Source organism: Streptomyces lonarensis (assembly GCF_012033735.1).
Classification (GTDB): Bacteria; Actinomycetota; Actinomycetes; order Streptomycetales; family Streptomycetaceae; genus Streptomyces; species Streptomyces lonarensis.
In genome coordinates this window covers 1-41,699 of sequence record NZ_JAAVJD010000020.1, presented here as the reverse complement: position 1 = coordinate 41,699, position 41,699 = coordinate 1, and the positions used below count along the sequence as shown (strand labels likewise).

At 71.6% G+C, this 41,699-nt stretch carries 35 protein-coding genes; 21 read left to right on the top strand and 14 right to left on the bottom strand.

Annotation, left to right across the window (positions count from 1 at the left end):
• The 5 genes from HCN56_RS05040 to HCN56_RS05020 all read left to right on the top strand — a co-directional run.
• Positions 1 to 479, top strand: a 479-nt coding sequence (locus HCN56_RS05040) for a hypothetical protein (protein WP_167968260.1), incomplete at its 5' end; no start/stop codon positions are given.
• A gap of 191 nt (positions 480 to 670) precedes the next feature.
• Positions 671 to 1,492 carry a hypothetical protein gene (locus HCN56_RS05035; protein WP_167968259.1) on the top strand — a complete coding sequence of 274 codons (822 nt, stop codon included), beginning with the start codon at positions 671 to 673 and terminating at the stop codon, positions 1,490 to 1,492.
• Between the two features lie 556 nt (positions 1,493 to 2,048).
• Positions 2,049 to 3,224: a FecCD family ABC transporter permease gene (locus HCN56_RS05030; RefSeq protein ID WP_167968258.1), complete on the top strand. Its 1,176-nt coding sequence runs from the start codon at positions 2,049 to 2,051 to the stop codon at positions 3,222 to 3,224.
• A 1-nt stretch (position 3,225) separates the two neighbouring features.
• Positions 3,226 to 3,996, top strand: a complete 771-nt coding sequence (locus HCN56_RS05025) for an ABC transporter ATP-binding protein (RefSeq protein ID WP_167968257.1) — start codon at positions 3,226 to 3,228, stop codon at positions 3,994 to 3,996.
• A 17-nt stretch (positions 3,997 to 4,013) separates the two neighbouring features.
• On the top strand, positions 4,014 to 5,030 hold the full coding sequence (locus tag HCN56_RS05020; protein WP_167968256.1) for an ABC transporter substrate-binding protein: 1,017 nt from the start codon (positions 4,014 to 4,016) through the stop codon (positions 5,028 to 5,030).
• A gap of 60 nt (positions 5,031 to 5,090) precedes the next feature.
• Here HCN56_RS05020 and HCN56_RS05015 read toward each other — a convergent pair whose 3' ends face one another.
• Positions 5,091 to 6,359, bottom strand: a complete 1,269-nt coding sequence (locus tag HCN56_RS05015; protein WP_167968255.1) for an MFS transporter — start codon at positions 6,357 to 6,359, stop codon at positions 5,091 to 5,093.
• 337 nt (positions 6,360 to 6,696) lie between these two features.
• Between HCN56_RS05015 and HCN56_RS05010 the strand changes: the two genes are divergently transcribed.
• The 3 genes from HCN56_RS05010 to HCN56_RS05000 are packed head-to-tail and all read left to right on the top strand — an operon-like array spanning position 6,697 to position 9,352.
• On the top strand, positions 6,697 to 7,449 hold the full coding sequence (locus HCN56_RS05010; protein ID WP_167968254.1) for a class I SAM-dependent methyltransferase: 753 nt from the start codon (positions 6,697 to 6,699) through the stop codon (positions 7,447 to 7,449).
• Positions 7,446 to 8,249 (top strand): Rossmann-like domain-containing protein, encoded by an 804-nt coding sequence (locus tag HCN56_RS05005; protein WP_167968253.1) that lies wholly within the window; start codon positions 7,446 to 7,448, stop codon positions 8,247 to 8,249. The genes HCN56_RS05010 and HCN56_RS05005 overlap by 4 nt, the downstream gene beginning before the upstream one ends.
• Positions 8,250 to 8,290: 41 nt before the next feature.
• Complete coding sequence (locus HCN56_RS05000) at positions 8,291 to 9,352, top strand: pyridoxal-phosphate dependent enzyme (protein ID WP_167968252.1); 1,062 nt, start codon at positions 8,291 to 8,293, stop codon at positions 9,350 to 9,352.
• Between the two features lie 92 nt (positions 9,353 to 9,444).
• Here the strand turns inward: HCN56_RS05000 and HCN56_RS04995 are convergent, their stop codons facing one another.
• The 3 genes from HCN56_RS04995 to HCN56_RS04985 all read right to left on the bottom strand — a co-directional run bounded on the left by HCN56_RS04995 (position 9,445) and on the right by HCN56_RS04985 (position 14,084).
• Entirely contained in the window at positions 9,445 to 10,272 is an 828-nt protein-coding gene (locus HCN56_RS04995) for a pentapeptide repeat-containing protein (RefSeq protein WP_167968251.1), read from the bottom strand.
• A gap of 571 nt (positions 10,273 to 10,843) precedes the next feature.
• The gene (locus tag HCN56_RS04990; protein WP_167968250.1) at positions 10,844 to 11,644 is read right to left on the bottom strand and encodes a hypothetical protein; all 801 of its coding nucleotides are present in this window, start codon (positions 11,642 to 11,644) and stop codon (positions 10,844 to 10,846) included.
• Positions 11,645 to 12,554: 910 nt separating this feature from the next.
• On the bottom strand, positions 12,555 to 14,084 hold the full coding sequence (locus HCN56_RS04985; RefSeq protein ID WP_167968249.1) for a UDP-N-acetylglucosamine 1-carboxyvinyltransferase: 1,530 nt from the start codon (positions 14,082 to 14,084) through the stop codon (positions 12,555 to 12,557).
• A gap of 189 nt (positions 14,085 to 14,273) precedes the next feature.
• Here HCN56_RS04985 and HCN56_RS04980 point away from each other — a divergent pair, with 189 nt between their 5' ends.
• Both HCN56_RS04980 and HCN56_RS04975 read left to right on the top strand, forming a co-directional pair.
• Complete coding sequence (locus tag HCN56_RS04980; RefSeq protein ID WP_167968248.1) at positions 14,274 to 15,257, top strand: DUF1648 domain-containing protein; 984 nt, start codon at positions 14,274 to 14,276, stop codon at positions 15,255 to 15,257.
• A gap of 6 nt (positions 15,258 to 15,263) precedes the next feature.
• Positions 15,264 to 15,623 (top strand): GntR family transcriptional regulator, encoded by a 360-nt coding sequence (locus HCN56_RS04975; protein WP_167968247.1) that lies wholly within the window; start codon positions 15,264 to 15,266, stop codon positions 15,621 to 15,623.
• Between the two features lie 83 nt (positions 15,624 to 15,706).
• Here HCN56_RS04975 and HCN56_RS04970 read toward each other — a convergent pair whose 3' ends face one another.
• From HCN56_RS04970 to HCN56_RS04940, 7 genes are all read right to left on the bottom strand, one after another.
• Positions 15,707 to 18,190 carry an ABC transporter ATP-binding protein gene (locus tag HCN56_RS04970; protein WP_312871056.1) on the bottom strand — a complete coding sequence of 828 codons (2,484 nt, stop codon included), beginning with the start codon at positions 18,188 to 18,190 and terminating at the stop codon, positions 15,707 to 15,709.
• On the bottom strand, positions 18,187 to 18,603 hold the full coding sequence (locus HCN56_RS04965) for a lasso peptide biosynthesis B2 protein (RefSeq protein WP_167968246.1): 417 nt from the start codon (positions 18,601 to 18,603) through the stop codon (positions 18,187 to 18,189). Before HCN56_RS04965 ends, HCN56_RS04970 begins: the two co-directional genes overlap by 4 nt.
• The gene (locus tag HCN56_RS04960) at positions 18,600 to 18,872 is read right to left on the bottom strand and encodes a PqqD family peptide modification chaperone (protein ID WP_167968245.1); all 273 of its coding nucleotides are present in this window, start codon (positions 18,870 to 18,872) and stop codon (positions 18,600 to 18,602) included. Before HCN56_RS04960 ends, HCN56_RS04965 begins: the two co-directional genes overlap by 4 nt.
• Positions 18,869 to 20,695: an asparagine synthase-related protein gene (locus tag HCN56_RS04955; RefSeq protein WP_167968244.1), complete on the bottom strand. Its 1,827-nt coding sequence runs from the start codon at positions 20,693 to 20,695 to the stop codon at positions 18,869 to 18,871. Before HCN56_RS04955 ends, HCN56_RS04960 begins: the two co-directional genes overlap by 4 nt.
• An 81-nt stretch (positions 20,696 to 20,776) precedes the next feature.
• Positions 20,777 to 20,914 (bottom strand): keywimysin-related RiPP, encoded by a 138-nt coding sequence (locus tag HCN56_RS04950; protein WP_167968243.1) that lies wholly within the window; start codon positions 20,912 to 20,914, stop codon positions 20,777 to 20,779.
• A gap of 208 nt (positions 20,915 to 21,122) precedes the next feature.
• Positions 21,123 to 21,263 carry a keywimysin-related RiPP gene (locus HCN56_RS04945; RefSeq protein WP_167968242.1) on the bottom strand — a complete coding sequence of 47 codons (141 nt, stop codon included), beginning with the start codon at positions 21,261 to 21,263 and terminating at the stop codon, positions 21,123 to 21,125.
• 69 nt (positions 21,264 to 21,332) lie between these two features.
• Positions 21,333 to 22,142 carry an AfsR/SARP family transcriptional regulator gene (locus HCN56_RS04940; RefSeq protein WP_167968241.1) on the bottom strand — a complete coding sequence of 270 codons (810 nt, stop codon included), beginning with the start codon at positions 22,140 to 22,142 and terminating at the stop codon, positions 21,333 to 21,335.
• A 682-nt stretch (positions 22,143 to 22,824) separates the two neighbouring features.
• On the opposite strand from HCN56_RS04940, the gene acnA reads away from it, so the two are divergent.
• The 4 genes from acnA (at position 22,825) to HCN56_RS04920 (ending at position 29,720) form a co-directional block, all read left to right on the top strand.
• Positions 22,825 to 25,539, top strand: a complete 2,715-nt coding sequence (gene acnA / locus HCN56_RS04935) for an aconitate hydratase AcnA (protein ID WP_167968240.1) — start codon at positions 22,825 to 22,827, stop codon at positions 25,537 to 25,539.
• A gap of 561 nt (positions 25,540 to 26,100) precedes the next feature.
• Complete coding sequence (ngcE, locus tag HCN56_RS04930; protein WP_167968239.1) at positions 26,101 to 27,525, top strand: N-acetylglucosamine/diacetylchitobiose ABC transporter substrate-binding protein; 1,425 nt, start codon at positions 26,101 to 26,103, stop codon at positions 27,523 to 27,525.
• 134 nt (positions 27,526 to 27,659) lie between these two features.
• Complete coding sequence (locus HCN56_RS04925) at positions 27,660 to 28,772, top strand: carbohydrate ABC transporter permease (RefSeq protein WP_167968238.1); 1,113 nt, start codon at positions 27,660 to 27,662, stop codon at positions 28,770 to 28,772.
• An 18-nt stretch (positions 28,773 to 28,790) separates the two neighbouring features.
• Positions 28,791 to 29,720 (top strand): carbohydrate ABC transporter permease, encoded by a 930-nt coding sequence (locus HCN56_RS04920; protein ID WP_167968237.1) that lies wholly within the window; start codon positions 28,791 to 28,793, stop codon positions 29,718 to 29,720.
• A 200-nt stretch (positions 29,721 to 29,920) separates the two neighbouring features.
• Here the strand turns inward: HCN56_RS04920 and HCN56_RS04915 are convergent, their stop codons facing one another.
• Positions 29,921 to 30,391 carry a hypothetical protein gene (locus HCN56_RS04915; protein ID WP_167968236.1) on the bottom strand — a complete coding sequence of 157 codons (471 nt, stop codon included), beginning with the start codon at positions 30,389 to 30,391 and terminating at the stop codon, positions 29,921 to 29,923.
• Between the two features lie 153 nt (positions 30,392 to 30,544).
• Here HCN56_RS04915 and rok7B7 point away from each other — a divergent pair, with 153 nt between their 5' ends.
• The 6 genes from rok7B7 to HCN56_RS04885 all read left to right on the top strand — a co-directional run bounded on the left by rok7B7 (position 30,545) and on the right by HCN56_RS04885 (position 38,356).
• The gene (gene rok7B7, locus HCN56_RS04910; protein ID WP_167968235.1) at positions 30,545 to 31,741 is read left to right on the top strand and encodes an ROK family transcriptional regulator; all 1,197 of its coding nucleotides are present in this window, start codon (positions 30,545 to 30,547) and stop codon (positions 31,739 to 31,741) included.
• Between the two features lie 408 nt (positions 31,742 to 32,149).
• The gene (locus HCN56_RS04905) at positions 32,150 to 33,253 is read left to right on the top strand and encodes a substrate-binding domain-containing protein (protein ID WP_167968234.1); all 1,104 of its coding nucleotides are present in this window, start codon (positions 32,150 to 32,152) and stop codon (positions 33,251 to 33,253) included.
• 133 nt (positions 33,254 to 33,386) lie between these two features.
• Positions 33,387 to 34,238: an ATP-binding cassette domain-containing protein gene (locus HCN56_RS04900; RefSeq protein WP_167968233.1), complete on the top strand. Its 852-nt coding sequence runs from the start codon at positions 33,387 to 33,389 to the stop codon at positions 34,236 to 34,238.
• Positions 34,235 to 35,503: a sugar ABC transporter permease gene (locus tag HCN56_RS04895; protein WP_167968232.1), complete on the top strand. Its 1,269-nt coding sequence runs from the start codon at positions 34,235 to 34,237 to the stop codon at positions 35,501 to 35,503. The genes HCN56_RS04900 and HCN56_RS04895 overlap by 4 nt, the downstream gene beginning before the upstream one ends.
• Positions 35,504 to 35,811: 308 nt before the next feature.
• Positions 35,812 to 37,716, top strand: coding sequence for a 1-deoxy-D-xylulose-5-phosphate synthase (dxs, locus tag HCN56_RS04890; RefSeq protein ID WP_167968231.1), 1,905 nt, complete (start codon positions 35,812 to 35,814; stop codon positions 37,714 to 37,716).
• A 118-nt stretch (positions 37,717 to 37,834) separates the two neighbouring features.
• A complete protein-coding gene (locus HCN56_RS04885) occupies positions 37,835 to 38,356 on the top strand; it encodes a GNAT family N-acetyltransferase (protein ID WP_167968230.1) in 522 nt (173 codons plus the stop codon).
• 196 nt (positions 38,357 to 38,552) lie between these two features.
• Here HCN56_RS04885 and HCN56_RS04880 read toward each other — a convergent pair whose 3' ends face one another.
• The gene (locus tag HCN56_RS04880; protein ID WP_312871055.1) at positions 38,553 to 39,389 is read right to left on the bottom strand and encodes a glutaminyl-peptide cyclotransferase; all 837 of its coding nucleotides are present in this window, start codon (positions 39,387 to 39,389) and stop codon (positions 38,553 to 38,555) included.
• Between the two features lie 152 nt (positions 39,390 to 39,541).
• Here HCN56_RS04880 and HCN56_RS04875 point away from each other — a divergent pair, with 152 nt between their 5' ends.
• Positions 39,542 to 40,429, top strand: coding sequence for a hypothetical protein (locus tag HCN56_RS04875; protein WP_167968228.1), 888 nt, complete (start codon positions 39,542 to 39,544; stop codon positions 40,427 to 40,429).
• 42 nt (positions 40,430 to 40,471) lie between these two features.
• Here HCN56_RS04875 and HCN56_RS04870 read toward each other — a convergent pair whose 3' ends face one another.
• Entirely contained in the window at positions 40,472 to 41,515 is a 1,044-nt protein-coding gene (locus tag HCN56_RS04870; protein WP_167968227.1) for an LCP family glycopolymer transferase, read from the bottom strand.
• Positions 41,516 to 41,699: the final 184 nt, after the last annotated feature.

Below are 41,699 nucleotides of genomic sequence, written 5' to 3'. Positions count from 1 at the left end.
ACGGTATCGACCGTCCGGAGATCAACCTGCCGGACGACGTGAACAACGTCTTCGAGGAGGTCGACACCGACGACCCGGTCGAACTCGCCGTCCTCGCCGACCAGGAGCGTGGAGTGAACGCGGTGGACGAGGCCGTCACCAGTGGTGACACGCAGGTGCCAGCTTTGCCTTTCTACTTCGCGGACTCCGCGCTGCTCGAGAGCATCGACTACATCGAAAGCATGCACGACGATGGCCTATCGTTCGGTGGCACCACGCGTTACTACAAGCGCACCATCGAGATGCAGACAAACAGCGCAGCGGTCACCACATACTGCGCGGACATGGCGGGTTCCTACTTGATCGAGGTGGAGAGCGGCGAGCAGGACCCCGACAGTGGGAAGTACTACTACACGGCTCGGCAGCAGCTCAATGATGACGGCGTCTGGCAGACGGTGATCATGACAACTGATCGAGAGGATCAGCTGTGCGCCGAGTAGTTGCCGTCTGCGTGATTGTCTGCATGTCGATGGTGGCGATGTCGCCAGCCGTCGCCGGTGACTCCGGGCGAGGGGGCCAGCAGACCGATTTCTACGGTGGCCGCAACGGGTCGAAGCTAAAAGCCGAAGTGTCCGAGACTGGTGTCGGTGGTGTCGTCTTCGATCCGCCGCATTCGGGTGCTGGTGGGTCGTTGTCCGGACGGCAGTCGAACTGGTCGCCGTATTACGCGCCTCGCTGGTCGGCGTCGGGGTTCAAGGACTGGTGGGACAACTACGCCAAGGACCAGGCTTACAAGACCGAGGGGCACAATGCCCAGGAGATCGTCGACTCGCACGATGAGACCTACGGCGAGAACAGCCAGTACGAGGACCACAACATCGGGCGGGAGGACGAGGGGGCCTGGTGGACGGTGCACTCGAATCCGAACCACCCCGACGGCTCGACCGCTAGCTGCGAGTCGCAGATCTTCTGGGTGGACCACGACGACACCCCGCCGCCGCACCCCAACTCCCCGACGCCGGAGATGTTGGCGGAGCTGGCGTATGCCGAGGTGGAGATCCCGGATGTCCGTGCCGAGTTGAGCCCGGCGGCGGACGCGCAGAAGGTGAACCTGGCGACCTGGGTGTGGATGGACGCGTCCGACCTGGCGCCGGTGTCGGTGACGGCGTCGATCAGTGGCTATTCGCAGCTGTCGGCAACGGTGACCGCGACCCCGTCACGCGTGGAGCTCGACCCGGGAACGGGCGATGCGACGGTGCACGACGGCTGTGCGGTCGGGGCGGACGGCGGTGTGGGTCGGCCGTACACGGCTGCCGACGCCGGGACTGCGCCGTCCTGCGGCGTCACCTACCACCGGGCGACCCACGACCGCGGCCCGTACCCGTTCAGTGCGACGGTCGTGTGGGAGGTCAGCTGGGAGGGCTCGGACGGCAGCGGCGCGACGCTGCCGGATGGCGCGTTCGGCACCACCCAGGACGTCACCGTCCAGGAGATCCAGACCATCGTCCGCTGATTCGGCAGCGGCTGCGGCTGATCGCCGCAGCTGCTGCTGCCCCGAGATCCGCCACGCCTTTGCCATTCAGCGGGCGGGAGTAAGCAGCCGCGGCGGGAGGCCGCTCGTCCCATGGTGCGGTAGCGCGCGTGAGCGCAGTACGCGGTCATGGTGAGCGCGCCCGTGGCCCTCGCCCGCATCTCCGAATCGCGCTGCGCCCCGCCGGGAACGGCCGGCCTCGGGCCGCCGCTCTCCCGCTCGATTACTCCCTGCGGACCCTGGATGGCGGCCCTTGACGGGCGTCTTCCGTCGGCGCAGCCGTAGCCGGACGAAGCCTCGATCCCGCGCCGGGCTGCCGTGGACACGCCTGCACTTCTCCCCGTCCCCGCGCACTGCGCGGTGAGGGACGCGTCGCACGCGCTGTCGCGGAACCGACGCGACGTGCTCGAGGCCGGCAGCAGCCGGTGGAGCGATGCCCGCGTCTCATCCCGTCGGCACCCTGCCAGTGCCCGGAGACTGCGTGGGATCCGTGGTGGACAACGGCGGGCAGAGGGGGCTAAGTTCTCCTCTGTTGAACATGGGTTCCATTATCGATGGAAAGCGCAGGTGGCCCGTGCCGTCGCCCTCGCCACTCGTACCACCCCGGGGAACGCCCGTGATCGGGCAGCAGCGGCAGGCGGCGGCTCCGGTGGCGCCCGGCCCGAAGCGCCGCCTCGCCTCCCGGCGCGGGCTGCTCGGCGCCTGCGCCGTGCTGACCCTTCTGCTGGTGGTCTCCGTCGTCGTCGCCATCGGCCTCGGGCCGGCGGTCATCGCGCCGGGCGAGACCGCACGCCACCTCTGGGCGGCGCTCAGCGGCGGCACCATCGGCGCGGACGAGGTGACCACCCACCAGATCATCTGGCAGATCCGCACCCCCCGCGTGCTGCTGGCGGCGCTGGTCGGTGCCGGGCTGAGCGCGATCGGCGTGGTGATCCAGGCCATGGTCCGCAACGCGCTCGCCGACCCGTTCGTCCTGGGCGTCTCCTCGGGCGCCTCGGTGGGGGCGGTCGCCGTCACCACCACCGGCGGGCTGGCCGTCCTCGGCATCCACGCCGTGTCGGTCGGCGCGTTCCTCGGGGCGCTCGGCGCCTCGCTGCTGGTCTACCTCGCGGCCGCCGGCCGCGGCGGGCTGTCGCCCCTGCGGCTCGTCCTGACCGGTGTGGCGATGTCGCTCGGCTTCCAGGCGGTGATGAGCCTGCTCGTCTACCTCGCGCCCAACAACGAGGCGACCAGCACGGTGCTGTTCTGGACGATGGGAAGCTTCGGCGCGGCGAGCTGGGACGTACTGCCGGTGGTGGCCGTGGCGGTGCTCGGCGGGCTGGTGCTGATGTACCGGCGGGGCCGGGTGCTGGACGTGCTCTCCCTCGGTGACGAGACGGCCGCGAGCCTCGGCGTGGCCGCGGGCCGGCAGCGGACCGTGCTGCTGGTGATTGTCTCACTCGTCACCGGCGTCATGGTCGCGGTGAGCGGCGCCATCGCCTTCGTCGGGCTGGTCATGCCGCACGTCGTCCGCATCCTCGTCGGCGCCACGCACGCCCGGGTCCTCGCGGTCGCCCCGTTGGCCGGGGCGCTGTTCATGGTGTGGGTGGACCTTGCGGCCCGCACCGTGGTCGCGCCGCGCGAACTGCCGCTGGGGGTCATCACCGCGCTGGTCGGTGTTCCCGTCTTCGTCGCGCTGATGCGGCGCGGCGGCTACACGTTCGGAGGCCGCTGACATGGAGTTGCGCATCGAGGAGCTGTCGGTGGTGACCGACGGCAGGACACTGGTGGACCGGCTCTCGCTGACGGTGTCCGAGGGGGCGATCGTCGGTCTCGTCGGGCCGAACGGCAGCGGGAAGTCCACGGCCCTGCGGTGCGTCTACCGGGCGCTGCGCCCCAGCGCCGGCGCGGTGCGCGTCGGCGGCCAGGACCTGTCGCGCCTCACGCCCCGGCAGAGCGCGCGGACCGTGGCCGCGACGACGCAGGACGGCGGCGTCGACGTCGACTTCACCGTCGAGGAGGTCGTCGCGCTGGGGCGCGCACCCCACCGGCGGGGCAACGAGCCGCTGAACGCGCGGGAGCGGGAACTGTGCCGGGCGGCGATGGAACGCCTCGACATCGCGCACCTCGCCCAACGCACCGTCCCCGGCCTGTCGGGCGGTGAGCGCCAACGGGTGCTGCTGGCCCGCGCCCTCGTCCAGGAGCCTCGGGTGCTGGTCCTGGACGAGCCCACCAACCACCTCGACATCCGCCACCAGCTCGGCCTGCTCTCGTTCCTGCGCGGCGCCGGCCTCACCGTCCTCGTCGTGCTGCACGACCTCAACCTCGCCGCCGCGGTCTGCGACCGGGTCGGCGTGCTCGCCGACGGGCGGCTCGTCGCCACCGGGACCCCGGCGGAGGTCCTCACCGCGCAGCTGGTTGACGAGGTCTTCGGCGTCCGCGCCGAGGTCGTGCCGCACCCGGTGAGCGGCGCACCCCAGTTGTTGTACTCACTCGATCCCTCCTGATCGGAAGGCGACCCACCATGCCCACGAAGACCCCCTCAGCCGCGGCGCGCCGCACCGCCGTCTCCGGAAGTGCCGTGGTGATGGCGCTGGCCCTGGCGGGGTGCGGCGCCGAGGTGGCCGAGCAGGACGAGGGGAAGTCCGACGCGTCGTCCTCCGTCCAGCGCTGCGGCGAGTCCGTGACCTACACCGTGCCCGAGCGCGCGGTCGCCTATGAGGCCGGCAGCGCGGACAAGCTGTTCGCCCTCGGCCTGACGGATCACGTCGCCGGCTACGTCATGCCGCCGGCCAACCCGCCGGTCGAGGAGTCGCCGTGGGCGGCCGACTACGCCGAGGTGGAGATGCTCAGCGACGACCTGCTCAACAAGGAGATCGTGGTCGAGGCCCGCGCCGACCTGGTGGTCGCGGGCTGGAACTCCGGCTTCAGCGAGCAGCGCGGCATCACCCCCGAGATCCTCGACACCCTCGGCATCCAGAGCTTCCTGCACACGGAGAGCTGCTTCAACTACCCCGGCCACCCCGAGCGGATGGCGCCGTTCGACGCGCTCTGGGCCGACCTGGAGCGGCTCGGCGCGATCTTCCAGGTCGAGGAGCGCGCCGCCGAGGTGGTCGAGGAGCTGCAGGGGCGGGTGGAAGCGGTCCGCGCCGCCGCGCCGGACGGTGACCCGCTGCCGGTCTTCCTCTACGACTCCGGCACCGACCAGCCGTTCACCGCGGGGAGTCAGGTGCCGCCCAACGACATCATCGCCTCGGCCGGGGCCCGGAACGTCTTCGACGACCTCGACGAGCGGTGGACGCAGGTCAGTTGGGAGTCGGTGGCCGAGGCGGAGCCCGAGGTGGTCGTCATCCTCGACTACGGCGACCTCGCCGCGGAGAAGAAGATCGAATTCCTCAAGGAGTCGCCGCACACCCGTGAGCTGCCCGGGGTGCAGCAGGACAACTTCTTCGTCCTCGACTACAACGAGGGCATCAGCGGGCCCCGCACCGTCGACGGGCTGGAGAAGTTCGCCGCGTACCTGGACGGGCTCGCCGACTGACGACGACACCGTCGGGCCCGGAGGGAACGGCCGTCCTGGCCGGCCCTCCGGGCCCGACGCTCACCGTCCGCGGGAGGGCTGCCGGGAGAAGGTGCGGGCGCCCGGCGCCAGCGCGGCGAGCGCGGGCGCCGCGAAGCAGACCACCGCACACCCGAGCAGCACGGGCTCCGCGCCGAACGCGGCGACGGCCGGCGCGATGACGGCGAGACCGACCGGTGCGAGCCCGTACGACAGCAGGAAGTCGAGCGAGGAGACCCGGGCCAGCTTGTCCGGCGCGACCTCCCGCTGCGCGGCGGTGAACCACGGCACGTTGAACAGCTCGATCCCGATGCCCGCGACCGCGTACGCGGCCAGCACCACGGCGGCGGGCACCGGCAGCAGCAGGCTCAGCGGGGCAAGGCCGTAGAGGGCGAGGCCCGTCAGCGCCACCCACCCGGCGGAGCGCGGGTGCCAGCGTGCGATGAGGAGTGCCCCGATCAGCGCCCCGGCCGTGTACGCGGTGACGGCGCCCGCCAGCACCGCCTGGCTGCCGTAGTCGTCCCGGCTGACGGTCGGAAGCACGACGCCGGTCGCGGAGTAGCCGGTGGCGATGACCGCCGTCAGCGCGCCCAGCCCCGCGAGGAACCACGGGTGGCGGCGTGCCTCCTGGACCCCCTCGCGAAACTGCGCGACGAGGGAAGTCGCTGCGTCGTTGTCCTGCTCGGCGCGCTCGTCGGTGCGCCGAGCTCCCCGACCGGGTACGCAGGCCGAAACGAGCCAGAGCAGGCCGATGCCGAGCAGCAGGGTCCGGGTGTGCAGGAAGACGGCGAGCAGCGCGGCGAGTGACGGCCCGGTGAGGACGGTGCCCCGGACCGCCAGCGTCATGGCGGCGTTGGCCTGCTGCCGCCGGCCGGGGTCCACCACCTCGGCGGTCAGCGCCTGGTAGGCGGGCCGGCAGGCGCCCTGCCCCGCGCCTGCCAGGGCGGCGCCCGCCGCCATCAGCAGGACCGAGCGGTCCACCCCGAGGGCTATCACGGGCGCCGCCGCGCCTGCTGCCAGGCCGGACCAGAGGACGACGCCGCGACGGGAGTAGCGGTCGGCCAGCACGCCGGCCACCGGTACCGCCGCGAGGAACCCGACGGTCCGCGCGGCGAGCAGCAGGCCGAGTTCCGTGGCCGAGAGGGTTCGGTCGACAACCGCGAGGCCGAGGACGAACGGCAGCGCCCAGGTGGCCAGACCGGACGCGGTCGCGCCTGCCCAGAGTCGCAGGAAGGCCGTGTCGAGCAGGATCGAAGGCTGCTCCGGGGGCGGGAGGGTCGCGGTTCCGGGTGGCGCGGCGGAAGTGGTCACCGGGGCTCCTGACGTGGCACGGGAGAGGTTCCGGTCGCCACGGTCCTCGCGGCGAGCGGTGTCCGAGTGGACGGGACGGTGCGGCCGCCTCGGTCGCAAACCTCAGGCCAGGGCGCGCCGTTGCGTGAAAGAACACTATCGCAATGACAATCATTGCCATTAGGGTGCTCTCGGCCGTGCCACTTCGGTACGCGCCACCGTCCTGTGCCCCGATGCCTCCGCCCCCACCCCTCGGACACCGCCGACGGCCGCTCGCGGTCCGCTACGCACCGCGCCGCCGCGCACCGAGGCTCCGCATGCGCGCGCCCGTTCCACCGACGAAAACGGAAGAGAACTCATGGACCGCACCGCGACCGGCACCGCCCTCCTCGCACAGCTGCCGCCGCCGCTGCCCGCAGACCGCATCATCGCCGTCAACCGGCCCTCGTCCGACCTGCACACCACCCGCTCCCACAGCTGGAACGGCTGGACCTTCGACGTGCCACCGGGCGTCTTCGTCCCCGGCTGGACCAGCCGCATGATCCACGACCGGGTCCTCGACGGCCGTATCGAGACGCGCGGTCTCCGCTACGCCGCCATGGGGGTGGGGCTCGGCGTGGAGGCCGTCGCGGCCGGGCTGCGAGGAGCCCGCGAGGTCCATGCCCTGGACGTCCACCCGGCGAGTATCGCCGCCACCACCCGCCACTACCGGGAGATCGTCGGCGACCGCCCGGGGACCGCCTTCCACCCTCGGGTCGGCGACCTCTTCGACCCCGTCCCGGACGGCAGCCGGTTCGACGTCGTCACCTTCAACCCCCCGGCCGTGAGCCGGCCGGTGAGCGACGACCCCGACGTGGTCCGCAACGTCTGCGTCGGCGCCCCACTCGTCGCCCGCTTCTTCGCCCAACTCGCGGAACGCGAACTCCTCGCCCCCGCAGGAGAGATCCTCCTCATCGCCTCCACCACCGCCGACCTGCGCGCCCTGGTCGGCCATGCGCTCGACCACGGGTTCGACCCGCGGATCGACCACCTCCACGACTGGCAGGACGGCGTCGTCACCTTCCTCTTCCGCATCACCCACCAGGGCCTCCGGAACGGGGGCCGCTCGTGAGCGCCGTCGAAGAGCTGATCGCCGACGTCCTGGCCGGCCGCCACGGAACCCCACCCCGCCGGCTGACCGCCACCAGCGTGTTCTGGGTCCACCACGGCACCCGACTGGCCGGCGGGGACACCACCTACCGCAACCAGTACCTCCTCGTCCGCGTCGGTGACTCCTTCGGCGCCTGCGCCTTCGAGGCGGACGAGGTCGACCCGGCAGTGTGCCGCGACGCCAGCGGGGCGAGCCTGGACGCCCTGCTGCGCGACGGCCCCCGCGCGCTGCGCATCGCGGCGCTCGACGCCTGCCTCGCCGCGGCGTCACCGCACCGGGACACCGCCGGCGCGGAGGCCGTCACCCTCGCCACCGGCACGCCCGAACACCGGGCCGCCGCGCGGGACGCCGCCGTCGCCGAGCTGCTCGGCAGCGCGACCGGCCGCACCGTCGGACTCATCGGCGTCGTCAATCCGCTCGTCGCCGCCATCCGGGAACGCGGCGGCGAACCCCTGCTCTGCGACCTCAACCTGCGGACCACCCGCTGGGGCGACCCGATCACCGACGACATGCACGACGTCCTCGACACCGCCGACGCCGTCGTCGCCACCGGCATGACCCTCGGCAACGGCACCTTCGACACCGTCCTCGGCCGCTGCCGGGAGCGAGGCGTCCCCCTGGTCGTCTACGCACAGACCGGCAGCGCCGTGGCGCGCGCGTTCCTCGGAGCGGGGGTGACGGCGCTGTGCGCGGAACCGTTCCCCTTCTCGCAGTTCAGCGCCGACGCCACCACCGTCTACCGCTACCGGGCGGTGTCGTGACACCCACCTCGCTCGTCCCGTCACCGCCCAGGAACCACCCCGTGGACGACCACATATCGGATGCGGTCGGCCGCCCGGACCTGATACGCCTCGACGACTCCCTCCTCTGCCTCCGCTTCGAGACCATGAAGGTGGTCTCCGCGCTGGCCGCCGTGCGCCGCCTGCTGGAGAGCGGCGCCGTCCGGCCGGGCGACACCCTCATCGACAGCTCCAGCGGCATCTACGCCTACGCCCTCGCGCTGGCCTGCCACCGCTACGGCCTGCGCTGCCACATCATCGGCTCCGCCACGGTCGACCGCACACTGCGCACACAGCTGGAGGTGCTCGGCGTGCGCCTGGAGCTGATGCGCGCCGGCAACGACCTCAAGCTGGACCAGAACCGCCGGGTCGCCCGCATCCGGGAGATCCTGGCGGAGCACCCCGAGTACCACTGGATGCGTCAGTACCACGACGACATCCACGACCTCGGCTACGCCGAGGTCGCCGACCGGCTCGCCGCACAGCTCGGCGACGGGCCGCTGACCCTCGTCGGCGGCGTGGGCACCGGTGTCTCCACCGGGGCACTGGCCCAGCAGCTCCGGCGGCGCGGTGCGGACGTCCGGCTCGTCGGCGTCCAGCCGTTCGGCAGCGTCACCTTCGGCTGCGAGCACGTCGCCGACCCGGAGATCATCATCGCCGGGATCGGCAGCTCCATCCCGTTCGGCAACGTCCGGCACGACCGGTACGACACCGTCCACTGGACCGCCTTCGACGCCGCCCTCGCCGGCAGCGTCGACCTGCTGCGCCGCCACGCCGTCTTCGCCGGCCTCTCAGCCGGCGCGGCCTACCTGGCGGCACGCTGGGAGCACCGGACGGCCGCAGACCGGACGGTGCTGTTCGTCGCCGCGGACACCGGCCACCGGTACGTCGACTCCGTCTTCGCCCGGCACCGCGACGCGGTCCCGGTGGAGCACCTGGCGCCCCGCCAGGTCCGGTCGGCACGCGAGATCGCACTGCCGTGGTCCCGCATGGCCTGGAACGGCGCCCCGGCCCCGGCAGCGGCGGTGGCCGCCGGCGGGCACGCGGGCGCCGCCGCGCCGACCCCCGCCGCCCGGCTCGGCTGATCCCCGGCCCGCCCTGCCGAGCCCGGGGCCCGCGACGGCATGTGTGAGACGCGTTCCGGCGAGAACGCGTGAGCGTTCTTCGGCGGTCCGCTTCAGGTCGCCCAGTGCGGCGGGTGCGTCAACGGAGGGGACATCTGCGTGCGCGCGTCACCCCGCGCGGCGTCAAGTTGAGACTGAGTCAGGAACACTGCGTTGCGGAGGTCCGCCCCACGCAGGTCGGCGTCTCGCATGTGCGCGCCGATCAGGTCGGCGTCACGGAGGTCGGCGCCGGAGAGGTCAGCCGCGATGAGCAGGGCCCCTCGCATGTCGGCGCCCCGCAGTTGCGCGCAGTGCAGCCGCGCGCCGACGAGGTCGGCTCTCCGGTGGTTCCTCCCGCTCGCCGGCACCGCCGCCCGTGCCAGTTCGGCGGTGCGCAGGAGCAGCGGGTCGATCGTGGCGCGCAGCGCGTCGACGTCGGCCTCGAGCAAGGTCTGGGGCGTCTCCCGGGTGAGTGCGTCGATCTGTTCGTACGCGCGGCGGAGCTCCTGGTGGACGGGCCGTGCCGAGGGCAGGTCCAGGGCCTGCGCGATGTACGTGAGGAGCTCGTGGAGCCGGCGCATGATGGGGAAGACCTCGAACATCGCGCGGGCCGAGGCGGGCTCATCACACCAGCTGACGCTTGTGAAGGTGACCCGGGAGACCTTCTGGCCCGCGCCGAAGCAGTGGAACACCGCGCAGCCGTTGTAACCCCTGTCCCGCAGCTGCTCGTGGACTCCGCCACGGAAGTCCTTCCGGAGATGTCCGCAGGGTGTGCCGGCGGACTTGTTCACCGGGAAGTCAGCCGACCGTGAGAAGGGCAGTGCCACACAGCACAGCCCGAAGCAGTCGCCGCAGTCGGCCTGCAGGTCAGGGTGGGCGGCATGCGAGGTGCGCTGGGACAACCGGTGAATCCTGGGTCGGCGTGCGGCGAGGGCGGCACGTGCGCGGCGCACGTGCTTGTTCTCGTCCAGCAGGAACCGACTCTGTTCCCCGAGGATCGGAGCGGACTGCCCGAAGACGGCAGAGAGGAGAACGCGAGCAGTCCGCCGCGGTGCTTCGCGGAAGGAGCCTCCCACGCTCCGACGACGGTGTCGTCACATTTTTGACCACCGGACCGGATCGCCGACCGGCCCCCGAAGGGGCCGCTTCCTGAGCGCCGGAGAGTCGATGGCCACTCGGCTCGTCCGGAGCCGGCGGGAGGTTCTGCTGGTCACCGGCACCGCGTGTCTCCCGGAGCCCGGACCGCGTCGAAGACAGGGTGCCGGGGCTGACCGCCTGCACGGCATCGACGGGCAACCCGCGTGCCCTGCGACCCGGCCGGAAGTGAATGGGGGACACGGCCGCCCAGAGCCTGCGGTGTCGACCCTTTGCGTGCCGTGGGGGACTCAGATGCCCGTGGCGGATCGTGCTCCGTTCACGGACAGCCTGCGCACGCGTTATAGCTAGTGATGCGCCATCTGAAACGGCACGGCTCTACGCCCGGTCGCGCCTGAGAGTCGTCTCGCTGAGCCCCAGAGTCACGCTGCCCATGAGCTGACGAGCGAAGTCCTCCAGAATCGAGGGGTTGGTAGCTAGAAACTCCATGACCCGTTCGGTTCGCTGCTCAGGCGAAAGCCCCGTCAGTTCCTGCTGCCATGCCAGGGTGGCGGCACCGCCATTCTCGACCTCGGCAGCCACGATGAGGCTCCAGAGTGCCTGCTGGGCGTCCTCACGAGCGAGCCAAGTCATGAACATCTGCTGGAATTGCTCGCTCGTCACAGTGACCTTCGGGTCGCTGCGCGCGGTGGCCACATCTTGGGAAGGCGCGTCAGCCTCGTTCCCCGGGACAGCAATAGGAGGTGTCGTCGTGACCCCGGCCCGCGAGGCCTTCTTCTGGGCTCTGCGGGCCTGCTGCTTCAGCACGAAGGCTTCGCGCTTGGCAACGAGGAATGGCACGGTCTGAGTGTGCCACCAGTGGGCAACGAGAGGTTTTGCGATTTCTACGAGACCCTCGATGATTTGGCGCGCGAGGTCAGCCTGGGCCTGTTGGCCGGGGGTGAGCTGAGGACGCTGATCCTCCACGTACTCGGTGACGTAGACGATCTCGGTCTTGTCTGCGGAACCTGACTCGTCTTCGGCCTTCAGGCGGATCTCGACGTGCTCCGGTCCCTTGTCACTCGTCTTGGGAGTGAACCCACGACTCCAGCCTTCGCTCTTCCGCGATTCGGCGAGACGCTCGCCCTTGGGGATGCGAACAACTGCATCGACCTCGTCGTACTTCTGGTCCTCGGCCATGCATCCTCGTAAGATCTCGGGTTATTCTCGGCGCTCGGTCGACGAGGACGTCACGGTAGTAGAGGCGACTGCCAGCTCTGTTCCGTCCGGCAGCACCCCACGGCCAGGCTCTCGGTAGGGCTCCAGTTGTCGCTGATCCCCGACATCGCGTCGGCGGCGTTCTGAACGAGTTCCAGAAGTGCCCGATTCGCGTATCCTCGAACCGGATGGACTCCTCGTGATTGGCGTGCTCGGAGACGAGGTGTGCATTGGCCCGGTGGGAGGCGAGGGCTCTGTCGAACTGATCCCCTATTTCCCGCACGAGACCCGCGTCCGATGCCCAGGGCCGCGGCGTGATCGTCATGAGCGACCGCCCCTCATGCCGAAGGCATCTGATCCACCGGTGGGCGCAGAGCCGATCGGAGCAGCTCGAAGCACGTTGGCTTTGAACCCGATCGGGCGTGAAAGCGTCTCGCGTGCGGTGCGGAGGCCGGCCCCGCCCCAGGCTCAGAATTGCAACCTCACCCCTACATCGTCGCTGCACAGCCGGACGTGCGTACTGTGACGCGTCTCGGCTGGACACTAATCTAGACGATGCGACCGATGCGCGCGTAATGAACCTGAATCAACCGACGGCTCCGCCACGGTCACCGGCAGATAGCTCCTCGTATCGCCAACCACCGCGGTCGGCGTGACGCGACCGACATCGGACCTTGCCAGGTGGTTCGGTGACGACTCTGCGGGGTGGCTGACGGCTGCTCAGGGTCGCCTGACGCATCGTCGACTATCTAAGATCATCTCGCACATGCGTTGCATAAGGCGCTGAAGAACAACGGTGGTCAGTGAAAGTCGTGAAGGTGAGTATCCGCAGGTCAGCTGGCATCTTGAGGCGTCGTGCCCCTTGCTGCCAAGGGGCACCACACCTCCGCCGTCAGATGTCGCGGAAGATCTCGATCTGTGCGCCGACCGAGTTGAGGCGTTCCGCGAGGTCCTGGTAGCCGCGGTTGATGACGTAGACGTTGCGCAGTACCGAGGTGCCCTCGGCGGCCATCATCGCCAGCAGGATGACGACGGCCGGCCGCAGCGCGGGCGGGCACATCATCTCGGCGGCGCGCCAGCGGGTGGGGCCCTCGACCAGCACGCGGTGCGGGTCCAGCAGCTGGAGGCGGCCGCCGATCCGGTTGAGGTCGGTGAGGTAGATGGCGCGGTTGTCGTAGACCCAGTCGTGGATGAGGGTCTGACCGTGCGCCGATGCCGCGATGGCCGCGAAGAACGGCACGTTGTCGATGTTCAGGCCGGGGAACGGCATCGGGTGGATCTTGTCGATCGGCGCCTCCAGCTTGGAGGGCCGGACGGTGACGTCGGCCAGTCGGGTGCGGCCGTTGTCGGCGGCGTACTCGGGGGTGAGGTCGTAGTCGAGCCCCATCCCCTCCAGTACGGCGAGTTCGACCTCCAGGAACTCCACCGGCGCCCGGCGGATCGTCAGCGCCGAGGAGGTGACGACCGCGGCGGCGATGAGGCTCATGGCCTCGACCGGGTCCTCGGAGGGGGAGTAGTCGACGTCGCGGTCGATCTCCGCGAGCCCGTGGACGGTGAGCGTGGTGGTGCCGACGCCCTCCACCTGTACACCGAGCATCTCCAGAAAGAAGCAGAGGTCCTGGACCATGTAGTTGGACGAGGCGTTGCGGATGACGGTGACGCCGGGGTGGCGCGCGGCGGCGAGCAGGGCGTTCTCCGTCACGGTGTCGCCGCGCTCGGTCAGCACGATGGGCCGTTCGGGGGTGACGGAGCGGTCGACCTGGGCGTGGTAGGTGCCGTCGGTGGCGGCGATCTCCAGGCCGAAGCGGCGCAGCGCGGTCATGTGCGGCTCGACCGTGCGGGTTCCGAGGTCGCAGCCGCCGGCGTAGGGCAGCTTGAACTGGTCGACACGGTGCAGCAGCGGACCGAGGAACATGATGATGGAGCGGGTGCGCCGGGCGGCCTCGGCGTCGATGTCGTCGAGCGCGAGCTCTGCCGGCGGCACGATCTCCAGGTCGTCGCCGTCGTTGATCCACCGCACCCGGACGCCGATGGAGCCGAGGACCTCCAGCAGTCGGAAGACCTCCTCGATGCGGGCCACGCGACGCAGCACGGTCCGGCCGGAGTTGAGCAGGGAGGCGCAGAGCAGCGCGACGCAGGCGTTCTTGGAGGGCTTGACGTCGATCGAGCCGCTGAGGCGGCGACCGCCGACGACCCGGAGGTGCATCGGGCCCGAGTAACCGAGGGACACGATCTCGGAGTCGAGGGCTTCACCGATACGGGCGATCATCTCAAGGCTGATGTTCTGGTTACCGCGTTCGATGCGGTTGACGGCGCTCTGACTGGTGTTCAGCGCCTCCGCCAGCTGCAGCTGTGTCCAGCCCCGGTGCTGCCGGGCGTCGCGGATGAGCTTGCCGATGCGGGAGAGGTAGTCATCGCTCATGCGATCGACCATATCTCAGATATGAGATCCAATCGCGACGGGTGGGCTGTTTGGCCCAGTCCGCCGCGCGTCGTGACCTCCGTCACGGCTGTGGCGCGAGGCATTGCATTGTTCTAGTTGCATGCGAATAATGGTCTCTCGTGAGTGACGGGTGGCGCCGCTCGGAGCAGCGGTTGCGGAGGGGGTTCGATGCGGGGAGTCCAACGGCAGTGGAAGATACGCGCGGTGCTGGTGGTGGCGACCGCCTACATGGTCGCGCTGGCCGTCGTGGCCGGGACGTTCGTGCTCTGGTGGGATCGGCTGCCCGATCCGATGGCCTCGCATTTCACCGGTTCCGGTGAAGCGGACGGGTTCGCCGGCCGCACCGCCCTCCTCTGGACCGCGGTGCCGCTGCTCACGCTCGTGGGGGGCCTCTTCGGCGCACTGGTCGGTGCGCCGCGGGCCGTGGAACCCGCCGCCCGGCTGCTGGTCGCGGGCGGGGTGGCGACCGCCGGGTTGCTGGGGGCCGTGATCACCTCCGCCACCGCGGCCAACCTCGACCTGGTGGAGGCGCAGGACGCCGCCCTGGGCTCCGGCGACCTCCTCACGGCGATCGCCACGGCCGGTCTCGCCGGCGCGCTGTCCTGGTGGATCGTGGGCTCCGTGCCGGAGGTCGAACTGCCCGACTCCGGCGCCACCGCGCCGGCCGCCGCCGTTCCCCTGGCCACGGGCGAGACGGTCGCGTGGTCCCGCCGGGTCGGCTCCCGGGCCATGGGCGTCGTGGCCGTGCTCACGCTGCTCACCGCGCTGGTGCTGGCGTACTTCGAGCTGTGGACCGGTGCGGTCGTCACGCTTCTCTCGGTCGTGCCGGTGGCGGCGCTCGCGCGGCTGACGGTGACGGTGGACCGGCGCGGACTGCGCGTGGCGCCCGCCGGCCTCGGGGCGCCCGCGAAGCTCGTCGAACTGGCCGAGGTGGAGTCGGCCGGGGTACGGAACGTCAACGCACCAGCGGAGTTCGGCGGTTGGGGCTACCGCATGCGGCCGGGCACCACAGGTGTGGTGATGCGCTCCGGTGAGGCACTCTGTGTACGCCTGCGTTCCGGGCGGGAGTTCGTCGTGGTGGTCGGGGATGCCCGGCAGGCCGCCGAAACACTGAACGCGCTGGTGGAACGCCGGCGCGACGAGGACGAGTGATCACACGTGCTGTTCCGACTCGACACCGCCTCCCCGGTCGCGCTCGGCGACCAGATCGCGGCCTCGGTCCGCGGCGCCATCGCCGAGGGGCGTGCCGGCGCGGGGGAGCGGCTGCCCTCGGCCAAGGAACTGGCCGCCTCCCTCGGGGTGAACGTGCACACGGTGCTCCGCGGCTACCAGCAGCTGCGGGACGAGGGGCTGATCGAGCTGCGGCGCGGCCGTGGCGCGGTGGTGACCGGCGTCCAGCCGGAGGCGCGCGCCCGGCTGGCCGCCGACATCAGGGTGCTGGTGGAGGACGGCCGCGAACTCGGCCTCACCGACGAACAGCTCCTCGCGCTGGTCCGCTCCGCGCTGGGTGACGACTGACCGGCTCGGCCGCCCGCTCCCGCGACCACCCCGGTGTCCGGCGTTCGACGCGCGGCCCCGGGGTGGTCGGGTGGGCGGCAGCTCTACCGGACGAGCAGCTGATGCGCGGCCAGCTCGTGGTACAGGGAGCTGCTCCGCGTCAGTTCGTCGTGTCCGCCCGCTGCCACGACCTTGCCGTTGTCGAACACGACGATCTGATCGGCATCGACGACGGTCGCCAACCGGTGCGCCACGATCAGGAGCGTGCGGTGCTCGGCGACGGCGTCGAGCGCTCGGCGCAGCGCGTGCTCGCTGCGGGCGTCCAGATTGCTCGTCGGCTCGTCCAACAGCAGGATCGGGGCGCCGGTCAGCAGCGTGCGGGCCAGGGCGAGGCGCTGGCGCTGCCCCCCGGACAGGAGCACCCCGGATTCGCCCACGGGGGCGTCCAGACCGGCCGGTGAGCGTTCGACCAGCTCCGTCAGTTGAGCCGCGCGCAGCGCGGCCATGAGGTCTGCGTCATCAGCCTCCGGGGTCGCGATCAGCAGGTTCTCGCGTATGCTCCCGGCCAGCACGGGAGCGTCCTGTTCGACGTAGCCGATCCGGCCCCGAAGATCCGCCCGGGAGAGGTCGCGCACATCCACCCCGTCCACCCGCACAGCACCCCGGTCGACGTCGTAGAACCGTTCGATCAGCGCCAGCGTCGTGGACTTACCGCCGCCCGACGGCCCCACCAGGGCGCAGCGCGACCCCGGGGGCACCCGGAAGGCCACCTCGCGCAGCACCGGATCGGCTGCGTCATATCCGAAGGTCACCCCGTCGAACTCGACAGCGGCCGGCTGTCCGACCGGCTGTCCGGCCGGCGCAGCTCGCGCGGCGGCGACGGGCACCGGCCCGCTCCGGCGGTCGCCGGCCGTCTCCTCCGCCAACGAGAGCACCTCCTCGATGCGCCGCAGCGCTCCGAGCCCGGTCTGCAGATCCGCGTAGGCGCCGACGGCCTGCAGGATCGGCATCATCATCATGAACAGCAGCGCCACGAACGCGACCAGGTCCCCGACGCTCATGGCGCCTGCGGCGACGCGGCTGCCGCCGACGCCGAGCACGACGAGTGAGGCGACCTGGACGGCAGAGGTCATCAGCGGCCCGACCAACGCCCGCAGCCGAGCGATCCGCAAGCCCGCGCGGTAGGCGCCGTGCGCACAGCGGTTGATCTCCCGTGTCTCCCGCTCCTCGGCCCTGGCCGCCCGCACCGTCCGGATGCCGGAGATGGCACGCTCGGTGGCGGAGGTCATCTCGCCCAGCTTTTCCTGGGCTGCGGTGGAGGCGCCCTGGATGCGCTGCGCGACTGCCACCGCGCCGACCGCGCCCGCCAGGCCCAGTACGGTGACCGCGAAGAGCAGCGGGTCCAGCAGCAGCATCAGGGCGACGGCGCCCACCAGGACGACGACCCCGCTCAGCAGTTCCATGAGGCCGCCGGTCACCACCGAACGAAGCAGAGTCGAGTCGCTGCTCAACCGGGCCAGCAGATCCCCGGTGCGTCGGCGGTCGTACTCGGGCATCGGCAGCCGCAGCATCCGTGCGGCCAACTGCTTCCGTACGGACAGCACCACGCCCTCGCCGGTCCGGTGCAGGAGGTAGTCCCGCACCGCGGAGGCGGCTCCCGACATCAGCAGCAGGAGCACCAGGGCGAGCAGCAGCCCGCCGACCGCAGCCCCGGCGTGCAGGCCGTCCAGGACCGACCGGATCAGCATCGGCTGGGCGAGCAGGCCCGCCGCGGTCGCCACCGAGAGCGCCGAGACCGCGCCGAGCACCTTCAGGTGGGGACGCAGATAGGGAAAGAGAGCACCGATGCCCACGTGGCCGGCGCCGGGCGAGACGCGCTCCCCGCCGCGGCTGTCATGCTCGTCGGCCGTCAGCTTCCCGGCCTCGGCGCCGGCCCCGGCCTCGGCTGCGGGGCCTCCTGCCGGGCCCGGCTGCTCCGCCGCCGCGGCGCCTTCGACCGCGTGCGCGGCGCTCCTCGGTTCCGCCCGTTGGGCGCGCAGCAGCGAGCGCTGCACGTGGCCGCCCACCACCACGTCCCAGAGCTGGGTGAGTACCAGTGCGAGCGCCACTCCCGTGGCGGCCGCGGTTGCCGTCCACGCCGGACGGTCCGCCCAGCCGGTCACGTCCGTGAGCGTTCCTCCGGCTCCGAGGGCACCCACCGCGGCCATGCCGGCCATGAGGAGGTTCCGGACCACGGTCGCTCCTCCCATCACCGCGCGCCGGCCGAAGCACCGGCAGTCCACCAGAAGCCCCGAACGCATGACGCTCAGCGAGACGGCGCAGAACAACAGCAGCAGGCCGACGGCCAGTGCCAGCCCGAAGCGGGTCGTCCCCGGGATCAGCACGGCGGCGACAACCGCGACCTCGGACGGGAGAACCAGGGCTGCGAGAGTCGTGGCGACCCGTCGGCTTCGCACGAACGGCAGCTGCTCCACCGAGGTGGTGAAGGAGCGGAACCGAGCCCTGCTCCGGAACTTGCCGAGCGCGGACATGACGAAGACGACCACGACCAGCGTCTGTCCGGCGGCCGACCACCAGGCGCCGCTCACCGGACCCCCATCGTCACTGCGTAGGTGGCGACTTCCTCGTGCTCTCCGACGGGGACACCACCGACCGCCACCCACGCGTGGGCACGGAACGGCTCCAGCCGCACACCGGTGCGCCACTCCGGCACGCGACCGGAGAGCCGGCACAGCAGGAACGTGGCGATCGACCTCTCCAGGCACCCCTGCCCGGCGCAGTGGACGCTGACCGCGACCACCGCTTCGCGAGCTTCCATGGCCTCGGCCGAGGTGGCCGGCCGTGCGCCCCGGCTCACCAGCTCCAAGAGCCCACGCAGGCGCTGCGGCCGACAGCGGCGCAGCTGGAAGGCGGCTGCGACCGCAGCACGGGCGGCGAACCTGCGGGTCCGCGGGACGGCGTCTCGCGCGGCTCGGGGCTCCAACGTCACGGGAAGGCTCATGACCGCTCCACGACCTTCGCCTCCAGCAGCGCCCGCACCACGAGGTGGACATCGCCGGGTATGGCGTCGGCCGCCTCCGGGTGGCGTGCGCTGAGCTCGGCTATCGCACGGGCCGGCGCGTCGCCCTGTGCACCGTGCTCGGTGAGGTGCCGCAGGACGGCGGCACCGCTCTCGTTGAGCAGCCGGTACGCGCCGGTCCTGAGGTCGAGGATGACGGTGCCCCCGTCCGTCTCGGCCACGGTCACTCCGTCGGCAAGTCTGTAGGTCATCGCTGTCCTCCGTCGGGCAGGGACCGAAGCCAGTTCTCGCAGGCCAGGGTCGGAATCAGCGGGATGATGCTGAAAGCGTTGAGGTGGGGGGCGGTGAGGGCTGCGCGGAAAGCCGCGGCGTCCACGAGGCCGAGCTTCTCCAGCCGCATGTCCTCGCACAGACCGAGGAGCGTTCCCCGGTTCTGGCGCAGCCCCGCGTAGGCGTCGGCGCTGAACTCGTGCTTGGTCCGGCGTTCGAGCAGCCGCGCCGGCACGATGCCGCGCATCGCCTCGGTGAGCCCGGGCTTGTACCGGTCGACGGGCACCGCGTCGGCCAGACGGACGGCGAGGGCGGCCTCGATGACGTGGTCGTCGAGGAAGGGGGCGTGCAAGGAAAGCCCCATCTGCTCCGACAGCCGTGACCGTTGCCGTGTCACCTCGCCTGCTGTCCGGGCGTCCGCCAGCAGCAGGTGTTGCGGCGCCGATCCCGAGAGCGGAGTCGTGTCGGCCAGGTCGTGCACGGCATCCCCGACGGCGGCGGCCGCGTCGTCGCTCGCCCATCCCGGTAGTCGGGTCTCGGCGCCCCAGCCGAAGTCCGGTCTGCCGCCCGCGACCCCGATCGGGGCGTGCAGGGTGTCCGCGGTCGAGAGGAGGGCGTCCCGGAAACTGCGGGAGCGGACCAGACCGGCCAACGTGGCGCGACGCCCCCACCGGTACAGCGCGCGGTAGCGGCGTGCGTGCGAGAGCGCGAGCAGCGGGTTCGTGCGCATCAGCGCGTGCAGATGCGTGGGAGTCGCGTGGAACAGCTCGTCCCCACCGTCGCCCGACAGGTGCGCGGTCACGCCGCGTCCCGCCAGCAGCCGCGCCTTGTGCTCGTCCTGGGCGCGGGTGCGTATCCAGGCCTGCGGTGCTTCCAGGTCGTCGTAGGGCTCGGCCATCCGGCCGAACCACGCCGGTGCGGAGCTGCCGCCTTCCACGATGTGCGTTGCGTCCGGCAGGCGGGTGGTCGCGAACTCCGCCCACTGCCGGTCGTCGTTGTTCGGGTCCGCCACCTCCCAGCGGAACGTCAGCATGCTGCGGGCGCTGCCCCTGTGGGTGGGGAGGCTGTCCGGCTCCTCGGCCGCCATGAGGAAGCACAGACTCGTCGAGTCGAGCCCCCCGGACAGGTCGGCGCCGATGGTGGGGTGGGCGCGCAGGCGGGCCCGCACCGCGGCGCGCAGGGCACGCGCGATCTCCGGGGCCGCCTCGGCCATGGGTGCGGCGGCGTCCGGCGCGTTCCAGTGGCGCCTCGTGCGGGCCTGGCCGTCGCGGTCGAGTTCCAGGTGGTGGCCGGCGGGCAGGGCGTTCACGTCGTCCCACACCGGTTTCTCACCGAGGGGCCACGGCGGCAGCGGAGCCACGAGCCGTACCGCCAGCCTCTCCGGTGAGACCTGTGACAGGGAGTTCCCCGTGGCGAGAGCCGCCGGATTGTCCGCGGCCACGGTGACGCGGTCCAGACTCCGGTGAACCGGCTGGTAGCGAGACGACAGCGTCCCCTGGAGGCGGACGCGTCCGCCGGCGGAGATCAGCAGGTGGTAAGCGCCCGGCACGGCCGAGGCCAGTGCCTCGACGCCACCGCCACGACTCAGCCGCACGCAGTGCTCGGCGAGCGCGTCGCCGTCCGTGTCGAACGCGCCGAGAAGGACGACCCGGACGCCGCGGGCGGTTGCGGTGGCGACTTCGTGGTCCTCCCACTCCCCGTCGACGAAGGGGCGTCCGGAAGGGTGGTCAATGGTCCGGGGGCCACGCGGCAACGCGGCCCATGCGCTGGGCAGCATGCAGTCGGGCCGTACGACGAATCGCATCGCTCATCTTCTCCTCGGGGCGGCTGCGGCGCCGGGGCGCGCCGGCGGCGGGAGCCGGTCCGACGCGCCCCGTAGCCCGGATCAGACCTGGCAGTTGAGCCAGCGGCAGAGCATGGAGCTGTCGAAGCCCCAGCTGACCCGGCCGAGGGTGACCTTGGTGAAGTCCCCGGCGTCGAGCAGCGCCGGCGCCTCGTAGAGCGAGGTGGTGGTGTTCTTCATGTTTCCTCCGGTCGTGGGTTCTGGTGGTTCACCGCGGTGTCGGATGCGACCCGGGGGATGCGCCCTGCCGGAAGCAGGTGCGCCGGGGCGCCCTCAGGAATGACGTTCGGCACCGGACGAAAGGATGGCCGGTCGACGAGCTCTTCCCGCCGGAATTCTCCGGTGGCTCGCTCGTGCTCTTTCGCCGCATGTCATCCCGCGGTCGAGATCAAGCGGGCTGGCAGTTGATCCAGCGGCAGAGCATGGAGCTGTCGAAGCCCCAGCTGTTGCGGCCGAGGGTGACCTCGGTGAAGTCCCCGGCGTCGAGCAGCGCCGGCGCCTCGTACGGCGTGACGGTGGTGTCCTTCATTTCTCCTCCTCGGAAGACCGTGGTGTGCGTTCTCGAGCAACGCTAGTAGGAGCTCATTTCACCGGTCTTTCACTGCGCTTTCGTCGTCCCGGGGCGGCCGGTACCGCCGCGGAGAACGGCGAGGTGCGCGGCTTTCAGGAGGCAGCCGGGCTCGGCGCCGAGTTCGGCGCGTGCACGGTCGCGGAACTCCGAGAAGACGCGGAGTGCCTCGGCGTCCCGTCCGGAGTGGTGCAGGGCGAGTATGCGCGCCCGCCAGAGCCCTTCGTGGTAGGGAAAGGCCGTCGCCAGAGTGGTGAGCTCCGGTATCAGTCTCTGCGGACGTCCGAGCGCGAGGTCGACCTCGGCCCGCCGCTCGGCGGACGCCAACCATTCCTCGGTGAGCCCCGGCAGGACGGCGCGGCGCAGGGTCCGGGACCCGACGTCCGGAAGGGCGGGCCATGACCACAGGGCGAGGGCGGCACCGAGCAGTTGTGACTCCTTGCCGTGGTTTCCCTCGCGCCGGGCGGTGTCGGCACGGCGGACCAGCGAGCGGAACTCGACCAGGTCCACATAGCAGTCCGAGGACGCCAGCCCGTATCCGCTCCCGCGGCGGCGGATGACGTCGCGGGAGCGTGCTTCGCCGCACAGCGCTCGTCGTACTCGGGTCACGACGGTATGGAGGGCGGCAGCGGGGTGTTGCGGGAGGGAGTCCTCCCAGAGGTAGTCGATGAGCTCGTCCGTCGACAGCACGCGGTCGGGGTGCAGCAGAAGCGAGGCCAGGAGCGTGTGCTGTTTCCCCGTCGGTGTTTCCGGGCGTGCGCCGTCAATGCGTAGATCCAGGCCTCCGATGATCGAGAAGCGGAAACTGGCTTCCTGTGCAGCTGTGTGCTCCCGATTCACTGCCGATCCTCCGTAGTCCGTCGCCGCGTGGGCGGTGGTCCGGCGCCATTGGTGACGGCGTCATGGCCGTCGCGCGGTGGTCGGCCGCGCCCGCTCCGCGTCGGTTCCGCCGGTCGCGGGAGCTTTGCAGCGCGCGCGCTTTTCCGTCAAGGAAGCGAGACGGCCGATCGTCGCCGATCCGCAATGCCGGGAACGGGTTGCGAACCGGTGGTTCGACTTCTACCGGCTCGCCGGCAGTGTGATCTGGAGCTGTATCAATCGCGTATCGCCACAGTAGGGTCCCGGTCATCACGGGCTGTTTTTCTCGCGACTGCAATCTGCAGTGCTTTCGGCGTGAGAATTTCCGTTGGCGAGGCGCGCGGGGGCGGATCGTGGCGACCCGGTCGGCGTCTTGCGGTGCTCTCGGGTGGCGCGGCTCGACTGAAGCGCGCGGTTCCGGGTAACCGGCGGGTGCGGTCCCGCTTCCCAACGGCACCCCGGGGCCGGACGGCACGACGGTCGGCCGACGGCGGGGTCGCCGGGCTCGGGCCGCCGCGATGCACTAGAGTTATCTCGACATCGAGATATCTTGAGAGGCCCCGTCCGTCGGGGAGAACTGAGGGTGACCTCAGTGGGCCGGCCCGCAGTCGGGCGGCTTGAATGGCGGGCGGACGCGCCACATCATGCACCGAAGGAGACTGTCGTGTCGGCGAACAGCTTCGACGCCCGCTCCACGCTCAGCGTGGGGGACGAGTCATACGAGATCTTCCGGCTGGACAAGGTCGAGGGCTCCGCCCGCCTGCCCTACAGCCTCAAGGTCCTGCTGGAGAACCTGCTGCGGACCGAGGACGGCGCGAACATCACCGCCGACCACATCCGTGCGATCGGCGGCTGGGACTCGCAGGCCAAGCCCAGCCAGGAGATCCAGTTCACGCCCGCGCGCGTGATCATGCAGGACTTCACCGGCGTCCCCTGCGTGGTCGACCTCGCCACCATGCGTGAGGCCGTCAAGGAGCTGGGCGGCGACCCGGCCCGCATCAACCCGCTGGCCCCGGCCGAGCTGGTCATCGACCACTCCGTCATCGCCGACAAGTTCGGCACGCCGGACTCGTTCCAGCAGAACGTCGAGCTGGAGTACGGCCGCAACCGCGAGCGCTACCAGTTCCTGCGCTGGGGCCAGACCGCCTTCGACGAGTTCAAGGTCGTCCCCCCGGGCACCGGCATCGTCCACCAGGTCAACATCGAGCACCTGGCCCGCACTGTCATGGTCCGCAACGGCCAGGCGTACCCCGACACCCTGGTCGGCACCGACTCGCACACCACCATGGTCAACGGCCTCGGCGTGCTGGGCTGGGGCGTCGGCGGCATCGAGGCCGAGGCCGCGATGCTCGGCCAGCCGGTCTCCATGCTGATCCCGCGCGTCGTGGGCTTCAAGCTGACGGGCTCGCTCAACCCCGGCACCACCGCCACCGACCTGGTGCTCACCATCACCGAGATGCTGCGCGAGCACGGTGTCGTCGGCAAGTTCGTGGAGTTCTACGGCGAGGGTGTCGCCGAGACCACGCTGGCCAACCGCGCCACCATCGGCAACATGTCGCCGGAGTTCGGCTCCACCGCCGCGATGTTCCCGATCGACGGCGAGACCCTCCGCTACCTCAAGCTCACCGGCCGCAGCGAGCAGCAGCTCGCCCTGGTCGAGGCGTACGCCAAGGAGCAGGGGCTGTGGCTGGACCCGGCCGCCGAGCCGGACTTCTCCGAGAAGCTGGAGCTCGACCTCTCCACCGTCGTCCCCTCCATCGCCGGCCCGAAGCGCCCCCAGGACCGCATCGTCCTCGCCGACGCCGCGCAGCAGTTCGCGCAGGACGTCCGCAACTACGTCACCGACGACGAGGAGGCGGGCAAGGAGTCCTTCCCGGCCTCCGACGCCCCGGCCGTCTCCACCGGCGTGCCGACCCGCCCCACCCAGGTGACCGCCCCCGACGGCAGCACCTACGAGATCGACCACGGCGCCGTCACCGTCGCCGCCATCACCTCCTGCACCAACACCTCCAACCCGACCGTCATGGTCGGCGCGGCGCTGGTGGCGAAGAAGGCGGTCGAGCGCGGCCTGACCCGCAAGCCGTGGGTGAAGACCACCCTGGCGCCCGGTTCCAAGGTCGTCATGGACTACTACGACCGCGCCGGTCTGACCCCCTACCTGGACAAGCTGGGCTTCAACCTGGTCGGCTACGGCTGCACCACCTGCATCGGGAACTCGGGCCCGCTGCCCGACGAGGTCTCGGCCGCCGTCAACGAGGCCGACCTCGCGGTGACCTCGGTGCTCTCCGGCAACCGGAACTTCGAGGGCCGGATCAACCCCGACGTCAAGATGAACTACCTGGCGTCGCCCCCGCTGGTGGTCGCCTACGCGCTGGCCGGCTCCATGACGGTGGACATCACCCGTGACCCGCTGGGCAACGACTCCGACGGCAACCCCGTCTTCCTCAAGGACATCTGGCCCTCGGAGGCCGAGGTCGAGGAGGTCGTCGCCTCCGCGATCGGCGAGGAGATGTTCGGCGAGTCCTACGCGGACGTCTTCGCCGGCGATGCCCAGTGGCAGGCGCTGCCGATCCCCACCGGCAACACCTTCGAGTGGGACCCGGAGTCGACCTACGTCCGCAAGCCCCCGTACTTCGAGGGCATGACCGCCGAGCCGTCGCCGGTGCAGGACATCACCGGCGCCCGCGTGCTGGCCAAGCTCGGCGACTCGGTCACCACCGACCACATCTCGCCCGCCGGCGCCATCAAGGCGGACACCCCGGCCGGCAAGTACCTCACCGAGCACGGCGTCGCCCGGCGTGACTTCAACAGCTACGGCTCGCGCCGCGGCAACCACGAGGTCATGATCCGCGGCACCTTCGCCAACATCCGGCTGCGCAACCAGATCGCGCCCGGCACCGAGGGCGGCTACACCCGGGACTTCACCCAGCCCGACGGTCCGGTCTCCTTCATCTACGACGCCTCGCGCAACTACATCGAGCAGGGCACCCCGCTGGTGATCCTCGCGGGCAAGGAGTACGGCTCCGGTTCGTCCCGCGACTGGGCCGCCAAGGGCACCGCGCTGCTCGGCGTGAAGGCCGTCGTCGCCGAGTCCTACGAGCGGATCCACCGCTCGAACCTCATCGGCATGGGCGTGCTGCCGCTGCAGTTCCCCGAGGGCCAGTCCGCCGCCTCGCTCGGACTGACCGGCGAGGAGACCTTCGCCGTCAGCGGTGTCACCGGCCTCAACGACGGCGGCATCCCCGCCACGATGAAGGTCACCACCGACACCGGCGTGGAGATCGACGCGGTCGTCCGCATCGACACCCCCGGTGAGGCGGACTACTACCGCAACGGCGGCATCATGCAGTACGTGCTGCGGTCGCTGCTCCGGAAGTAACTTTCCGAAGGGCCCGTCAGGTCGCCCGTTCGGCGGCGGCACCGCGCCGCCGAACGGTTGATCCGTGAACGACGGGCGACGGGGTGGGGAGCGGCGCTCCCCACCCCGTCGCCACCCCGGGTGTCCGTTGCGTCACCTGGGGGAGCGCCGGGTGGGTGACCACTCGAACGGGCGTCGTGACGTCCGGTGAACGGTGCACGTGAAGGCGCCGTCGGGAGCACTCCCGGCGGCGCCTTCACGATGTGGTGGACCAATGGCCGTATCTTCTCGCTGAAAGCTCCGGCCCGTGCCGTGTGTCGGGGAGGTATCGACTCGGAAAAGCCCACCGGTGAAAGTTGTCTTCGATCTTGCCGCCTCCGGGAGACCGGACTATACCTGTCGGCACCCGGGCGGCCCCGGCGCCGACGGGCGCGGGCCCGCCCGGTCGGTACGGCGCCAAAAGAGCCTGCGTGGCATGGCTGAGCAGCTGAGTAGACCTGCGGTGGCGGGGCCCACGCGTCGAGACGACGGGCGGGGGGCCGCGACTGCCGCAGCGTCCTGTAGGAAGGCGAGGACCCGCGCATGACCTCCAGTTCCCACCTGAACCGGCGAACGCTGCTGAAGCGCTCCGCCCTGGCCGGAGCCCTCACCCTTCCCGGCGTGGCGGCGCTGACCTCGTGCGCCAGCGGTGGCGGCGGCAACGGCGGCGACAGCACCGGATCGGGCGAGGTGAGCGACCGCAACCCCTTCGGTGTCGCCGAGGACGGCGGCGTCGAAGTGGTGATCTTCGACGGCGGGTTCGGCGACGAGTACGCCCGCGACACCGCGAAGCTGTACGAGGAGAACTACGGCTCCGTCACGCTGGACTCCACCCAGGAGATCAGCCAGCTGATGCAGCCGAGGCTGGTCGGCGGCAACCCGCCCGACATGATCAACAACTCGGGTGCCAACCAGATGCCGCACCCGGCGCTGATCCGCGACAACCAGATCGCCGACCTCACCGAACTCTTCGACGCGCCGTCCTGGGACGACCCGGACGTCCCCGTCCGCGACACGTTGCTCCCGGGCACCATCGAGGTGGGCCAGTACGGCGGCGACGCCTCCTACCACCTGAACTACGTCTACACCGTCCACGGCACCTGGTACTCCAAGCGCTTCCTCAACGACACGTTGGAGGAAGAGTTCCCGGAGACCTGGGACGAGATGATCCGCGTCTGCGAGAAGGCCCGGCGCGACCACGACGTCTACGGCTGGACCTACGCCGGGCAGCACGCCCGCTACCTCGCCTTCTCCATGCTGCCGATGGCCGTCAAGGTCGGCGGCAAGGAGGTCATGGAGGCCATCGACCGGCTGGAGCCGGACGCCTGGAAGGCCGACGCGGTGGTGGCCACCTTCGAGGCGTTCGAGGAGCTGGCCGCGCGCGGCCTGGTGCTCCCCGGCACCCCCGGCATCGACCACATCGACTCCCAGACCGAGTGGGCCCAGGGGCGGGCGCTGTTCATCCCCAACGGCTCCTGGGTGGAGAACGAGTCCAAGGAGGTCATCCCCGACGACTTCGACCTCGCCGTCGGTGCGCCGACCGGCCTGGACTCCTCCGACGCGCTGCCCTACGGCGTCATCTACGCCGCGGCCGGTGAACCCTTCCTCGTGCCGCAGAACGCGAAGAACCGCGCCGCCGGTATGGAGTACCTGCGGATGATGCTCAGCAACGACATGGCCCGCAACTTCACCGACAAGGTCGCCTCGCTCACCTGCGTCGCCGGCTCCGCCGACGACCTGGACCTCCCCCCGGGGCTGGCCAGCGCACAGCAGGCCATCCAGGGGGCGGGCGACAACATCATCGTGCCGCGGTTCCGCGACTGGTACGCGGAGCTGTTCATCGACCACATGGGTGTGGCCATGGGCCAGATGATGGCCGGCGAGCTGACCGCGGCGCAGGCGACCGACCGCATCCAGCAGGCCGCGGACCGCATCGCCCAGGACGACACCGTGGAGAAGTACCTCTGACCGTCCGCCGGTGGCCGCTCCGGCGGTCACCGGCAGACGTGGCGCGGGCCAGCCCGCCCCGCCGCCGACCCGTGCCCAGCCGCGGCCGCCGAGGCGGCCCCCCACAGCGGACCGACGACGAAAGACGGGGCGCAATGCACAGTGAGGTCCCACCCGACAGCTCGCGGGAGGCAGCCGGCGACCCCGCCGACGGCCGACCCGCCGCCCGCGGCGGAGTCGCCGTCGCGCCGCCGCCGGAGCGACCGCGGCCGGAGGTCCGGCCGGGCGTGCCCACCCGCCGACTGGTCCTGGCGTTCTTCCTGCCGCCCTCCCTGACTCCGGAGGCGGTCAAGTACGACCGGCGCTACCGGGCGCTGGACAAGTACCGGTTCGTGGCGTGGTTCACGCTGCTGCCGCTCGCCTTCTACCTCCTGCTCGTCGCCTGGCCGTTCGTTCAGGCGTTCTACTACTCGATGACGGACTGGTCCGGCTACGGCACCGAGTTCACCTTCATCGGCTTCGACAACTACGTACGCCTCTGGAGCGACTCCCAGTTCTGGGACGCGACCCGCAACAGCCTCGTCCTGCTGGTGTTCGCCCCGGTGATCACACTGGCGCTCGGGCTGTTTTTCGCCTACATGCTCAACGCCGGCGGGCGGCACCGCCGCAACGAGACGGTCTCCGGGGTCTTCGGCTCGAAGTTCTACAAGATCGTCTACTTCTTCCCGCAGGTCCTCTCCGTCGCCATCATCGCCGTGATCTGGGCGCGCGCGTTCAGCCCCCGCTCGGGCGTGGTCAACCCGCTGCTGGAGAACGTCGGGCTCGGCGCCCTGACGCAGAACGACTGGCTCGGCAAGTACGGGCTCTGGGTGACGCTGCTGGTGCTGTGCTGGTCCTTCGTCGGCTTCTACGTGGTGCTCTTCTCCGCGTCGATGGGGTCGATCCCCAAGGAGATCTACGAGGCGTCACTGCTCGACGGGGCCAACCGCTCCACGACGTTCTTCCGGATCACCTTCCCGCTGACCTGGGACGCCATCAGGACCGGCTGGATCTACATGGGCATCCAGGCGCTCGACGCCTTCGCCATCGTCTCCATCATGATCCCGCGCCAGGGCATCGACGTGCTGCCCACCTTCCTCTACCTCAAGGCGTTCCGCGACGGCCAGGCGGCCTACGCGACCGCCGTGGGGGTCGTCCTGTTCCTCATCACCCTGACCTTCGCGCTGCTCATGATGCGCGTCGGCCGGCGTGACCGGATCGAGTTCTGAGCGGGGAGAGCGAACACCATGAGCACCACCGACACCGCCGACCGCGCCGAGGACGGCGAACTCCGCCCAGAACGACCCGCACCCGCCGAACCGGCCCCGTCCGGCGGGCACGTGAAGGAGGAGGGCGGCGTTCTCAACGTCTTCGCCCACTCCTTCCTCGTGCTGTGGACCGTCATGGCCGCCGCCCCGCTGCTGTGGATCGTCGTCTCCGCCTTCAAGACCTCCGCCGAGGTGCTCAGCGACCCGTTCGGGCTGCCCAGCGGCCTCCACTGGGCCAACTTCGCCAACGCCTGGGCCGAGGCGAACATCGGGCGCTACGCCCTCAACTCGCTGATCATCCTGTCGGGTTCCCTGACCGGGACAATGTTGCTGGGCTCGATGGCCGCCTACGTGATCGCCCGCTACACCTTCCGCGGCAACCGCGCGCTCCACCTGCTGTTCATCGGCGGGCTGATGTTCCCGATCTTCCTGGCGCTGGTGCCGCTGTTCTTCATGCTGCAGAACCTGGGCCTGCTGAACACCCGGCCCGGCCTGATCCTGGTCTACATCGCGTACTCGCTGCCGTTCACGATCTTCTTCCTGACGGCGTTCTTCCGCACGCTGCCCAGCGGCGTCCACGAGGCCGCCATCGTCGACGGCGCCTCCCACACCCGCACGTTCTGGCAGATCATGATGCCGATGGCCAAGCCCGGCCTCATCTCCATCGGCATCTTCAACTTCCTGGGCCAGTGGAACCAGTTCGTGCTGCCACGGGTCCTGAACGTCGGAAGTCGCGACGACTACGTGCTGCCGCAGGGGCTCGCCGCGCTGATGGTGCAGATGGGCTACGAGGGGGACTGGGGTGCGCTGTACGCGGGTCTGACGGTCGCCATGCTGCCCGTGCTCGTCGTCTACGTGACCTTCCAGCGGCAGGTCCAGGCCGGACTGACGGCGGGCGCGCTGAAGTGACTCAGGGGCGCGCACCGCGCGACGGTGCGCGCCCCACCTGCGGCTGCTTCACGCTGTCGGACGGCCGATTCCCGGGCAGGGTCCCAGGTCGCGGCCGTCGACCGGCTGATGATGGGGGACGGGTTCGCCGGCGGATGTGCCGACGTACCCACCGCACTCCGGGCAGTTTCCGTGGCAGAGTCCGGGATCGAATCGTGGCATCAGACCTCCGTGGGGATGTCGTAGGCGTTGCCGGGACGGCCCTGACCCGGGCCGGCCACATGGACGAAGACGCAGAACGCCTTCGCACCGCTGTGGAACGTGACCCCGAAGCCGGGGTGTACGGAGGGAGTTTCCCGTCCGGAGTAGCTGTACACCCCGGACACCTCGGTGCTGCCCGCGTTGCGGATCGTCCCCGCGAGAAACGCCTCGACCGTGGGGACCGGCACCCTCGACGTCAGGTCGGGAAGCGGCTCGGACGCCGGGGCGTCGCCCTCGACGATCTTCTCGGGCTCCGAGGACTTCTCACCCTCCGGGCTCTGCACGGTCACGGCGTGCCACACCTGCGCCCCGGAGGGGAGGGTCACTTTGACGCCGAGCGGGCGTTTGTTCCCGTCGTCCCACGGCTCGGCTGCGAGGCCGGCCGTGGTGTAGCTCTGCACTGCGAAGTCGCGGAACCGCTCGGGGCGCATGCTGGGACGTCCTCTCTGTCGAACTGTGTCGCAGTCTAGGACCCGTCACGGACGGTCCCCGTCGTGTGCCTGGGGGCACTGGGGCGTTTCTATAGTGGTGCGACCGGCGGGTCCGCGCGGGCGCGCCGAGTCGAGCTGAAGGGGGAGCCGGCCGTGGCGCAGACTCCTGGGTCGCAGTCCTCACTGCACCGGGCCAACCTGGAACGCGTGGTGCGCGCGGTGCGTGGAGCCGGCGCGTTGACGCAGGCGGAGATCGCCCGCGCGACGGGGCTGTCCGCCGCCACGGTCTCCAACATCGTGAGGGAGTTGCGAGAACTCGGCACGATCGACGTGCGCGACACCTCCGCCGGTGGCCGTCGTGCCCGCAGCGTCTCGCTGTCCAGCGACGCCGGTGTCGTCGTCGGGGTGGATTTCGGCCACTCGCACCTCCGCGTGGCGGTCGGCAACCTGGCGCACCAGGTGCTGGCGGAGGAGTCGGAGCCGTTCGACGTGGACTCCGCGGCGGACGCCGGTTTCGAGCTGGCCGAGCGCATGGTGGACGGGCTGCTCACCACCGCGGGCAGCTCCCGGACGAAGATCATCGGCGTGGGTCTCGGCGTGCCGGGGCCCATCGACGCCGAGCGCTCGGTCATCGACGCGACGGCGCTGCTCCCCGGCTGGCACGGCACCAACCCGAGCGAGGAGCTGAGTCGACGGCTCGGCGCGCCGGTCTACGTCGACAACGACGCCAACCTCGGCGCCCTGGGCGAGCTGGTCTGGGGGAGCGGCCGGGGCTGCGCGGACCTCGCCTACGTCAAGGTCGCCAGCGGCGTCGGGGCCGGCCTGGTGATCAACGGGCAGATCTACCGGGGCCCGGGCGGGAGCGCCGGGGAGATCGGGCACATCACGCTCGACGAGTCGGGGCCGGTGTGCCGTTGCGGCAACCGCGGCTGCCTGGAGACCTTCGCTGCCTCCCGCTATGTCCTGCCGCTGCTGGCGGCCACCCACGGACCCGGACTCACGATGGCGGGCATGGTGCGGGCGGCGCGGGACGGGGACGCCGGCTGCCGGCGGGTGCTCGCCGACATCGCGCACCACGTGGGGAGCGGCGTGGCGCAGCTGTGCAACGTCCTCGGCCCCAGCCGCGTCGTGATCGGCGACGAACTGGCCGACGCGGGCGAGTTGGTGCTGGAGCCGATGCGGACGGCGGTGCGCCGCTACACCATCCCGAGCGCGGCGCGGCAGCTGTCGCTGGTGGCAGGCGCGCTCGGCGGTCGCGCCGAGGTCCTGGGGGCGCTGGCGCTCGCGCTGCGCGAGATGGGCGACGGGGTGCTCATCGGTTCCGCCGCTCCCCGGGACGATCAGGGCTGAGGGGGCGTCGGCCCGCCTGGGCCCCGTGCCCGGTCCTGCGCCGGGGCGGCGGGGGCCGTCGGCCCGACGGGCGCAGAACGGGCAGGAGGGGACGTCATGCGGGCGCCGGGTGTCGCGGTGCCGCCGCGAGACCGCGCCTGTCGGTGGCGGGGCCCGGGCGTGGCGAACGCATCCGCGCCCGGCCGTGCGCGTGGCGGGATGTGGTCACCTCCGGGCACCCAGCCCTGCTCGAACGGGCATCCGGAACGCCCCGGCGAACAGGCGCGTCGCGGTCCGCGCGAACCGCCGGATCATGGCCTGTACCGGACCATGGGGAATCCCGTTCCGACCTGTTGACTGTCCCGGGCAGTGGGCGGTTAGCTCACCCCACTCGGGCCGCGTGGGTGCGGCCCCGACAGGAGGCGAACGATGGGCGTGCGACTTCGCGCAGTGCTGGCGGGCATAGCCGCGACCGGTCTGGCGGTCACCCTGGCCGGATGCGGCGAAGCAGGTGGCGGGAGTGACGACGGCGGTGACGGCGGCGGGGGCAGTGAGAGCCGCAGCATCGGGCTCCTGCTCCCGGAGAACTCCACCACCCGGTACGAGGCGTTCGACCGCCCGGGCATCGAGGGCAAGATCAAGGAGCTGTGCGAGGACTGCACGATCTCCTACAGCAACGCCACCGAGGACACCGCCCTCCAGAAGCAGCAGTTCGACGCGCTGCTCACCCAGGGCGTGGACGTGATCATCCTCGACGCCGTGGATGCCGGCGTGACCGAGTCCTGGGTCGCGGAGGCCGCCGACCAGGGCGTGCCGGTCGTCGCGTACGACCGCCTCGCCGAGGGCGAGATCGACGCCTACATCTCCTACGACAACTTCCGCGTCGGCCAGCTCCAGGGCGAGGCCATGCTGGAGGCGCTCGGCGACGACGCCGAGGGCGCCCGCGTCATCATGATCAACGGGTCTCCCACCGACCCCAACGCGGCGATGTTCAAGGCGGGCGCCCACGACGTGCTGGACGACGTCGTGGAGATCGTCTACGAGCAGGACATCGACGGGTGGGACCCCGCCGAGGCCAACTCCACCGTGAGCACCGCCATCCAGGCGCTCGGCACCGACGGCTTCGACGCCGTCTACTCCGCCAACGACGGCATGGCGGCCGGCATCATCACCGCCCTCGGCAACGCGGGCGTGAGCGATGTCCCGGTCGGCGGGCAGGACGCCGAACTGGCCGGTCTGCAGCGGATCATCGCCGGTGAGCAGGCCTTCACCGTCTACAAGGCCCTCATCCCGCAGGCCGAGACGACCGGCGAGGTCGCCGTCCGGCTGCTGGAGGGCGAGGACTTCGACGACCTCACCCCGGACAGCGTCGACAGCCCCACCCAGGACGGCGTGCCCAGCGCCCTGCTGACGCCCGTCGCGGTCACGGCGGAGAACATCGCCGACACCGTCATCGCCGACGGCTTCTACGAGATCTCCGACATCTGCACGCCGGAGTACGCCGAGGCCTGCGCCGAGCTCGGCCTCGACTGAGTCACCCCACGTGCGGGGCCGGGGGCGTGCCCCTCGGCCCCGCCCCGCCCGGAGCGGCCGACCGCCCCGGGCGGACGCGCCCGCCGGGCCGCCCTCCCGGCGGGTTCCAGCCCGCGAAGGAGCACACCGCACCATGACCACCGCACCGCTGCTGGCGCTGCGTGGCGTCTCCAAACGCTTCGGCGCCGTCCAGGCCCTCAGCGACATCGACCTGGAGATCCACGCCGGCCGTGTCACCGCCCTCGTCGGCGACAACGGCGCCGGCAAGTCCACCCTGGTGAAGACGATCGCCGGGGTATACACCGCCGACGCCGGGACGATCGAGTGGAAGGGCCGGGCGCACCGCATCGCGCGCCCCCAGGACTCCCAGGACCTCGGCATCGCCACCGTCTACCAGGACCTCGCGCTCTGCGACAACCTCGACGTCGTCGCCAACCTCTACCTCGGCCGGGAGACCCGCTCCCTGGGGGTCCTCGACGAGGTCGCCATGGAGGCCCGCTGCCGGGAGCTCCTGGACAGCCTGTCGATCCGCATCCCCAGCGTGCGCATCCCCGTCGCCTCGCTCTCCGGCGGGCAGCGGCAGGTCGTCGCCATCGCGCGCGCCCTGATCGGCGAGCCCGAGGTGGTGGTGCTCGACGAGCCGACCGCCGCGCTCGGCGTCGAGCAGACGGCCCAGGTGCTCGACCTGGTGGAGCTGCTGCGCCGCCGGGGGCTCGCCGTCGTCCTCATCAGCCACAACATGGCGGACGTCCGCGCGGTCGCCGACGAGGTCGCCGTGCTGCGGCTGGGACGCAACAACGGCATCTTCCCGGTCGCGGAGACCAGCCACGAGGAGATCGTCGCCGCCATCACCGGTGCCGCCGACAACGCGGTCACGCGTCGCAGCGCGCGCACCCTCACCAAGGACGGTGCCGCGCCGTCGACGGACGCCGCGGCCGACGACGACCGCAACCGCACCACCGAAGCCGGCGAGGAGACAGCATGAGCGGCACCACCCCGACCGGCGAGCAGGAGCCGGCAGGCGCGGCCGCACCCGTGGTCGACCCCCGGCTCCTGGTCCGCGAACGCGGCATGGCCGGGTACGTAGAGGAGTTCCGCCGCAAGATACGCGGCGGTGAGCTCGGCGCCATACCCGTCGTCGTCGGCCTGATCATCATCGCCGTCGTCTTCCAGTCGCTGACCGGCACCTTCCTCACCCCGGGCAACCTCAGCAACATCACCGTCTACATCGCCGGCCCCGGTCTCATGGCGGTCGGGATCGTGCTGGTGCTGCTGCTGGGCGAGATCGACCTCTCCGTCGGCTCCATGGCGGGGCTCAGCGCCGCGATCTGGGCCGTCCTGAGCGTCGGTCAGGGCGTCAACGACCTGCTCGCCATCGTGCTGGCCATCGCCGCGGGCGCGGTCGTCGGCACCATCCACGGGTTCTTCTTCGCGAAGATCGGCGTCCCCGCGTTCGTCGTCACCCTCGCCGGCTTCCTCGGGTGGAGCGGCCTGCAGATCTGGATCATGGGCAGCGAGGGGACCATCAACATCCCCCGCGACAGCCTCGTCCGGGATTTCAACAACTTCTACTTCAGTGACATCGCGGCCGCCTACGGCCTTGCCCTGGTGATCACGCTCGGTTACGCCGCCGCCCTCTGGACGGGCGAGCGACGGCGCGCGGCGGCCAAGCTGCCCAACCGCCAGATGGTCGACCTCGCGGTGCGGATCGGTCTGGTCGCGGTGGCCGCCTTCACCGTCGCCTACGTGCTCAACCAGCACCGCGGGCTGCCGCTGGCCCTCGTCATCTTCCTCGCGGTGCTGATCGCCGCCGACTTCATGGTGCGCCGCACCTCCTACGGGCGGCAGATCTTCGCGGTCGGCGGCAACGCCGAGGCCGCGCGGCGCGCCGGCATCAACGTGGTCCGCGTGCGGCTGACGGTCTTCACCATCGCCAGCTCGCTCGCCGCGCTCGGCGGCCTGTTCTGGGCGGCGCAGGCCGGCGGCGCCTCCAAGAGCCTTGGCTCCGGAAACCTGCTGATGAACGTCATCGCCGCGGCCGTTATCGGCGGTACCAGCCTCTTCGGCGGACGCGGCTGGATCTGGTCGGCGCTGCTGGGGACCCTGGTCATCCAGTCCATCACCACCGGCCTGAACCTCCTCGGCATGGCCAGCGAGATCCAGTACATGATCACCGGTGCGGTGCTGCTGATCGCGGTCGTCGTCGACTCCGTCTCGCGCCGGACGCAACGCACCGCCGGCCGAACCTAGGGGGTGTGTCGTTCGGATCGGTCGGGGGACCGCGGCCCGGTGTCCGACGATCCGAACGACACGCCCCGGCGTCCGCACCCGTTCGCCCCACGCCCCGCGCACCACCGGCGTCCCGTCACCGACCGTGGCCGGCCCCCGGTGCGCGGGGCGTCGGTGCGGGGCGGCCCACCCGGCTTCCTGAGCCCTCCGGGTGACCTATCTCGCACAGCTCCGCGACGGGCCGCCCGGACGGAACATTAGACTCGACGGATCGGCAACGGAGCCGTCCGCCGTGTGACGGCACGCAGATCGACAGCTAGGAGGCACGGGTGGCGCTGCTGACCCGCATCACGGGACCGCGCGATCTTGACCAGCTCAGCCAGGAGGAGCTGGTGACCCTGGCCGAGGAGATCCGGACCTTCCTGATCGACTCGATCTCCAAGACCGGCGGACATCTGGGCCCCAACCTCGGTGTCGTCGAACTGACGATCGCGCTGCACCGTGTCTTCGACTCCCCGGCCGACCGCATCCTGTGGGACACCGGCCACCAGAGCTACGTCCACAAACTCCTCACCGGACGCCAGGACTTCAGCCGGCTGCGTTCCGCGGGCGGCCTCTCCGGCTACCCCTCGCAGGCCGAGTCCGAGCACGACGTCATCGAGAACAGCCACGCCTCCACCGTGCTGGGCTGGGCCGACGGCCTCTCCAAGGCCAACCAGCTGCACGGCCGCGACGACCACGTCGTCGCCGTCACAGGCGACGGCGCGCTGACGGGCGGCATGGCCTGGGAGGCGATGAACAACATCGCCGGCGCCAAGGACCGGCCGCTGGTCATCGTCGTCAACGACAACGAGCGCTCCTACTCGCCCACGATCGGCGGTCTCGCCAACCACCTGGCGACGCTGCGCACCACCGACGGCTACGAGAAGTTCCTCGCCCTCGGCAAGGAGGTCCTCAACCGGACCCCGGTCGTCGGCAAGCCGCTGCACGACGCGCTGCACGGGGCGAAGAAGGGGCTGAAGGACTTCATCGCCCCGCAGGGCATGTTCGAGGACCTCGGCCTCAAGTACGTCGGCCCGATCGACGGCCACGACATCGAGGCGCTGGAGTCCGCCCTCCAGCGTGCCCGCCGGTTCGGCGGCCCGGTCATCGTCCACTGCCTCACCGAGAAGGGCCGCGGCTACCGCCCCGCCCGCGAGGACGAGGCCGACCAGTTCCACGCGGTCGGCGTGATCCACCCCGACACCGGCCTCCCGGTCGCCGCGGCCGGCGCCGACTGGACCTCCGTCTTCGGCGACGAGATCGTCCGCATCGGCCGCGAGCGCCGCGACGTCGTCGCCATCACCGCCGCCATGCTCCGCCCGGTGGGGCTCAAGGAGTTCGCGGACGAGTTCCCCGAGCGGGTCTTCGACGTGGGCATCGCCGAGCAGCACGGCGCGGTCTCCGCGGCCGGTCTCGCCGCCGGCGGGCTGCATCCGGTCTTCGCGGTGTACGCGACGTTCCTCAACCGCGCGTTCGACCAGCTGCTGATGGACGTGGCCCTGCACAAGCTCGGTGTGACCTTCGTGCTGGACCGCGCCGGGGTCACCGGCCCGGACGGCGCTTCCCATCACGGCATGTGGGACATGTCGATCCTGCAGTGCGTCCCCGGCCTCCGCCTCGCCGCTCCCCGCGACGCCGAGCAGCTGCGGCTGCAGCTCCGCGAGGCCGTCGATGTCAAGGACGCTCCCACCGTGGTGCGTTACTCCAAGGGCGCGGTCGGCCCGTCGGTGCCGTCCGTGGGCACCGTCGGCGGTATGGACGTGCTCCGGGCGCCGCAGGAGGGCACCGACCGTCCCGACGTGCTGCTGCTGTCCGTGGGCGCCCTCGCGCCGATGTGCCTGGAGACCGCGGAGCTCCTCGGCCGGCAGGGTCTCTCCTGCACGGTGGTGGACCCGCGTTGGGTCAAGCCCGTCGACCCGGAGCTGCCCGGCCTCGCCGCGCGCCACCGCCTCGTGGTCACCGTGGAGGACAACAGCCGGGTCGGCGGCGTCGGCTCGACCGTGGCGCAGGCGCTGCGCGACGCCGAGGTCGACGTCCCGGTGCGGGACTTCGGCATCCCGCCGCAGTTCCTCGACCACGGCTCCCGCAAGGACGTCATGGCCGCCATCGGGCTGACCGCGCCCGACATCGCCCGCGAGGTCACCGGTCACGTCGCCCGACTCGACGGCAGCCTCGACACCGCCCGGGCCTGATCCCGGTGGTGCGCCGCCCGCACTGCGCGGGCGGCGGACCGGCTCCGTCCCCGTTGTCGTCCCCGACCCCCGTCCGACCGGACCGCCGTGCCCGGCCGCCACCGCGAGGAGCATTACCGTGGCCCGCGTCCTCGGCCCGCTGACCCCGCAGCAGTTCCGCGCGCGGCTGCCCGGGCTGGCACCGCTGCTCGCCGACTCCGTGGACGGCGGGGCCTCCGTGGGGTTCCTCGCCCCCTTCGACACCGAGGCCGCGGAGCGGTGGTGGCGGCAGCAGGGAGCGGAGATCGACTCCGGCACCCAGCAGGTGTGGGTGGCCGAGGACGAGCGCGGGGTCGTCGGCACCGTCGTCCTGCACCGGGCGCCGAAGGCCAACGCCGTCCACCGCGGCGAGATCAGGAAGCTGCTGGTGCACCGGGACGCCCGGGGCGCCGGCCTGGGCAGGGAGCTGCTGGCGGCGGCCCGGAACCACGCGGCGGCCACCGGACTGACGCTGCTGCTGCTCGACACGGCGACCGGAAGCCCCGCGGAGGAGCTGTACCGCCGGGACGGCTGGACCCCCTACGGGGTCGTCCCCGACTTCGCCCGCGACCCCGCAGGAACGCTGGAGGACTGCACCTTCTTCTACCGCCGGCTGCCCTGAGGGCGGGCGCGGGACCCTGCGTCGGCCGGCTCGCGGCGCCGGATGCGGTCAGCTGCACGGCGGAGGGGCGCCCGCGTACCGGGTGGTGTCCGGGCGTCTTTCGTCAACGCGGCAGATGGCCGTGAAGGGCGTCGCGGGCCCGGCCCGGGGCTCAGCCACGCGCTGAGGGCCGGGGTCCCGCGGTGGACGGGCGAGGTCAGACCGGGACGAACTCGACCACGAACAGGTGCGGCCAGAGCTTGCCGGTGACCAGGAAGGCATCGTGGTCCGGCGAGAAGGCGATGCCGTTGAGGACGTCGGCCGCGCGGCGCTCGTCGGCCGTGAGCAGTCCGGAGGCGTCGATCTCGGCGGTGACCCGGCCCGCCTCGGGGTCGATCCGCAGGATGGTGTCGGAGTGCCACACGTTGGCGTACACCGCGTTGCCCACGCACTCCAACTCGTTGAGGTCGTCGACCTCTCCGGAGCCCGAGGCGACCCGCACCTCGCCGGTCCGCTCGAAGGTGACGGGGTCGCGGAACTGCAACGTGTCCGAACCGTCGCTCATCACCAGCCGGTCCGCTTCCGGCTGGTGGCACAGCCCCCAGCCCTCGCCCTCGTACCGCACGGTCCGCCGCTCGGCGAGGGTCTCCGGGTCGCGCTCGAAGGCGACGCCGTCCCGCCAGGTCAGCTGCCACAGCGCGTCACCCGTGAGGGTCACCCCCTCGCCGAAGAGCGGCTCGGGCAGGTCGACCCGCGCGCGTTCAACGCCGTCCGCCAGGCTCGTCGCCGACACCCAGGAACGGCCCGACCGGCCGGTGCCCTCGTAGAGCACCCCGTCGTGCACCTCCAGCCCCTGCGTGAAGGCGTCGGTGTCGTGCGGCAGCGTCGCCAGCACCCGGACGCGCAGCTCCTCGGGCGTCTCCCCGGCGTCCGGTTCGGCCCCGTCGTCGGCAGAGCGGGCGCCGACGGCGAGCAGCGCGACCGCGGTGGCGGCGGCCACCGCCGCAGCGCCCGCGGCCAGGGCGCGGCCGGAGGCCGGGCGGGGTCCGGACACGACTCCTCCAGGGCCGGGGGACACGAACATACCGACGTTCCCCCGGGCTCTGGGCACGGCCGGTCCGTCGCCGGTAGCGTCGCACACACGGGCGCGGTGGTTGACCCCGGACGTCACCGGACGCGGGACCACCGGCGGATTGGGCGGGGAACGTGAGCGACGGCCGATACCGACGACGGACCTACCAGGGCCCCGCCGACCTGCGGGCCATGCAGGCGCTCGCACAGCGGCTCTGGCCCGGCGCGCCGGGCCGCTGGCACATAGGGGAACTGGCGGAACGCACGATCGTCCCCGGCGCGGCGTCCCCGGCGCCGCTCGCGCTGTGGGAGGACGACGGCCGGGTGGTGGCCTGGGCGCGCCACGGCGACGGCGCCGCCGCGGGGGAGCCGCTGCGGCTCCAGATCGACCCCGAGCACGTGGAGTTGACGGCGGAGCTGCTCGACTGGGCGGCCGCCCCCGATGGCCGACAGCCCGCCCTGGCGGTCGCCGACGGCGAGGAGGCGCTCCTCGCGCGGCTCCGCGCCGCCGGCTACCACGAGACCGCCGCGCCCCGCCCCGTCCTGCACCTGCGGCGGGCCCTCACCGACCTGCCCACCCCGCAGACCCCGGAGGGCCACTGGCTCCGGCACGTCCGCGGCGACGCGGACGCCGGGGTGCGCGCCACGGTCGGTGCCTGGGCCGGGGACGATCCCGCGGTGGCGAGGGAGGAGTGGCTGCGCTGCACGCGGCGCTGGCCCTACCGCCCCGAACTGGACTGGCTGGCCGGGCTGACCAGCTGTGGTGCGGGGGCGGCGGCCCGCCTGGCGTGGCTCGACGACGCCAACCGCTCGGCGGCGCTGGAGCCGGTGGAGGTCACCGGCGTCGCCGGCCAGGCCGAGCTGCTGCGGGCCACCACGCTGGCGGCGCTCCACGCCGCCCGACGCCACGGGGCCGTCACGGCGACGACCCGCGTGACCGAGGGCGGTGAGGCGCACGCGCTGCACCGCTCCCTCGGCTTCACCGCCGGGGCGCGCGAGCTGCACCTGGTCCGGCAGGGCTGAGCACCGGCACGCGGGGGCGGCAGCCCGCCCCCGCCGCCCGCCTCACTCCTCGCCGCGGAGCGACGCCCAGACCGGCTCGGCGCCCGGTGCGTCGGCGGGCAGCGCCAGCATCTCCACACCGTCGGTGCCCGAACTGCTGAGGTCCCGCGCGAAGGCCACCAGGTCGGGGACGGAGCCCAGCCCGGCGTCGGTGGTCAGCGTCGCGGCGGCGGCCTCCGCCACCCGGTAGAGGGTGGTGGGGCTCCCCAGCACGTCCTGGTCCCGGAGCTCGGCCAACAGCGCGACCAGCAGCCGCTGCTGCTCCTCCGGGCCCGCCGCGCGGGCGGCCGCCATCGCAGTGGAGCCGTCGAGCCGCTGCGGGCCGGCGGCCAGGGTGACGCCGCTGAGGTCGTCCCGGACCGGTTCCGTCAGCTCGACGCTGATGCCGCCCAGCGCGTCCACCAGCTCCCCGAGGCCGGCGACGTCCACCTCGATGTAGTGGTCCATACGGATGCCGGAGAGGCCCTCCACGACTCGTACGACGCAGCCGGGGCCGCCGACGGCGCGGACGGTGTGGAAGGCGACCTCCCGGGCCTCCTCGGGCTCCTCGGCCCCGCCCGTCCCCTCGGCCTCCGTCCCTTCGGTCTCTGTCCCTTCGGCCTCCGCCTGGCCGGTGGCGCAGTCGGGGGCCGGGACCGGGTGGGTGGCGGGGATGCCGACCGCGGTCGGGGCGCCGCCGCTGTCGGGCAGCCGCACCACCACCGCCGCCCCGGAGGTCGGGAGCTCCGCGCCGGGGGCGGCGGGCGTGCCGGCCCCGGCAGCCCCGGCCGGCAGCCCGGCGGCGCCCGGGTCGGTGGCCGAGTCCGTGCCGAGGACCAGGATCGACCGGCCGCCCTCCGGGCCGGTCTCCGGCCGTTCGGCGCCCTGGTCGGCGAGCTGCGCGTCGATGTCGACGCTGCTGAGCTTGCCGTTGAGCTGGTGGTACAGCCAGCCGCCCGTGGCGAGCACGGCCACCGCGAGTCCGAGGAGCCCCCACAGCAGCGTGCGGCGGGTGCGGCGCCTGCGACCGGTGCCGGAGGAGCCGGCGGAGAGGGAACGAACGGGCATCCGCGGACTCCTCGGGCTCATCCACCGAAAATCATCTGATGCCGGATGATAAGACCCACCGATCCCCGCGCGGACCCGCCGTGCGCGTGACGCCCGCCACAGCGGATGCGAGCCGCCCGCTCGGCGGACAATCGCGCCCCGGCACACACGACGGCGCCCGCCCGCCCCGGGGTCGGGGCGGGCG

Coding starts and splice junctions, on each gene's coding strand:
- HCN56_RS05030 (WP_167968258.1), top strand. CDS start 2,049: ATGGGTTCCATTATCGATGGAAAGCGCAGGTGGCCCGTGCCGTCGCCC.
- HCN56_RS05025 (WP_167968257.1), top strand. CDS start 3,226: ATGGAGTTGCGCATCGAGGAGCTGTCGGTGGTGACCGACGGCAGGACA.
- HCN56_RS05020 (WP_167968256.1), top strand. CDS start 4,014: ATGCCCACGAAGACCCCCTCAGCCGCGGCGCGCCGCACCGCCGTCTCC.
- HCN56_RS05010 (WP_167968254.1), top strand. CDS start 6,697: ATGGACCGCACCGCGACCGGCACCGCCCTCCTCGCACAGCTGCCGCCG.
- HCN56_RS04990 (WP_167968250.1), bottom strand. CDS start 11,644: ATGGCCGAGGACCAGAAGTACGACGAGGTCGATGCAGTTGTTCGCATC.
- HCN56_RS04985 (WP_167968249.1), bottom strand. CDS start 14,084: ATGAGCGATGACTACCTCTCCCGCATCGGCAAGCTCATCCGCGACGCC.
- HCN56_RS04980 (WP_167968248.1), top strand. CDS start 14,274: ATGCGGGGAGTCCAACGGCAGTGGAAGATACGCGCGGTGCTGGTGGTG.
- HCN56_RS04965 (WP_167968246.1), bottom strand. CDS start 18,603: ATGAGCCTTCCCGTGACGTTGGAGCCCCGAGCCGCGCGAGACGCCGTC.
- HCN56_RS04960 (WP_167968245.1), bottom strand. CDS start 18,872: ATGACCTACAGACTTGCCGACGGAGTGACCGTGGCCGAGACGGACGGG.
- HCN56_RS04955 (WP_167968244.1), bottom strand. CDS start 20,695: ATGCGATTCGTCGTACGGCCCGACTGCATGCTGCCCAGCGCATGGGCC.
- HCN56_RS04950 (WP_167968243.1), bottom strand. CDS start 20,914: ATGAAGAACACCACCACCTCGCTCTACGAGGCGCCGGCGCTGCTCGAC.
- HCN56_RS04945 (WP_167968242.1), bottom strand. CDS start 21,263: ATGAAGGACACCACCGTCACGCCGTACGAGGCGCCGGCGCTGCTCGAC.
- ngcE (WP_167968239.1), top strand. CDS start 26,101: ATGACCTCCAGTTCCCACCTGAACCGGCGAACGCTGCTGAAGCGCTCC.
- HCN56_RS04925 (WP_167968238.1), top strand. CDS start 27,660: ATGCACAGTGAGGTCCCACCCGACAGCTCGCGGGAGGCAGCCGGCGAC.
- HCN56_RS04920 (WP_167968237.1), top strand. CDS start 28,791: ATGAGCACCACCGACACCGCCGACCGCGCCGAGGACGGCGAACTCCGC.
- HCN56_RS04915 (WP_167968236.1), bottom strand. CDS start 30,391: ATGCGCCCCGAGCGGTTCCGCGACTTCGCAGTGCAGAGCTACACCACG.
- HCN56_RS04905 (WP_167968234.1), top strand. CDS start 32,150: ATGGGCGTGCGACTTCGCGCAGTGCTGGCGGGCATAGCCGCGACCGGT.
- HCN56_RS04900 (WP_167968233.1), top strand. CDS start 33,387: ATGACCACCGCACCGCTGCTGGCGCTGCGTGGCGTCTCCAAACGCTTC.
- HCN56_RS04895 (WP_167968232.1), top strand. CDS start 34,235: ATGAGCGGCACCACCCCGACCGGCGAGCAGGAGCCGGCAGGCGCGGCC.
- HCN56_RS04870 (WP_167968227.1), bottom strand. CDS start 41,515: ATGCCCGTTCGTTCCCTCTCCGCCGGCTCCTCCGGCACCGGTCGCAGG.